The following is a 57,448-nucleotide window of genomic DNA, read 5'->3' on the forward strand; positions in this document are numbered from 1 at the left end:
CACCCGCCGCGAACGACTGGTCGATCTCCCCCACACACAACTCCGCCACCGGCGCACCGGCCAGCTTCGAACCCGCGAAGTAATCCACCGACCACCCGGACGCCTCACACGAGGGAGCCCCGGTGCGCTCGTACGACACGATCAGCTTCGCGTCACCCGTCGCCTGGTAGTACTCCACCACGATCTCGTGAGGACCGGCAGCCAAGTTCACCGACGCCGTCTTGGGCGTCTGACCACTGTGGTTGAACCAGGCACCGATGATCTGCTCACCATCGACGAACACCCGCACACCATCGTCATGGACCACGTCGAACACATACGTGCCCGCGCCCTCGTCGATCGTCTTCGAGAACCGTGCCGAGTAGTACGTCGAGGACACCCCCGCCGTCGGGGCGACACCCGCCGCGAACGACTGGTCGATCTCCCCCACACACAACTCCGCCACCGGCGCACCGGCCAGCTTCGAACCCGCGAAGTAATCCACCGACCACTCCGACAGCTCGCACGCTCCGGGCGGCGGGGTCTGCGCGACCGAGGCCGAGACCACAGCCGAGGCGGCCGAGACGGCGGCCGCCTCGCCCTCCTGCTTCACCGCGACCACGACGTAGTAGTAGGTCGTCCCGATGACCGCGGTCGCGTCGTCGAACGACGTCGACTGCGGCTGTGCCAGCGGCTCGCCGGCTGTGGAGATCGTGGTCGTCGTGGAACGGTAGACCCGGTACCCGGTCGCGTCGGCGACGGCATCCCAATCGACGACGATGCTGTCGGCGTCGGCCGTCGCCGTCACGCCGCCGGGTGCGGCGGGCGGGACGATGACGACGGGCGCCGCCGGAATGGTCACGCTGACTTCCGCCGCCGGTGCCGAGCTCGGCGCGTCGGCCGAGATCGCGACGACCGTGTAGTGGTACGTCGCGTCCGGCGCGACGTCGTCGTCCGTGAAGGACGTGGTCGTCAGCGGCGCGGAGTTGAGCGGGCTCGTGGTGTCGACGGGGCTCGTGGTGCTGCGGTAGACGTTGTACCCCTCGGCGCCGTCCACCGGCGCCCAGTTCAGCTGGACGGTGTCGGACTCGTCGTCGTGCGTCGCGGCGAGGCCGTCGACCGCGTCCAGCGGCGGCGTGGGCAGCGCGTAGACCTCGACGAACGAGATCTTCGTGTTCTTGGTGGCTGCATCCACGCCCGGCGCGACGGTGAGCCTGCCGTCCAGGACTTCGACCTCGACGACGCCCTGGTCGAAGTACAGCGGAGCGGCACCGGAGAAGTGATCGACAGCCGTCGCGCCCTCGACCATGAGGGTGTGGGAGCTGTCGAAGTTGCCGTTGCTGGTGTCGCCGGCGGCGACGACCACGTTGTAGCGCCCGTTGGGAACCGCCAGCTCCCACACGCCCTGCTCGGACACGACACCCGTGGTCGGGTTGGGCGTGGAGGACGTGCCGTACTGCATGTGGACGAGAGTGGTCAGGCGGGTGTCGGTGATCCCGTTGAGGTCGGTGCGCACCCGGGAATTGAGGGAGAAGTCGAAGGGTCCGTCACCATCGGCGGTGACCCATCCGAAGCCCGCAGCGCCGCTGTAAGCCGCGCCGCTGTCCCGTGTGTAGCCGGCGGAGACCGGCCCGGCCGCGGTCGTGAAGTCGTACTTTCCGACCAGGTCACCGGTGGGAGCGGGAACGACGGCGGCGACGGCGGCCGCGGGCGAGACGTTGCCGGAGGCATCCACCGCGTGCACGGCGTAGTTCCACGACTGCCCCACGAAGACGGCACCGTCGGCGTAGGTGGTCTCGGCGATCAGGCCGGGCGTCAGGAGGTTCTCCGCCGTTGTCGCCACCGGAGCCGTTGCCGATCGATAGACCCGATAGCCGGCGATGTCGGCGTCTGCGGGCGGGTTCCACTGCAACTGGTTGGCCTGCGGCGAGCTCGACACGGACAGGTCGGCCGGGGCGGCCGGAGCGACGCTGTCGAGCTCGGTGACGGTGAAGTCGTCGAAGACGAAGGGGACGGCGACCGTCTCGTTCGCCATGTTGCGCCGCGTGGCGAAGAGGCCCGCGAAACCGTTCGTCTGCGCGTCGGGGGTGTCGAAGACGGCGGGCACGAGGTCGCCGTTGGTGAAGTTCGCCGGGAGCGGCACCGAGCCCACGTTGACGCTCGCTCCGGTGCCGAGCCTGTAGGTGGCCGACGCCGTGTTGGTCAGCGCGTCGACGGTGAGCGCGAGCGTCACCGGCGTGGTCGCCGGGATGGTCAGGTTGTTCACGCTGACCTGGTCGATCGTGCCGGCAGCGGTGTTCGTGACGCCACCGACCTCGCGGGAAAGCTGCACCTGGCGCACCGTGGCGCTGGTGGCCGCGACGACGAGCTTCAGGTAGTTGTCGTCGTTCGGGCCGAACCAGATGCCGCCTTGCGCCGAGTCGGCGGCGTTGGACGGCATCGACAGCGTTGTGGTGAAGACCATCTTGGTGCCGGCCGGGTCGATGGGCACACCGAGGGTGTTGTCCTGCGTGTTCTTCCAGCGGTCGTTGCCGGCCGCATTCGCGGGAGGAATCAGGAAGGCGATGCCCTTGGTGGGGTTCAGGGTGAGCTTGCCATCAGCGACGTTCAGGAACTGCGGGAGGTAATACCCCTGGTACTGAGCCGTCGGGTCGATCGCCGCGGACTGGTCGGCGCTCGAGGGCTGCACCATCGTGAATCCGGTGTCCTGCCCGTCAGCATCGTGCAGACCCGGGTCGGTGCCGTCGAAGGTCAGCGCCCGGCTGTTGTCGCCGACCAGCTCCGCCGTCGGCAACGGGGAGTACGCGGACGGCCACAGCGACGGCGACGTCGGCAGCTCGTATTCGTGCGCCGCGGCCGGTGGGACGACCAGCCCCGAGCACACGAGCGCGAGTGCCGCAGCGACGGCACCGCCCCGCAGTCGGCGCGACCATCGAGACGGTTTCGCCGTCTCACCGTTGCGATCTGCATTGATCACTGACTGACGCATGTCGTGTCTCCCCACGGGCACGAGCGACACCCCATCCCCCCAAGGATGCGAACGGGCGTCGGGTTCTTCGGACCACCACATCCCCACGATGCAGCGGTTTCCTGCTCTCGCCGGAGCGAGTTGCTCGGACTGTATCCAGCTTTCAGGAAATACACAACCTTCCGTCGGTCACGCCTCGGCGAGCGCTTCCCCGCACCGCTTGCGGGCGAAAGGCTTCCTGCTATGGTGTGCAGCACCCGACGGCCTGGAAGGGCCATACCGACCTCACGACGACTGTGCGGTCGGTCATCGGGCACTTCTATGGGGGAAGTCATGATCTGGGGAAATCGTGTCGTCGGTGATCGCTGCGGCGTCGCCTGACGCGTCGTCGCGGCCCGGGATCGCTCCCCCCGCGACGTTCACCTACCTCTCCGGGCAGTACGACAACCTGGGGGACGCACTGCTGCGACGAGCCTTCGCGCATGCACTCGGTGCCGATCGTCGATGGCACGTCTACCTCGGCGCTGCGCCGGACGACTACGTCGCCGCCCTCGAGCTCCCCCGGGATGCACGCACATACCGCTCTCTCCCGCGCTGGCTGGCGGCTGCATCCGTGGGGATGCTGCGCCGAGGCCGCTCGCGTTTCCTCGCCAATCCGGGTGAGATCTCGTCCAGCCTCACAGAGTTCGCGCTGGGGGGCGCATCGGCCTGGCTGCTGATGCTGGGTCGTCTGGTCGGGAACCCCGGGTTCCGACTGGGCGTGGGGGCTCGCGACCGTGCGCGGCCGGCGAGCCTCGGCCACGAGCTCGCGGTGCGCCTCGCGCGGGTCAACGCCTGGCGGGACGAGACATCCCGGAACCTGTACGGGCGCGGCGACGTGTGCCCTGACTGGGCCTTCGCCCTGTCGCCGGAGGGCGCCGAGCACGAGCGCCGCAACCTCGCCCTGGCCTACCGGACGGACAGACCACTCCCCTCGGATGCCGTGTTGCACGCGGTGATCGAGTGGTCGCGCGAGCGAGGGCTCGAGCCCATCGCGGTGAGCCAGACTCTGCGCGACCGCGCCGGAACCGCTCTGCTCGCGCAGCGCCTCGGTGTCGCCCATGCCGGGACCGAGGCCGACGACCTCACGACGCTGGAGCGGGAAGTGCGAGGCATCTACCAGCGGTCGGCTCTGGTGCTGGGCAACCGCATCCACGCACTCATCGTCGGTGCGGTCGACGGGGCCGCGCCGGCGATCGTGATCGGGCATCCCGATGTGAAGATCGCCCGCACCATGCGACCGGCCGGCCTCTGCCTCGAGGACGGCGTGACAGCGGACGCACCGGATGCCGTCGGGCCCTACCTCGAGTCGGTCTACGCGCACGCCGACGATGACCGCCGTGCCGTGGGTGCGGCCGGCGCCGCCCTGCGCTGCTGGGCCGAGGCGGCGGGGAAGACCGTCGCATGACCGTCACCGCCATCGCACGTCGTGACGCCGCTGCGGACAGCGCGGCCGGGACGCGTTGGCAGACGACGCCGGCGGTGTTCGTGCTGCTGCTGGCGGTGACGTCGCGCGGGGTGATCGAGGTCGTCACGGGCAAGCAGGTGGCGTACGCCGTCCAGCTGATCTGCGCCCTGGCGCTCGTATGGATCCTGCACCGTCGGGGAGCAGCGCTGCCCGGTGGGGCCGTCCGGTGGGGCGGATACGTCGCGCTGTACATCCTCGTCATCGGGGGCGTCGCATCGGCGATCATCACCCTGAACACGTGGCATCTGGACTCTCTCATCGCCCCCGCGCTCTACGTCGCGACCTTCGCTGTGCTGGGTCTGATGCTGTGCTGGGGAACGCATCGCGACCGGGTCTCGGACAATCTCCGCGTGGTCACCCCCGCAGCGAGCGCCGTCGTGCTCGTCCAGGTCGCCGTCGCCTCGGGGCAGCAGTACCTGGGGTGGACATTCGCCGCCGGTTCGGACCAGGCATCCGTCGCCCTGCAGGTGCGGCCGGCAGGGCTCACGGGCAGCTACCTCCACTACCCGCTCGTCCTCAGCGTGTTGGCGATCCTGCTCGTCGGGGCGTGGATGCGCCACCGCCGGCCCGTCCCGCTCGTGTGCGCCGGCGTCGCCGTCGCCGGCGTCCTGTTGAGCTATTCCCGGTCGGGGATGATGATCCTCGCGCTCACCCTCGTCTTCGCGCTGCTGTTCAGTCGCACCGTGTCCACGCGTCTGGCGACGCTGCTGGTGGTCGGTCTGGTCGTGGCGGCGGTGCTGTTGTTCCTGCAGGGGTCACCGGTGCTCGATCGCGCTCTCAGCGCACTGGACCTCGAGTCGTCCGGAAACGCCGGCCGCGTCGCGCAGTGGGCCGCCGGCTTCGAGACGTGGAGCCGGAGTCCGCTGCTGCTGGGCAGCCACACCGGCCTCGTGACGAACATCACCCGCAACTTCGGTGGGGTCTCGTTCGGGGTGGTGGAATCCAGCCTGCTCCAACAACTGCTCAACCTGGGCATCGTCGGTGCCGTCGCGACCTACTGGCTGCTCCTGGCGGTGGTGCGCGCCGCGCCCACCGCAGACGTCTGGGTGCGCGCCGGCGCCGCCGCGTGCGTCGCCCAGACGGTGATCTACCAATCCGTCGAGGTGCTTCCCTTCGTGACGCTGCTGGCCATCCTGCCGCTGACCTTCTCGGCGCGTCCCGTCGTGCCCACCCTCATCGGACAGGGGTCCGGATGAGCGCCCGGCCGCTGGTGAGTGTGGTCATGGCCGCGTACAACGCCGAGGCCCATGTGATGACCGCGCTGGCGAGGCTGAGCGCACAGACCTGCGGCGATTTCGAGGTCATCGTGGTGGACGACGGATCGACCGACGGGACCTTGGCCGCGATCCGCGCGGCGGCACGACACGACCCGCGGGTGCGCGTCGTGAGCAACGGCCGGAACCTGGGCGTGGCTGCGGCGCGCAACCGAGGCAACGACGTCGCCACCGGCGACTACGTCTGGTTCGCCGACGTGGACGACCTCTGGTCCCACCGGTTCCTGGAACGGATGGTGACCGCGATCCAGGCGGCCGACGCCGACGTCGCCGTGTGCTCGGCGGAGTACCGATACGGCCCCGATCTCAGCCGCTGCGAGCCGGTCGTCCGCTACCGGCGCGCGGTCACCCTCGTCGACGACCGAGCAGCACGGCTCCTCTTGCGAGGGACCGGCGCGATGTGGAACAAGCTGTTCCGCCGCGATGTGCTCGGGACGAGCCCATTCCCCCTCATGAGATCCAAATCCGACCACGGTGCGCTGCTGCGTCTGCTCCCTCGCATGAAGCGGGTCACCGTGATCCCCGACACGCTGTACACCTATGTCCAGCGGGACGGTTCCATCAGCAACGGCGGCGTGGCCCAACCCGACAACTTCGTGCGCCTCCTCGCGATCGCCACGGAGTCGCTGACGCACATGGAACCCTCGCCCGCGCTGAAGCGAGCCGCCGTGCAGTTCCGCTGCCTGATCATCGCCCGCGCCCTGCGGGAGAGTTGGCGGTTCACCCGGATCGACGAGGACACATCTCCTGAGCTCGTCGCGCGACTGGAATGGGCGGATCTCCTGGGTGTGCGCCCGGGCGACGGACGCACACTGATCACCTGCGCCGCCGCGAAGTGCTCACCGCACGTGGCACGCTCGGTCTTCCGCGCGCTCGGACGCTCGCGCTGGCCGGAGCACGGGATCCGGGCATCATGATGTGGTCTCTGGTCACTGTCACGTACAACAGCGCAGAGGACCTGCGCACGTACTGGTCGAACGTGCGCCTCGACGACACCGTGGAGTGGATCGTGGTCGACAACGGGTCGGCCGACGACACCGTCGCGGTGGCGGCGGAACGGGGCGCCCGGGTGTTCCGCACCGGACGGAACATCGGATTCGCCGCTGCCAACAACATCGGTCTCGAGATGGCCCGTGGCGATCTGATCCTCTTCGCCAACCCCGACCTTCGTGTCCAGACGGAAGATCTGAGCGAGCTGGCGCGACTTCTCCTGCTGCACGGCGGGCTCCTCTCGCCCAGGCTGACCCACCCCAACGGCGGGTATCAGCACAACGGGCGGGGCTGGCCGTTCCTGGCCTGGAAGATCGGCAACCGCCTCGGTCGGCGCGATACCGACGCCCGGTACCTGCGCGCGGTCGAACGCGAACACGAACACGCCGCGGTGGTCTGGATCACCGGTGCGGCGGTCGCAGCACGCAGGGAGGACTTCGAGGGGATCGGCGCCTGGGACGAGTCCTACTTCCTCTACAACGAGGACGTCGCACTGGGACTCCGGGCGCTGCGCGGCGGCCTTCCGGTCGGCGTCGCCGGCGGGATCGAGTGGGTGCACGGCTGGTCGCGAGCTCCCGCGCGGTGGCAGCTGAAGGCCGTCGCGCACGAGTTGGCATCCACCGTGCTGTTCTACTGTCGGGAGCCCTTCTTCCTGCTCTGGCCGGCCACCCTGTGGCGCGCGTCGGTGGACCAGCGGCTCCGGCGTCGATACGGCATCGGTCTGGACGAGTCCGAAGCAGCCACGCAGCGAACGGCCCCCTGACATGCGGGTGCTGCAATCCGTCGGGCCGCCGGGTCCCACGATCAAGTTCATCGACCAGGTGACGCGCGACGCTCCCGGCGACGTGGAGTTCGTGTACTTCTCCTGGCGTGAGGCGCTCGTCGGGCCCTACGACGTGGTGCACATCCACTGGCCGGAGTTCTTCGTGCGCTCGCGCTCCGCCGGCGCCGGCCTGGTCAAGCGGATGCTGACCAGGCTGCTCCTGCTGCGGTGGCGAAGACGCGGGATGCCGATCGTGCACACCGTGCACAACCTCGAGCCGCACTCCGCGCTCTCGGCGCGGCAACGGCGTCTGATGAACCGGATCACCGACGCCGCCCGCGTCCGCGTCGCCCTGAACCAGGACACCCCGAGCGTCCCCGGCATCCCCCAAGTGGTCATCCCGCACGGGGACTACCGCAGGCAGTTCGGTCGCCTGACCGCCGCGTCTCGCGTGGACGGAAGACTTCTGACGATCGGCCGGATCGAGGCCTACAAGAACGTGCCCCGGTTGGTCAGGCTCGCAGCGGAGCACGGGTGGGAGTTGCGCGTCGTCGGTGAGCCGGCGCCCGACACCCGACGACCACTGACAGCACAGCTCGACGCCCTGCCGCCGGGGCACCGCGTGTCGGCCACGCTCGCCTTCGTCGATGATGCGACGCTCGTGGCCGAGATCACCGCGGCTCAGCTGATCGTGCTGCCTTACCGCGAGCTGCACAATTCCGGCATCCTGCTCGTCGCCCTGTCCCTGAACCGTCCCGTGCTCGTGCCACGCACCGATGCGACCGCGCAGCTGGCGGCGGCCGTCGGGGCCGGCTGGGTGCACCTCTTCGACGGGGACCTCCAGGCCCACGATGTCGCGACGGCGCTGGCGGCGACGGCCGCGGTGCATGGTGAGCCCGACCTCGGCGACAGATCGTGGGAGCGCATCGCCACCGCCTACGCGGAGGTCTACCGCCGCGTGCGCCGCGAGACGGCGAGTCGCTGAGCGGAGATGACCTGGCCTGTCGGGCCGCTCATCCGGCGCGGACGCGCTGGAGCGAGGCGCCCAGCTGCCGCGCATCCCGGCGAAGACCCGGCCACAGCGCGAGGCAGACCGACAGGTAGACGACGATCAGCCCGCCGAGCAGCGCGAGCTGCGCCATCGCGTTCCATCCGTCCAGGACAGTCATCGACAGCCAGAAGCACAGCGCACTCACCGGCGCGAACAGCAGCAACGGGCGACCGGCGATGCGCAGCAACGGGCCGGCGGCGATGCCGGTACGGCGAAGCGGGAAGATCGTGATCAGCCCCCACATGAGCAGTTGTCCGAGCGTCGACCCGAGCGCCACACCCACCGGACCGAAGGCGACCCCGACGATCATCATCGCCACCATGGCGGATCGTCCGATGAGGGTCCATCGCAGCTGCAGCCCGGTGAGAGCGAGGGAGAGGAAGACCCAGTAGTAGACGAAACCGATTCCTTGGAAGACACCCCCGATCGCCAGTATGGCGAAGATCGGGGCGACCGCCCCCCACCCCGGGCCGAGCACCAGTTCGATGAGCGGGTCGGCGACGGCCGCGAGCAGGAAGAAGACGCCGCCGAAGCAGTAGGCCAGGATCAGCTGCGCCCGGTGCACGTAGGCGGTGAACCTCGCATCGGCCTGCATCCGCGAGAGCACCGGCACGGCGACGCGGGTCATCGGTGCCGCGATCTGCGTCATCGGGAGGCGGAACAGCTGATAGGCCCGATCGTAGACACCCAATGCGGGGGCACCCCACACGCGACCGATGAGGATGCTGTCGACGTTGGAGGTGGCGTAGGTGAACAGCTGCACTCCGAGGGTGTTCGCCCCGTAGCGGTACAGCGCCCCCATGCCCGCGTCGCGCCTGGGCAGGGCCGGCACCCAGCGGGCACCGAGCGGGAGGAGCAGGAGGGGGACCACGACGAGAGCGATCTGTTGACCGACGAGCGCCCAGTATCCCCAGCCCTGCACGGCGGTGGCGACCGCCGTCCCCAGTGCGACGACGGATGCCACGACGTCGGTGACCGCGAGCCACGTGAAGCGCATCTGCACGGACAGCTCGGCGCGGAACTGCGCCGTCACCGCGGCGAGGAAGAAGGTCACCGCCAGCAGCTGCATGATCGGGACCACCTCCTGTCGGCCGTAGAACGCCGCCAGCGCCGGTGCGCCGAGCACGCCGACGACGCACAGCACGGCGCCGAGCAGTGTGTTGGTCCAGAAGAGGTTGCTCCGCTGCTGATGCGTGATCGTGCGGGACTGCACGGCTGCCATCGACAGGCCGAAGTCGCCGATCACCGTCGCGATGCCGACCACCGCCACCACCATGGCGAAGACTCCGAAGTCGGCCGGTTCGATCAGACGCGCGAGCACCACGATGCCCACCGCCTGCACGCCGAACCGCAGCAGCTGGCCGCCCAGTGTCACCGCGCCGCCCCGCGCCGCGGCGTTCGCGATACTCAACCCGCGCCGCATCCAGTCGCGCCCGGCCCGCTCCGCCGCCCCCACCCGTCGGCCACGTTGCACCCTTCCCCCGTAGTGCCACCTCACCCTAGTGCACACGCCCCGCCGCCCCGCCGCCCCGCCGCCCCGCCGCGGGAGCGCTCCGCGCGGCATCCGCTCGCTGAGGCCACAACTGGCGGCCGAGACATCGGGAAACGACCGTTGTCTCGGCCGCCAGATGTAGTCTCACGGGCCGATGGGCAGGGCCGGAGGACGGTGCGGGGAACGACGAAGGGCCCCCGGATCGGGGGCCCTTCGTCTTGCTGTGCGCGAGGGGGGACTTGAACCCCCACGCCCTTGCGGGCACTGGCACCTGAAGCCAGCGCGTCTACCTATTCCGCCACTCGCGCGAGCCACGACATGCGCGGACTCAACTTCCCGACAATATCACGTTTCCGACCCGGGATGCCGCGCCCGCCACCGACCCGGATCGTGGCCGGAAGACGCCGCGACACCCTCGAAACACCGTCGCCGGCATCGCAGATCCCTTGATTTCCTGCGGATTCCTGCGGTGAGGCCGCGATCTCCCAGTCCTTCCAACTAGCATGTAGCGACCGGTCTGCCTGCCTGAGGAGACGTGTGGGACTACTAGACAGCTTCGAGAAGGGGCTTGAACGCGCCGTCAACGGCGCGTTCGCGAAGACCTTCCGCAGCGGCGTCCAGCCCGTCGAGATCGCATCGGCGCTGCGCGCCGAGCTCGACGCCAGAGCCGCGGTGGTCAGCCGCGACCGCATTCTCGCGCCCAACAGCTTCACCGTGCGCCTGGCTCCCAGTGACGAGGAGCGCATGCGCGCGCTCGGCTCCACGCTCGGTGAGGAGCTGCACACCCTCGTCACCGCGCACGCCCGCGCGCAGGGCTACAGCTTCGCCGGCCCGGTGACCATCGGCATCCAGCGCGACGACGACCTCACCACCGGCACCCTCCGCGTCGATTCGCAGAGCGCGCAGGGTGCCGTCGCCTGGCGCGGCGTCATCGACATCAACGGCGCCCGGCACGTGCTCGGCAAGGGGCGCACCGTGATCGGCCGCGGCAGCGATGCCGACATCACGATCCCGGATGCCGGCACCAGCCGCCGCCACGTGGAGATCCTCTGGGACGGCGAGCGTGCCATGGTGCGCGACCTCGGTTCGACCAACGGCACCAAGCTCGACGGTCGGCGCGTGACCGAAGCGCCGCTGCCGCCGGATTCGACCGTCACGATCGGCCGCACCGACATCGTCTTCCGCGTCGTCCCGCAGGCCCAGCCGCCGCGTCCGTCGCGGGCGGCCTCCGACGCCACCCGCGCGTTCGACGTGCGAGGGGGTGCCGGTGAGTGAGCTGACCCTCCTGCTGCTGCGCATCGGGTTCCTCGTGCTGCTGTGGTTCTTCGTCTTCGCCGTCATCTATTCGCTGCGCGCCGACCTGTTCGGCGTGAAGGTGCGCAAGCTCCCCGAACCCGCCGCCGCAGCCGTGCCCACCGCCGGTCCGAGCGATCTGACCGCCCCCGTCACCAAGCGCCCCGCCGCAGCGGCCGCCTCACCGGTCGCCGGCGGCCCGGCCACGACCGGCACCGTCTCGCGCATCGTCATCACCAGCGGACCGAAGGCGGGTCTCGAACTGCCGCTGGGCAACGAACCCCTCACGATCGGCCGCTCCAGTGAGTCGGGTCTGGTGATCCGCGACGACTACACCTCCAGCCACCACGCCCGCCTGGTGCTGTGGGGCGACCAGTGGATGATCCAGGACCTCGACTCCACCAACGGCACCTGGCACGACGGCAAGCGCGTGGCCGCCCCCGTTCCGATCAAGGTCGGCGCCCCCATCAAGGTCGGCGCGACGACCTTCGAGCTGCGGAAGTAGCGGAACGTCGGCACATGGTCTTCCAGGGCTCGAGCGTGGCGATCTCGCACACCGGCAAGGTGCGCTCCAACAACCAGGACTCCGGTTACGCGGGATCGAACCTGTTCGCCGTCGCCGACGGCATGGGCGGGCACGCCGGCGGCGACGTGGCATCCAGCATCGCCATCAACCGCCTGGCGGCCCTCGACCACGCCTATGAGACCCCGTCGGATGCCGAGCGGGCACTGCGCGACGCCATCGCCGACACCGCATCGCGCCTGATCGAGACGGTCAAGGCCAAACCCGAGCTCGCGGGGCTCGGCACCACCGTGAGCGCGCTGGTCATGGTCGACGACTACGCCGTGCTCGCCCACATCGGCGATTCCCGTGTCTACCTGTACCGCGACGACACGCTCACCCAGATCACGACCGACCACACCTTCGTGCAGCGGCTCGTCGACTCGGGTCGCATCACCCCCGAAGAGGCCAGGTACCACCCGCGCCGCTCGGTGCTCATGCGCGTGCTCGGCGACACCGACGCCGACCCCGAACTCGACACGTTCATCATGCCGACCCAGCCCGGCGACCGGTGGCTGCTGTGCTCCGACGGTCTCTCGGGGGTCGTCGACGACCCGCACACCGCCAAGGCGCTCAGCCAAGGGCTCCCGCCGGGCCGCACGGCCGACATCCTGCTGCGCCAGGCGCTCGACGGCGGCGCCCCCGACAACGTCACGATCGTGCTCGTCGACGTGGGCGGCCAGCACCCGGTGTTCACCGGCACGCCGACGATCGTGGGCTCCGCCTCGACCCCGACCGGCGTCGAGGTGCCGACGGCGCGGCCCACCCGCGCAGGGTGGCTGCACGCCGGCCGGCAGGCCGCCAACGAGCCGACGCACTTCGAGCCCGCCCCCGAGTTCCTCGAAGAGCTCATCGAAGAGGATCGGCGCCGCGCGAAGAGCCGGCGGCTGTGGTGGGTCGTCTCCCTCGTCGTCGTGCTCGCCGCCATCGGCATCGGGCTGTTCGCCGCGTACTCGTGGACGCAGACCCGCTACTTCGTGGGGGCAGACGAGGACACCGTGGTGGTGTACCGCGGCATCCAGCAGAACATCGGTCCCATCACGCTGTCGACCCGCTGGGCCGACACCGGGATCGATCTCGAGGACCTCCCGGGGTTCGTGCGCGAGAGCGTCGAGCAGACCATCACCGCGGACTCCCTCGACGACGCCGAGCGCATCGTCAACCAACTCCGTGACACGGCGGAGGACAGCCCATGACCGCCACCACGCAATCCCAGGCCGACACCACAGTCATCCGGGCGCTGAAGAAGCTGCGGATACCGCAGACGCAGCGCAACCGGGAACTCTGGCTGCTGCTGTTCGCCTTCGTCATCAACGCCGCCGCCGTCGCCCTCGTGCAGCTGGGCGCCAACGGCGCGATCGACTCGACGTTCCTCATCTACTGCGGCGGACTGACCGCGCTGGTGTTGGCGCTGCACATCGTGCTGCGCCTGGTGGCCCGTGACGCCGACCCGTTCGTGGTCCCCATCGCCACCGTGCTCACCGGGCTCGGCATCGCGATGATCTACCGCATCGACCTCTACTACGACAGCCACGGCTGGGAGGCCACCTCCACGCGGCAGCTCGCCTGGGCGGCGATCGCCCTCGTGGGTGCCATCGCCGTGGTCGTCGCGCTGCGCAACTACCGGGTGCTGTTCCGCTACACCTATCTCTTCGGCCTCGCCGGCATCCTGCTGATGCTGCTGCCGATCGTGCCGGGCCTCGGCGCCGACGCCAACGCCGACGTGTGGGTCGACCTCGGCATCTTCTCGTTCCAGCCGGGCGAGCTGGCCAAGATCGCCCTCGCGATCTTCTTCGCCGGCTACCTCGTGCGCACGCGCGAGTCGCTGACCTCCGTCGGCACCCGCTTCCTCGGCGTCACCTGGCCGCGCGCCCGCGAACTCGGCCCGCTGCTGGTGATCTGGCTCGCGTCGCTGGGCATCATCGTGCTCCAGCGCGACCTCGGCACCGGCCTGCTCATCTTCGGCATGTTCGTCGCGATGCTGTACGTCGCGACCGGCAAGACCAGCTGGGTGCTCATCGGCGTCGTCCTCGCCGCCGGCGGCGCGTTCCTCGCCTCGCGGGTGCTGCCTTACGTCGGCGGCCGGTTCCAGAACTGGCTGAACCCCCTGGACCCCGACCTCTACGAGGAGAGCGCCGGCACCTACCAGCTGGCCAACGGCATTTTCGGTCTGGCGCAGGGCGGCCTCGTCGGCACGGGCCTCGGCCAGGGCCGGCCGTGGATGACCCCGCTGTCGCAGAGCGACTACATCTTCCCGAGCCTCGGTGAGGAACTCGGGCTCATCGGCGTCTTCGCCATCCTGTGCCTGTACATGGTGTTCACCAGCCGCGGCTTCCGCATCGGACTGGCGGGCCAGGACGACTTCGGCAAGCTGCTGGCGACCGGCCTGTCGTTCACGCTCGCGCTGCAGGTGTTCATCATGGTCGGCGGCGTCACCCGCATCATCCCGCTGACCGGCCTGACGACGCCCTTCCTCGCGGCTGGTGGTTCCTCTCTCATCGCCAACTGGATCATCGTCGCCCTGCTGCTGCGCATCTCGGATGCCGTGCGCAGCCGACCACGGGTGGTGATCGGATGACCAAGGAACTGCGCAGACTCAGCATCCTGGTGCTGGCGATGTTCTTGGCGCTGTTCGCCTCGACGAGCGTCATCCAGGTGGTGCAGGCCGACGCGCTGAGCGAGAACCCGCTCAACCGTCGCGCCCTCTACGACACCTTCGAGGTGCAGCGCGGTGCCATCATCGCCAGCGGCAGCGCGATCGCCGCCTCCGTCCCGAGCGACGACGTGTACAGCTGGCAGCGTGTGTACACCGACCCCGACATGTGGGCGCCGGTCACCGGCTGGATCAACCCGGTGCTGGGTACGGCGACGGGGATCGAACGCGCCATGAACCAGGAGCTCAGCGGCACCGCCGACTCGCAGTTCCTCTCGCGCATCGAGCAGATCGTCAGCGGCCAGCAGCCGAGGGGCGCGAACGTCGTGCTCTCGCTGGATGCCGCGGTGCAGCGCGCCGCCTACGACGCGCTGGGCGACCTGCAGGGCGCGGTCGTGGCGATCGAGCCCGCCACCGGCCGCATCCTCGCGATGGTCTCCAGCCCGAGCTACGACACGAACCCGCTGGCCTCCCACAACGGCGAAGCCGCCCAGGCGGCGTACACGGCGCTCGAGGATGACCCGCTCGATCCGCTCGACAACCGCGCGATCGCCGGCAGGCTCAACCCGCCCGGCTCGACGTTCAAGCTCGTCGTGGCCTCCGCGGCGCTCGCGACCGGCGAGTGGACGGCCGAGTCGACCCTCCCGAACCCGGCGACCTACACCCTGCCGCAGTCGTCGAGCATCGTGCGCAATGCCGGCGGCGGCACGTGCGGCGAGGGCGAGAACGTCACCATCGCCGACGCCCTGCGCCTGAGCTGCAACATCCCGTTCGCCGAACTCGCCGTGCAGCTAGGCGACGACGTCATCCGCGAGGAAGCGGAGAAGTACGGCTTCGACACGTCGTTCACGATGCCGCTGGTGTCCACCGCCTCGGTGTACCCGCGCGCGCTGGACGACGCCCAGACCGCGCTGTCGGGATTCGGTCAGGGCGATGTGCGGGCCACGCCCCTGCAGATGGCCATGGTCTCCGCCGGCATCGCCAACGAAGGGATCGTGATGAACCCCAGGATGGTCGATTCGGTCATCGCCGCGGACCTCACCGAACAGCAGCGATTCGACGACACGGAGTTCGGTCGAGCCGTCACGGCGGAGATCGCCGCGTCGATGACGTCGATGATGGTCGCCAATGTCCAGTCCGGGGTCGCGAGCGGTGCAACAATAGACGGCGTAGACGTCGCCGGGAAGACCGGCACCGCGGAGAACGGGGTGGAAGATCCCTACACGCTGTGGTTCACCGGATTCGCTCCGGCGGACGACCCTCGGGTCGCTGTCGCCGTTGTGGTGGAAAACGGGGGCGGGCTGGGCCAGTCAGGCAGCAGCAACAGGATCGCGGCTCCGATCGCGGCAAAGGTCATGGAGGCGGTGCTGAGTAGATGAGACCGACGCAGGGAGTGACCTTCGGCGGCCGATACGAGCTGGACTCGCGGATCGCGATCGGCGGCATGGGCGAGGTCTGGGAGGCGACGGACCACGTCATCGGGCGGACCGTCGCCATCAAGATCCTCAAAGACGAGTACATGGGCGACCCCGGCTTCCTCGAGCGCTTCCGCGCCGAAGCCCGGCACGCGGCCCTCGTGAACCACGAGGGCATCGCGAGCGTCTTCGACTATGGCGAGGAGAACGGCAGCGCGTTCCTCGTCATGGAACTCGTGCCCGGCGAGGCCCTGTCGACCGTCCTCGAGCGTGAGGGCTCGCTGTCGTCCGACAAGACCCTCGACATCGTGGCGCAGACCTCTCTCGCACTGCAGGCCGCGCACGCCGCGGGCCTCGTGCACCGCGACATCAAGCCCGGCAACCTGCTCATCACCCCCGACGGGCGGGTGAAGATCACCGACTTCGGCATCGCCCGCATCGCCGACCAGGTGCCGCTGACGGCCACCGGTCAGGTCATGGGCACCGTGCAGTACCTCTCGCCCGAGCAGGCGTCGGGTCACGCGGCGTCGCCGGCGACCGACATCTATTCGCTCGGCATCGTCGCCTACGAGTGCCTCGCCGGCAAGCGCCCGTTCACGGGCGAGTCGCAGGTGGCCATCGCGATGGCGCAGATCAACGAGCAGCCGCCACCGCTGCCGCCCACCGTGGCGGCGCCGGTGCAGAACCTCGTCATGGCGATGATCGCCAAGAAGCCCGAGGACCGCCCGGCCACCGCGTCGGCCGTCGCGCGGGCCGCCACCGCTCTGCGTCGCGGGGATCTCACCGCCGCCGCGGCCGCGGTGCCCGCCATCGCGGGCGCCGCCGGGCTGGATGAGGTGACCCAGCTGCTCACGCCGGGACTGGCGACCCAGGATGCCACCCGCATCCTCCCCGCCACGACCGCGCTCGACGCCGACGGCGGGGAAGGCGACGGGACGGGCGAGGGTGACAAGCCCAAGCGCAAGCGCAGCCCCTGGACGTGGCCGCTCATCGCCCTCATCGTCCTGCTGCTGCTGGTGCTCGGTGGCACCGTGTGGGCGATGCTCTCCAACCAGGAGCCCGACCCTGCGCCCTCCAGCCCCAGCCCCAGCACCTCGCGGCCGGCACCCAGCCCGACTGCGGAGGAGCCGGAGACGGTCGACGTCGACTCGCTCGGCCTCATCGACCTGACGTGCGACGACGCGGCCGTGATCGTGCAGGAAGCGGGACTGGTGGCCAACTGCGTCGCCGGCGACCCCGCTCCCAACGGTGACAGCGTGAACCTCGTGTACCGGGTGAACCCGCGCGGCAACGTCGATGAGGGCACGACCCTCACCCTGACGTTCTACGGCGAGCAGGTCGCCCTGCCCGCCCCCGGTACCCCGACACTGCCGAGCACCGTCGACGCCGGCAGCACCGTTCAGGTCACGTGGCCGGGCTACTCGTGCCCGTCGGGCCAGGGCAGCCCCAGCGCGTACACGCTGTCGGCCACCAACGCCGTCTTCCCCTCCACGGGTCAGTCGACGGCGTCGTTCGGCGGCGGGGAGCGCAGCGGTCAGCTGCAGGTCACCGGCGCCGCCGGCCAGCCGGTCATCGTCACCTACACCGTCACGTGCACCGGCGGCAGCGCCGGCCAGCGGGTGACGGGGCCCTCGGGCGAGGCGTCGGCGCAGATCCAGGCCGTCGCCACCCCCACTCCGGCACCGACCGGGGGCGCGAACCCCGACGACGAGTCCGAGACCGGCTCCGGGGGCTGACCCCGGCCGCCAGGTTCGGCCGGGCGCGGTCGACTAGGCTGGTTTTCTACTCAGGGGGGTTTCCGTGACGGCTGTGCCGCGCGTGCTTTCGGGCCGCTATCGCATCGATGACACCATCGGGCGCGGCGGCATGGCTCGGGTGTATCAGGGATACGACCTGACGCTCGGCCGACCGGTGGCCATCAAGGTGCTCAAGCGCGATCTCGCCGAGGACAGCGCCTTCCGCACGCGCTTCCGGCTCGAGGCGCAGGCGGCATCCCGCATGTCGCACCCCACCATCGTGCGCGTCTACGACGCGGGCGAGGACTCCGAGACCGATCCCGACGGTTCGGTGCACCCCGTGCCGTACATCGTCATGGAACTCGTGCAGGGCTCCCTGCTGAAGGACCTGGTCGCCGACGGGCCGCTGCCGGTCGCGACCGCGGTGCGGTACGTCGACGGCATCCTCGAGGCGCTCGAGTACTCGCACCGCGCCGGTGTCGTGCACCGGGACATCAAGCCGGGCAACGTCATGATCACCGACGCCGGTCAGATCAAGGTGATGGACTTCGGCATCGCCCGCGCCGTCTCCGACTCCTCTTCGACCGTCGCCGACACCACCGCGATCCTCGGCACCGCGGCCTACTTCTCGCCCGAGCAGGCCAAGGGCGAGCCCGTCGACGCGCGCGCCGACGTGTACTCCACCGGTGTCGTGCTCTACGAGCTGCTCACCGGTCGCCAGCCTTTCCGCGGCGAGACGCCCGTCGCCGTGGCCTACCAGCACGTCAGCGAAACGCCGCTGCCGCCGAGCGAGGTCAACCCCGACGTGCCGCGTGCGCTGGATGCCGTCGTGCTGCGTGCCCTCGCGAAGGACCCGTTCCAGCGCTTCCAGGATGCCGCGGCATTCCGTGAGGCGCTCGACGCCACCGTCGACGGCAAGACGCCCTCCAAGCGTCAGGTCGGTGCCCTCACCAACCAGCTCTACGGGCCCGACCCCCGCCAGGCGCAGGACACCGCCCGGTCGCTGCGTCAGCTCAGCACCGACACCACCATGACCCGCACGCAGTCCGGTCCGCCGGTCGCGTGGATCTGGGCGGGCGTGGCCGTGCTGGCGGTGCTGCTGGTCTCGGTGCTGTTCTGGGTCGTGACGATCCAGCCGGGCTCGGGGGTTCCCAGCAACGCCCGCATCGTGCCCGACGCCGTGGACATGGCCTATGACCGTGCCGAGCAGCTGCTGCTGGACGAGGACCTCGATCCCGACCGCATCGAGGAGCCGAGCGAGACCGTCGCCGCCGGCAACGTCATCCGCACGGTGCCGGCCGCCGGGACGTCGGTGGCGATCGGCGAGAAGGTCAACGTCTACGTCTCGACCGGCGTCGAGACCGCGGTCGTGCCGACCCTCGTGGGGCTCGACCTCGGCGCGGCGGAGCAGGCGCTGACCGCCGCGGGGTTGCGGCTCGGCGCCGTGACCGAACGCAACGATCCGGCGGCAGCCAAGGGCACCGTGCTGGGTTCCGCTCAGACCGAGGGGGCCGAGATCCCCGTCGGCACCGCGGTGAACCTCGACGTCGCCACCGGTCAGGTGACCCTCGACGACGTGTCGGGCTACACCCTGGATGCCGCGACCCGGGAGCTGGAGTCCGACGCCATGCAGCTGACGGTGCTCACCAGCGAAGACCCGTCGTGCCCGGCCACGCCCGGCGGTCCCACGGTGCAGTCGCAGTCGCTCACCCCGGGCGATGTCCCCATCCACTCCACCATCACGCTGTTCTACTGCACGGGCGAGTAGCCCCCGGCGCCGCGATGGGGGTGCAGGCGCGCCCCGACCGCCGCAGCGTCAGGCACGCCGACACCGACGAGCCAGTTGCCCAGCAGCCGGTAGCCGCCTTCGGTGAGCACGCTCTCGGGGTGGAACTGCACGCCCGCCAGCGGCAGCGTGCGGTGGGCGATGCCCATCACGACACCGCTCGCCGTGCGTGAGGTGATGACGATCTCGGGCGGCAGGGTCACCGCGACGACTGCGAGCGAGTGGTACCTGGCGGCGGTGAACGGATCGGGAAGGCCGGCGTACAGCGCGCCATGGTCGTGATGGACGGCGCTGGTCATCCCGTGCATGAGCTCGGGGGCATGGGTCACGGTCGCCCCGAACGCCTCGGCGATGGCCTGGTGTCCGAGACACACTCCCAGGAGCGGCATCCGCGCGTTCGCCGCCGCCCGCACGACGTCGAGCGAGGCCCCGGCCCGGGCAGGAGTGCCGGGACCGGGTGAGATGAGCACGCCGTCGAATCCGGCGATCGCGGCGACCGGGTCGTCGATCTCGTCGGCCTCGACGAGGGATGCCGCCGCTCCCAGCTCCCCCAGGTACCCCACGAGGGTGTGGACGAAGCTGTCGTGGTTGTCGACGACCAGCACACGGCGACGCGTCATCCGACGGTGACATCCTCGGGGGTGAGGATCGTGGACACCCAGGGGAAGACGAAGAAGAACAGCCCGTAGAGCACCGCCGCGGCGAGCACGAGCAGGATCAGCACCCGGATCCACCACGGGCCGGGGAGCACCCGCCAGAGGGCTGCGTACATCAGGCTTCTCCTGCCAGGGTGAGGGAGGCGGGCTCGCCCGCCGCGCGCGGGGTGAACGACTCGAACACCGCGTAGGCGGCGATGCGCTCCGCGGTGGACCACATCGGGCTGCAGGTCGTCAGGGTGAGGTAGCGCCCGTCGGGGGCCGCCCCCACCTTCTGCGGCACGGGCTCGAGCACGGCGACCTCGTCGGGACGCACGTACTCCATGTTGCGGAACCGATATGTGTACCAGCCGTCGACGGTTTCGATCACGATGGCGTCGCCGATCTGCAGGGACGGCAGGTTCTCGAACGGGGCGCCGTGGGTGTAGCGGTGCGCCGCCAGGGCGACGTTGCCCATGGCGCCCGGCATGGCCGTGCCAGGATAGTGGCCGATGCCGATCGGGTCGAGCACCCGGGTCTTGCTCACGCCCTCGGCGACGGGGAACACCCAGTCCTCGCCGAAGCGGGGCACGTGCAGGGTGGCGAAGATCTCGGCGTCGCCCACCTCGGGGGTGACGACCGGCTCGGCGGTGACGGGTTCGCCGGTGGCATCCGGCCCCGGCGTCGCGGTCGGCGCGGGCTGCTCGGCCGCCCACTGCTGGGTGATCTCCTGCGCCTCCGCCTGGCGCTGGCTGCCGATGATCGCATCGCCGATCCACAGTTGGTACGCCACGTACAGCAGCACGACGACGCCGAGGGTCACCAGGATCTCGCCGAGCACCCCGACGACTCCGAGCGCGCTCGCCGGGCGACGGCGACGGTCGCTCTGGCGGCGCGCGGGCGGCGCGGGAGGGGTATCGGGCACGCCTGCATCCTAACGAGGCGGGTTGAGACGGCGCTGGCCGCTAAACTTGCCCGCATGGCACCTTCCGACAAGGGCGGCGACTCCGTCTCCGAGCGCACCGAGGGCGACGCGACCCCCAATCCCGTGTGGTTCAAGCCCATCATGTTCGGGCTCATGCTGCTGGGCTTGGTCTGGGTGCTCGTCTTCTACTTGAGCAACATGCAGTTCCCGATCCCCGGCATCGACGCCTGGAACCTCGTGATCGGCTTCGGCATCGCGTTCATCGGCTTCCTGATGACGACGCGCTGGCGCTGAGCACGCCCTCCACAACCGCTCCCGCACCTGTGAATTACACCGGTGTGATTCATCCCCAGGCTGGGGATGAATCTGTGGATAACTTTCAGCCGTAGACCAAAACGGGCACGATGAGCAGCGCGAGCAGCCCGGCCGCGACCGCGATCAGCAGCCACATCTGACGGCGCTGCACGCGGATCGCTCGGGTGCGGGCGAAGATGAAACCCACGAGCGCGCCCACGAGGCCGCCGCCGATGTGGGCCTGCCAGGAGATGCCCGACCCCGGCAGGAACGTGATCACCAGGTTGAGTCCCAGCAGGATCGCGATCGCTGTGACGTTGACGCCGAGGTGGCGACCGATGACGAACATCGCTCCCAGCAGACCCCAGACGGCGCCCGAGGCGCCCACGACCCAGGTCCCCGGGGCGAGGAGCGAGACCAGCACCGAACCGCCGAGCGCGCTGAGCAGATAGAGCGCGAGGAAGCGCCCGCGGCCGAGCAAGGGCTCCAGACTCCGGCCGAGTGCCCACAGCGCCAGCATGTTCAGCACGAGATGCCACAGGCTCGCGTGCACGAGCGTGACCGTCAGCAGCCGCCAGGGCTGGAACCCGATGCCCGGGAACAGGAAGGCACTGTTGAAGGCGAGGTATGCCGTGACCGTGTCACCGATCCCGGGGATGAGGGTGACGAGGTAGGTCAGCGACGTCACGATCATGAGCGCGTACGTCACCAGCGGGCGCGTATCGGTGGCCCGCGCCCGCGCCGGCCCGCGACGCCGCGGCATCCGCGTGACCTTCGCCGACTGCTGCTGCTGTTCACGCAGGCATTCGGGGCAGATCACCCCCACCGGCATCTGTGTCTGGCATTCCGGGCAGATGGTGCGCAAGCACCGCTGGCATAGCACGAAGCTCTGCCGGTCGGGATGCCGGTAACAGAAGTTCTCCGGATTGGTGCGGAAGTCCGCGGACGTCACGGGCGTGCGGTCAGACTGCCGCGATGTCGATGGAGGAGATGACCACGGGCTCGACGGGACGGTCGCCCGCAGCGGTGGGCACCTTCGCGATGGCGTCGACGACGGCGCGCGAGGCGTCGTCTGCGACCTCGCCGAAGATCGTGTGCTTGCCGTTGAGCCAGGGGGTCGGGTCCGTGGTGATGAAGAACTGCGAGCCGTTCGTGCCCTCGGCCTGACCGGTGATCGCGTTGCGACGCAGGCCCGCATTGGCCATGGCCAGCAGGTACGGCTTGCTGAAGGTCAGCTCGGGGTGGATCTCGTCGTCGAACGTGTAACCCGGGCCGCCCACGCCCTGACCGAGCGGGTCGCCGCCCTGGATCATGAACCCGGGGATGATGCGGTGGAAGATGACGTCGGTGTAGAGGGGTCCCTCGCCCGGCTTGCCGGTGGCGGGGTCCGTCCAGGCGCCGGTGCCGTCGGCCAGGCCGACGAAGTTCTGCACCGTGCGCGGTGCGTGGTCTCCGAAGAGGTTGACGACGATGTCGCCGTGGTTGGTGTGCAGGGTCGCGACCGCAGTGGGGAGTGCCATGTTCTACATTCTCGCAGAGTTATGCGCAACCCCTCCCGCCCGGTGACAGGTCTGGCAAGATAAGGAGAAACGTCCCCGAGCGATAAGGGAGGGCCCCTCGTGAGCCTCAGCCGCAAGCGCAAGAAGGAACTCCGCAAGCTCCAGAAGCAGGCGACCACGCTGTGGGAGACCCAGCAGGTCCTGGTCGGTGAAGCCGCGACCGTCGCCAAGGAGGCGGGGCGTCAGCTCGGCCAGTACAACCGCGAGCACATCGTGCCGACGATCAACACGGCCTACGGTCAGTACGCCGCCCCCTACGTCGACAAGGCCACGAGCGTCTCGCGCCACGTGATCAACGACAAGGTGGTTCCCGCCGCCGGTGCGGTCGTGGGTTCCGCGATGTCGGTGTGGGATGCCGCGAACGACACTCGCGCCCGCGTGGCGGCAGGTCGCGGCTTCGCCGCGCCCGACGTCGCGAAGTACTCCAAGAAGGCCGACAAGTACAGCAAGGACGCGGCGAAGAAGATCGCGAAGAAGATCGCCGTCGCCGCGCCCGCACCCAAGAAGCGTATGGGCGCCGGTAGCGTCATCGCGATCATCCTCGGTGCCGCCGCCGCCCTGGGCGTCGTCTACGCCGCGTGGCAGACACTGCGCGCCGACGACGAGCTGTGGGTGGCCGACGACCCGCTGAGCGCACCCGACGCTTGACGTCGCACACCGACGCGCTTTCTCGAGCCCGCGATGCCGCACAGGCACGCGGGCTCGAGGTGTCTTTCCGGGAGCGTCCCGCCGCGCGCAGCCTGCCCGAAGCCGCCACGCTGCTGGGGCTGACGCCCGCCGACATCGTGAAGACCCTCGTCGTCAAGCGCAGCGACGACACCTACCTGTTCGCCCTGATCCCCGGCGACCGCGCCATCTCGTGGCCGAAGCTGCGCGCCGTCGTCGGTGTCAATCGGCTGAAGCTCCCCGACGCCGAGCACGCCCTCGCCGCCACCGGCTACGAGCGCGGAACGATCGTGCCGATCGGCAGCACGACCGACTGGCCGGTGTTCGCCGATGAGCGGATCGTCGGCAAGCACATCGCCATGGGCGCCGGTGCGCACGGGTACAGCCTCTTCGTGGATGCCGACGCCCTCATCGCCGCCTACGGCGCCACCGTGGCCGACATCTCGACCGACGCACCCGTCTAGTCAGGCGAGCTTGGCCATCTTCAGGGCGATGTCCACGAGCTTCACCCGCTGCAGCAGCCACACCCCGGGGAGGGGGAACCACTCCGCCCGGTCGGTGGACCCGTCGACCTCGTCGCGCAGCCGTCCGCCGGTGATGCGGGCGGAGTAGACGATGCGCAGGGTGTGCAACGGGCCCTCACCCTCGGTCACGCGGTGGCTCGCGGGGATGACACGGGAATGGATGCCCAGCAGTTCCCCCACGGCGACGCGGTAGCCCGTCTCCTCGCGCACCTCGCGGCGTACGGCGTGCTCCGGGTCCTCGCCCTCCTCCAGCCCGCCACCGGGCATCGTCCAGCCGGAGCGGCCGTTCTGGTTCCAGTGGGCCAGCAGCACCCGCTCGTCGGCGTCCGTGATGACGGCGTAGGCCGCCACCCGCATCTCCATGCGTGCGACTCTACCGAGCGCAGACGACCCCCGACCGCGCCGGCATCCGAGCGCGGCAGGCAGGCAACCGCCATGATCCGCGCACGCGTGCCTTCCTCTCGGCACGCCCGAACCGATAGCGTCGCCACCGTGACCACCTCGTCGATCGACGCCGCCGGGCCGAACACCACATCGGCGCGAGCCGAACGTGGGCAGACGGCGGCAGTAGCGGTCGCGATCGTGGTCGGAGGAATCCTCGCCTTCCTGTTCGCGCCGCGCTCCGTCGGCCTCGTGATCGGAACGCTCCACTTCACCTGCTCGTGGGGAGTCGGCGGTGAATGGGGTCCGGACGGTGCCTGGGTGTGCCCGGACGGCAGCGGATCCCTCGAGGTGGTCGTCGTGCTCGGCGGGGTGTCGGGCTTACTCCTGCTCGCTGGGCTTCTCATCGCCATCGCCCGGCCGTCGACGGGCCGCTCGGCCGCGTACCTGGTCCTCGCGGCAATCCCACTGGCGTGGGTGGGCGTCTGGACGTTCTCTGCCGCAACTGCGTACACCGGTCCCCGGCCCGACGGCGAGACCGGTGCAATCCTGTGGGCCTCGACCGTGCTCCCCGGACTCGCGACGTGCGCCCTCGCACTGCTCGTGGGAGCCGTGGGCGCCGTGACATCGCGCCGCTGGCCACCGGCCCTGTGGGTCGGCGTGGGTCTGATGCTCCTCGGCACCGCCCTCGCGCCCGGCATCGCGATCGCCACGTTCGTCTCCGGCGCGATGCTCACAGCTGCCGGCATCGACCGGCATCGCACACGCGGCGCGGGGATGCAGAAAACCCCGGAATCACGGGGATTCCGGGGTTCTGTCCGACTGTGGAGCCTAGGAGATTCGAACTCCTGACATCCTGCTTGCAAAGCAGGCGCTCTACCAACTGAGCTAAGGCCCCGGGGCTGGGGATGTGTGGGGCTACCAGGACTTGAACCTGGGACCTCTTCATTATCAGTGAAGCGCTCTAACCGCCTGAGCTATAGCCCCTTGCGCCGATTCTCATCGGCAACCTCCAAGACTTTACCCGACTCCACCCGGTTTCACGAAACCGAGACGCCGGGATCGGTCAGTTGGAGGTGAAACCGACCAGAAGCCCGCCGGTGATCTTCACCATCAGGTTGTAGATGCCGGCCACGACCGCGCCCAGCACCGTCACGACGATGAGGTTGAGGATGGCCACGATGGCTGCGAACGCCATGACCTGCGGCAGCCCGATGAAGCTCGTGAGCGACACGGTGCCGTCGGTGAACGCGACGAACAGCTCGTCCACCTTCGCCAGCAGCGTCGTCGCCTCGAGCACCATGTACACCAGGAAGATCGAGACGACCGTGACGACGGCCAGGGCGACGGCGGCGAGGAAGGACAGCTTCACCGCGGACCAGAAGTCCACGTACACCAGGCGCAGGCGCACCTGCTTGGAGCTGGTCTTGCTCGAGGACTTCTTCGCCAGCTTGTCGGCTACCGTGCTCATGCGTCAGTACTCTCTTCCGGGGTCTCGGGGGAGGTGGTCCCGTCGGCGGACTCACCGGCCGGTGCATCGGGATCAACTGCGGCCGCGGCTGCCGCTTCGGCCTCAGCCTCGGCTCGTTCTGCCAGGCCACGCTCGCCGTTTCGGGCGATTGCGAGGATGCGATCATCGTCGGCCGGTCGTGCGAAGACGACCCCCATCGTGTCACGGCCCTTGGCAGGCACCTCGGCCACGGCAGAGCGTACCACCTTGCCACTGGCAAGAACCACCAAGACCTCGTCGTCCTCGCCGACGATCAGACCGCCCGCGAGATCGCCCCGATCCTCGTTCAGCTTGGCCACCTTGATGCCCAGGCCACCGCGGCCCTGCAGCCGGTATTCACCGATGCTGGTGCGCTTGGCGTAGCCTCCCTCGGTCACCACGAACACGTAGGCGTCGTCGTGCGCGACGGAGGCGGAGAGCAGGCTGTCGTCATCGCGGAACGACATGCCCTTCACGCCCTCGGTGGAGCGTCCCATCGGGCGCAGCGACTCGTCGGTGGCGGTGAATCGCAGCGACATGCCGTGGCGGGAGATGAGCATGATGTCGTCGGTCTCGTCGACCAGCAGCGCGCTGACCACCTCGTCGTCCTCCCGCAGTCGGATCGCGATGATGCCGCCCTGACGGTTGGTGTCGTACTCGGTCAGGCGCGTCTTCTTCACGAGCCCACCACGGGTGGCGAGCACCAGGTAGTTCGCGGCCGCGTAGTCGCGGATGTCGAGGATCTGCGCGATCTCCTCATCCGGCTGCAGGGCGAGCAGGTTCGCGACATGCTGACCCTTGGCGTCGCGCCCGGCCTCGGGGACCTCGTAGCCCTTCGAGCGGTAGACGCGGCCTTTGTTCGTGAAGAACAGCAGCCAGTGGTGCGTCGTGGTGACGAAGAAGTGCTCCACGACGTCGTCGGCGCGCAGCTGCGCGCCCTTCACGCCCTTGCCGCCGCGGTGCTGCGAGCGGTAGTTGTCGCTGCGCGTGCGCTTGATGTAGCCGGCACGGGTGACCGTGACGACCATCTCCTCCTCGGGGATGAGGTCCTCGATCGACATGTCACCGTCGAACCCGTGCAGGATGTGGGTGCGACGCTCGTCGCCGAAGCGGTCGACGATGCCGGTGAGCTCGTCGCGGATGATCTCGCGCTGACGCAGCGGGCTGGCCAGGATCGAGTTGTAGTCCGCGATCTTCATCTCGAGCTCGGTGGCCTCGTCGACGATCTTCTGCCGTTCCAGTGCCGCCAGGCGCCGCAGCTGCATCGACAGGATGGCATCCGCCTGCCGGTCGTCGATCTCCAGGAGCACCTTGAGGCCCTCGCGTGCCTCATCGACCGTCGGAGAGCGGCGGATGAGCGCGATGACGTCATCGAGCGCGTCCAGCGCCTTGAGGTAGCCGCGCAGGATGTGCATGCGCTCTTCCGCCTCGCGCAGGCGGAAGAGGGTGCGACGGACGATCACCTCGACCTGATGCTCGATCCAGTACGAGATGAACCCGTCCAGCGGCAGTGTGCGGGGCACGCCGTCGACGATCGCCAGCATGTTGGCGCCGAAGTTCTCCTGCAGCTGGGTGTGCTTGTAGAGGTTGTTCAGCACGACCTTGGCCACGGCGTCGCGCTTGAGCACGATGACGAGGCGCTGGCCGGTGCGATCGGAGGTCTCGTCGCGGATGTCGGCGATGCCGCTGAGCTTGCCGTCGCGCGCCAGGTCGCGGATCTTGGCCGCCACGTTGTCGGGGTTCACCTGGTAGGGCAGCTCGGTGACGACCAGGCACGTGCGGCCCTGGATCTCCTCGACGCTGACGACGGCTCGCATCGTGATCGAGCCGCGACCGGTGCGCTGCGCTTCACGGATGCCACGGGTGCCGAGGATCTGCGCGCCGGTGGGGAAGTCGGGGCCGGGGATGCGCTGCATGAGCGCCTCGAGCAGCTCCTCGCGCGTGGCCTCGGGGTTCTCCAGCGCCCAGAGGGCGCCGGCGGCGACCTCGCGCAGGTTGTGCGGCGGGATGTTGGTCGCCATGCCGACGGCGATGCCGACGGAGCCGTTGACGAGGAGGTTGGGGAAGCGCGCCGGGAGCACCGACGGCTCCTGGGTGCGACCGTCGTAGTTGTCCTCGAAATCGACGGTCTCTTCGTTGATGTCGCGCACCATCTCGAGCGCGAGCTGGGCCATCTTGGTCTCGGTGTACCGAGGGGCGGCGGCACCCATGTTGCCGGGCGAGCCGAAGTTGCCCTGGCCGTCGGCCAGCGGGTAGCGCAGCGACCACGGCTGCACGAGACGCACGAGGGCGTCGTAGATGGCGCTGTCACCGTGCGGGTGGTACTGACCCATGACCTCGCCGACGACGCGGGCGCACTTGGAGAACGCCTTGTCGGGACGGTACCCGCCGTCGTACATGCCGTAGATGACGCGGCGGTGCACGGGCTTGAGGCCGTCGCGCACATCGGGCAGCGCACGGCCAACGATGACGCTCATCGCGTAGTCGAGGTAGCTGCGCTGCATCTCGACCTGGAGGTCGACCTGGTCGATGTTGCCGTGCTCGTACCCGTCGATCGGGGCAGGGCGCATGTCGTCAGTCATTGTGTTCTCTCAGTCCGGTGGTCTCGGTCCGCTGGTCGAGCGCTCGTGCGGAGCACGAGGGCAGCGAGACCACGTCAGATGTCCAGGAAGCGCACGTCCTTGGCGTTGCGCTGGATGAATCCGCGCCGCGCCTCGACGTCTTCGCCCATCAGCACCGAGAAGATCTCGTCGGCTGAGGCGGCGTCGTCGATGGTGACCTGCCGGAGCGTGCGGGTCTCGGGGTCCATCGTGGTCTCCCACAGCTCCTTGGCGTTCATCTCGCCCAGACCCTTGTAGCGCTGCACGCCGTTGTCCTTGGGGATGCGCTTGCCGGCGGCCAGACCCTCGGCCATCAGCGCGTCGCGCTCGCGATCGCTGTAGACGTACTCGTGGTCGGAGTTGGACCACTTGAGGCGGTACAGCGGCGGCTGGGCGAGGTAGACGAAGCCGGCCTCGATGAGCCCGCGCATGTAGCGGAACAGCAGCGTCAGCAGCAGCGTCGTGATGTGCTGACCGTCGACGTCGGCATCGGCCATGAGCACGATCTTGTGGTACCTGGCCTTCTCCACCGAGAAGTCCTCGCCGATGCCGGTGCCGAAGGCGGAGATCATCGCCTGGATCTCGGCGTTGCCGAGGGCCCGGTCCAGTCGCGCCTTCTCGACGTTGAGGATCTTGCCGCGCAGCGACAGGATCGCCTGGCGCTCGGGGTCGCGGCCGCTGACGGCCGAACCACCGGCCGAGTCACCCTCCACGAGGAAGATCTCGCTGATCGAGGGATCCTTGCTCGTGCAGTCCTTGAGCTTGTCGGGCATGGATGCCGACTCGAAGACGCTCTTGCGCCGCGCGGTCTCGCGCGCCTTGCGGGCGGCCAGGCGCGCCGTGGCGGCGTCGATCGCCTTGCCGATGACACGCTTGGCCTGCACGGGGTTGCGGTCGAGCCAGTCGGTGAGCTGGTCGCCGACGACCTTCTGCACGAACGCCTTCGCCTCGGTGTTGCCGAGCTTCGTCTTGGTCTGACCCTCGAACTGCGGCTCGGACAGCTTCACGGAGATGACGGCGGTCAGGCCCTCGCGGATGTCCTCGCCGGTGAGATTGTCGTCCTTCTCCTTGAGCAGGCCCTTCTCGCGGGCGTACTTGTTGACCAGGGTGGTCAGCGCCGCGCGGAAGCCCTCTTCGTGGGTGCCGCCCTCGTGCGTGTTGATCGTGTTGGCGAAGGTGAAGACGTTCTCGGTGTAGCTCGTGGTCCACTGCATCGCCAGTTCCAGCGAGATGTGGCGCACGGTGTCTTCGGATTCGATCTCGATGATCTCGTCGTTGACGACCTCGGCCTTGCGCACCTTGTTGAGGTACTCGACGTAGTCGACCAGGCCCCGCTCGTAGTGGAAGTCGTCGTGCCGGCGACGCTCCTCGGAGGTCCCGTCGGGCAGGTCGACCGTGTATGCGGCATCCGGACGCTCGTCGCTCAGCGTGATGCGCAGTCCCTTGTTGAGGAACGCGGTCTGCTGGAAGCGGGTGCGCAGGGTGTCGTAGTCGAAGTGCACCGACTCGAAGATCGTGTCGTCGGGCCAGAATTCGATGGTCGTGCCGGTCTCGGTGGTCTCCTCGGCGCGCGCGAGCGGCGCCTGCGGCACGCCGCCGCCGCGGTAGGACTGGCGCCAGGCATAGCCCTGACGCTTGACCTCGACTTCGAGGCGGCTGGAGAGCGCGTTGACGACGGAGGAGCCGACACCGTGCAGACCGCCCGAGACGGCGTATCCGCCGCCGCCGAACTTGCCGCCGGCGTGCAGCACCGTGAGCACGACCTCGACGGTCGACTTGCCCTCGGTGCGGTGGGTGTCCACCGGGATGCCGCGCCCGTTGTCGACGACGCGGAGGCCACCGTCGGCGAGGATCGTCACGTGGATCGTGTCGCAGTAGCCGGCGAGGGCCTCGTCGACGGAGTTGTCGACGATCTCGTACACGAGGTGGTGCAGGCCCCGCTCACCGGTGGAGCCGATGTACATGCCCGGGCGCTTGCGAACGGCTTCGAGCCCTTCGAGCACCTGGATCTCATCCGCCCCGTACTCCGTGTGCGTCGCCGGCGCCGGTCGCGATTCGGGTTCTTCGGAAACGCTGTCGGGGTTCTGAGACGTCATAAGTTTCGAGCGCTCCACATCGATCGTGCCTGAGCGTCCAGTCTATCGGGTTTCGACCCCTGCGCGCGGCGGAAACGGCCCTGTCGCGCCCTGAAAACGTTCCGAATGCCCCTGATCGTGGGTCAGCCGTAGGTATCGCGAGCACCCCGCCCTGGAACCGCTCTGCGGCCCCATTTCCAGGAGGGGACGTCCGGCCCGATGAAGCGGATGCTCGAGACCCCGGCTTCGGGGAAGCGCCGCGCGATCTCTGTGACGATGGTCGCGCGCATGAGGGTGAGCTGCCTGGCCCAGGCCGTGGAGTCGCACTGCACCGTGAGCACGCCGTCGCCCAGCGCCACCGGCGATGCGTGCTGGGCCGTCTCGGCGCCGGCGACCTGCTCCCACTGCAGCACGAGGTCTTCCCGCGCCAACTGCGAGTCCCATCCCGACGCCCGGGTGAGCGCGGCCACGACGTCGCCGAGGCCGTGCGGATCGCGCCCCGCGGTGAATGGGGCGTTGTCGTCGTCGACGACGGTGCGGCGCTTGCGCCGCGAACCGCGACTGGTCGGCTCGAGGCCGCGAAGTCGCATGTACGTCGCGATCGTCTCTGGAATGCGGGCGGGATCAGTCATTTTCCGCCCCCAGAATACGCCCGGCCTCGACGCGGACGGTACGGGCCCGCAGCGCCGGCGGCACGTCGTCGTCGACGGCGGCTGTGACGATGACCTGTTCGTAGTCGGCCACGAGGCCCGCGAGCCGGCTGCGACGGTCGGCGTCGAGCTCGGCGAACACATCGTCGAGGATCAGCACCGGGTCACCGAGCCGCGACTCCGCGCGCAGCAGCTCGGCCGAGGCGAGACGCAGCGCCAGGGCGACCGACCACGACTCGCCGTGGGACGCATACCCCTTCACGGGCAATCCGCGCACCCGCAGCAGCAGGTCGTCGCGGTGCGGCCCGGTGAGGGTGAGGCCACGGTCGAATTCGGTCGATCGCCGCGCGGCCAGCGCCGCGCGGAAGCGCGCCTCGATGTCGGCGGCGTCCGACGCGGATGCCGCGGCGACGGCGTCTTCTTCGGGATCGGCGCCGTCGACCGACAGCGCCCACACCAGTTCCGGGCTGTGATCGGCGCCGGCGATGCCGGCGTAGGCATCGACGAGGGGACTGGTCAGTTCGGCGGCGAGGGCCAGCCGGGCGCGGATGACCTGCGTCCCGAGCGTCACGAGCTTGTCGTCCCACACCTCGAGCGTCGTCAGCGCGTCGCCGCGGATCCCGCGGGCCTTGGCCGACTTCAGCAGCGCGGTGCGCTGCTTGAGCACGCGGTCGTAGTCGGCGAGCACGCCTGCCATACGGGGCGTGCGCTGGATGAGCAGCTGATCGGCGAAGCGCCGACGTGCCGACGGATCGCCGCGGACGATCTGCAGGTCCTCCGGAGCGAAGAGCACGACCTGCGCGTAGCGCGGCAGCTCGGCGGGTTTGACCGCCGCGCCGTTGACCCTCGCCTTGTTCGATCCCTGCCGGTTGACCTGCACCTCCAGCTGCACGCGGCGCTCACCGTGTGCGAGCCGGGCCCGCACGATGGCGGCATCCGCCCCGTGGCGCACCATCGGCGCGTCATTGGAAACCCGATGCGACCCCAGCGTCGCGAAGAAGGCGATGGCCTCGACGAGGTTGGTCTTGCCCTGGCCGTTGCGCCCGACGAAGACGTTCGCGCCGGGCGACAGCGCGACGTCGGCGACCGCGTAGTTGCGGAAGTCCACGAGGCTGAGCTGCTCGACGATCACCGAATCACCCTCCTTCGCGGTTCCGACAGGACGCCCTGCCGGGGTACGCAGCTCAGCGCAGGAGCAGGTTCGGCTGCAGCAGATACTTGAACGAGCCTTCGCCGGCACGGTCGACCGAGGTCTGCGCCGTGATGAGCACGGGGCTCAGCTTGTTCGCGTTCTCGCTCGAGGTGAACGTGATGCGCGTGAACTCGCTGCGCACGGCGCCCAGGGCCTCGATGAGGTACTGCGGGTTGAGCCCCAGCGTGACGTCCTCACCGACGAGGGTGGCATCCACCGATTCGGTGGCGCGCGCCTGCTCGGTGCCCGAGGCATCCATCGAGACGCCGTCGGCCGTGAACGTGAACCGCAGCGGCGCGGAGCGGTCGAGCACGAGCGACACACGGCGCACGGCCTCGATGAGCTCGGCGGTGTTGACGACCGCGTGGTGCTCGGTCTGCTCGGGGAAAAGGCGGCGGACCGGGGGGAAGTTTCCCTTGATCAGCAGCGACGTGACCGTCTTGTTGCCCGCGGTGAACGCGATGATCTCGCGGTCGCCCGAGCCCGAGAAGGCGATCGAGATGTCTCCGGAGTGCGCGAAGGTCTTGCCGACCTCCATGAGTGTGCGGGCCGGGACGAGCGCGGTCGTCGACTCCTCGGATGCCGCGGCGCCGCCGTCCCACGGGAGTTCGCGCAGCGCCACGCGATAGCGGTCTGTCGCGACGAGGCTCAGCTGCGTGCCCGAGACCTCGAGCTGCACGCCGGTGAGCACCGGGGTGACGTCGTCTCGGGATGCGGCGAAGGCGACCTGTGCGATCGCGGTGCCGAAGTCGTCGGCCGGGACAAGACCCGATTCACCGGAGACCTCGGGGATGGCGGGGTACTCCTGCACCGGCATGGACGAGAGCGTGAAGCGCGCGGAGCCGCAGGTCAGCAGGATGCTGCCGTCTTCCTCGATGCTCATCTGGATCGGCGCGTTGGGGAGCTTGCTGGCGATGTCGGCGAGCAGGCGACCGTGCACGAGGATCGTGCCGGGGTCGTCGACCGTGGCCTCGATGGTCGTGCGAGCGGAGGCTTCGTAGTCGAAAGCCGAGAGCGACAGGCCCTCTTCGGTGGCTTCGATGAGCACGCCGGCCAGGATCGGCTGCGGGTTTCGCTGCGGCAGAAGCTTCACGACGAACGACACGGCCTCGCTGAAGACATCGCGATTGACGTGGAACTTCACAAGTTCTCCCTTGACGGCGGGTATGGGCTCCCATGCTACTGCCCAGAACGTGTCGTCCCGGAAGTCGTGGTCCGCCGTCACGTCACGGTGATGGACCCGGATTCCATTGAAGAAGTTCTTGTCATGGTGTTAACACCTGTGGAAACTGTGGATAACTCTCGCGATCCCAGTCGAGACACCGGAACTACAAAGTTGTCATTTGTGAGTTGCCTGCGGATTGGCGTGTTTCCGCGGGTGTCGGGTGTGCTGCTCGGAAGGCCGTTCATCCACAGGCCGGCCGAATCCACTCACAATCTTGTCGGCGCGTCGCACATTTATCCACAGGTTGTCCACAATGTGAAGAACACGGATGATCGCCTGCTCGGACAGCGCTGTCAAGCGCGAAAACACCGCATACGTCGGCCTGACGGCATGCGATGCGCGGCATAGGTCGTCCACGGGCGTTCAGTGGTGGTACGTACGCCCGAGGGCTGCTGTGACCCGGGTACGCCGGAGGGACCCTCCGCGGCCGGAGCCGCCCGCGGAGGGTCAGCGGCCGTTGCGGCCGAGCTGCGTGGTGATCTCAGACACCTGGTTGTAGATCGAGCGGCGTTCCTTCATGAGTTCGCTGATCTTCTTGTATGCGTACATGACCGTGGTGTGGTCGCGGTTGCCGAACAGCTGACCGATCTTCGGCAGCGACAGGCTCGTGCGCTCTCGACACAGGTACATGGCGATCTGCCGTGCCGTGGCGACCGCCTGGGAACGGCTGGAGCCGTAGAGATCGTCGACCGACAGCCGGAAGTACTGAGCGGTGGCGGTGATGATGTCGGTCGGGGACACCACGTTCGCATCGTCGTGGTCGACGATGTCGCGCAGCACGGTCTGGGCGAGCGAGATGTCCAGCGACGACCGGTTCAGGCTCGCGAACGCTGAGACGCGGATGAGCGCGCCCTCGAGCTCGCGGATGTTGGAGGAGACCTTCGTCGCGATGTACTCGAGCACCTCGTCGGGCACGAGGAGGCGCTCGGACTGGGCCTTCTTGCGCAGGATCGCGATGCGGGTCTCGAGGTCGGGGGCCTGCACATCGGTGATGAGACCCCACTCGAACCGGCTGCGCATGCGGTCTTCGAAGCCGGTCAGATGCCGAGGGGGCACATCGCTGGTGATCACGACCTGCTTGTCGTGGTCGTGGAGGGTGTTGAAGGTGTGGAAGAACGCCTCTTGCGTCTCGGCGCGACCCTGCAGGAACTGGATGTCGTCGATCAGCAGGATGTCCACCTCGCGGTAGCGCGCTTGGAAGGCGGCACCGCGGTTGTTGGCGATCGAGTTGATGAAGTCGTTCGTGAACTCTTCGCTCGAGACGTAGCGCACCCTGATGCCGGGATACAGGCTCAGCCCGTACTCGCCGATCGCATGCAGCAGGTGGGTCTTGCCGAGGCCCGAGTCACCGTAGATGAACAGCGGGTTGTACGCCTTGGCCGGCGCTTCGGCCACGGCGACCGCGGCTGCGTGCGCGAACCGGTTGGACTGGCCGATGACGAAGTTGTCGAAGGTGTACTTGGGGTTCAGCCGGGTGTCGCTGCGTGAGGGCGGTGCGATCGGCTCCGGAACCTCGGCGATGGGACTGCGCACCACGATGGGCGCGGGCGCCGGCTGCAGGGGGATCGGTTCGCTGAGGTGCGCGTCGGCGAGCTCGGGGTTGACCACGACGCGGAAGGTGGATGCCGCCGGCTCCGCGTCGACGCGTGCCAGGGCTTCCATGATCGGTGCGCGCAGGCGCTTGTTCAGCTGCGCCGCCGTCAACTCGTTCGGCACGTCGAGGTAGAGCGTCCCGCTCATCACGCCCTGCGCGACCGCAAGGCTGAGGAACCCCTGCAACTGCGGGGTGACGCGGTCGTCTCCGACGAGTTCTTCAAGCACAGCGCGCCAGACGGGAACGTCTGGAAGATCATGCTGTGACATTGCGACTCCGGGGATCGATGCGCCGTGGCATCCGCCGCACACGGAGGGCGGGCCTGTGGATAACGTGCGTGGGTAACGCTAATCAGCGAGCCTTGCGTCCGCCAAATCCACTGTAGGCCGCGGCTGCGTGTCATTGCGAGGATCGACCGGCGTCGGTGGATAAAGTGTGCGCCGCGGACGCTCGGTTTGAGTTCTCGCGCGGCGCGACGTACCCTTAATCGGTTGACTTATGCCCATTCGGGCAGTCCCCTGTACCCGCGTCCCCGGCCCAGCTTTCCGGTGACCGCCGATCCGGAGTGATCCTCATGAGCAAGCGCACCTTCCAGCCCAACAACCGCCGCCGCGCCAAGAAGCACGGGTTCCGTGCCCGCATGCACACCCGCGCCGGCCGCGCCATCCTTTCGGCTCGTCGCGCCAAGGGGCGCACCGAGCTCTCGGCCTGACACCCCGCGGTGCTCTCGAGGCCGAACCGCCTCACACGCGGCATCGAATACCGCGCGGTGGTCCGCGGCGGACGGCGATGTGGGGGCACCCACACCGTGACGTACGTCGCGCCCACCCTCGGTGGGCAGGTGCCGAGGTTCGGTTTCATCGTGAGTAAGCAGGTCGGCGGAGCCGTCGTGCGCAACACTGTGCGCAGACGGCTCAAAGCCGTCTGCGCAGAAGTGCTGGGCGACGCCGTTCCCTCGGGCGATGTCGTGATCCGCGCGCTGCCGAGCGCAGCCGACGCTCCCTACGCGGAGCTGCGCAACGACGTGCGCCGGTGCCTGGCGAAGCGGACCGTGTCATGAGCACGGCGACACTGCCGACGGCATCGGTAGGCGAGGCGACCCTCGACCCCACGCAGACGTGGCGCCTGGTTCCGCTCATCCCGCGCAACGCCGGTCTCGCGCTGCTGCACGGGTACCGCGCCACGATCTCCCATATGTACGGCGACGTCTGCAAGTACTATCCGTCGTGCTCCGCCTACGCCGTGGGTGCCGTGCAGCAGCATGGTCTGGCCAAAGGCATCGTTCTGTCGGCGGCGCGGCTTGCGCGCTGTCACCCTTGGGCCGCGGGTGGGATCGACGATGTTCCGTCGCATCCCCACTTTCGCCACGATCTGACTCGGCACGGTTTCGTCGTGCCCTCCGGAAAGGACTGATCCGTGCTGGATCTCTTCGCTTCGACGCCCGTGCCGGTGGTCCCCACCCCCACGACTCCCCCGCCGGGTGAAGGTTTCGACCTGTTCAGCACCTTGATGTGGCCCTTCAAGTGGCTCGTCGAGATGATCCTCGTCTTCTGGCACTGGCTGTTCACAGCCGCGGGCCTTCCTGCGGCGGCGGGCGCCACCTGGGTGCTCGCGATCATCGGCCTGGTGATCGTCGTGCGGTCCGCGCTGATCCCGCTCTTCGTGCGCCAGATCAAGAGCCAGCGCAAGATGATGGAAATCGCTCCTGAACTGCGAAAAGTCCAGGAGAAGTACCGCGGCAAGAAGGACCAGCTCTCTCGTGAGGCCATGAGCCGCGAGACGATGGCGCTGTACAAGAAGCACGGCACCACGCCGGTCTCGAGCTGTCTTCCGCTGCTGGTGCAGATGCCGATCCTGCTCGGCATGTTCTACACGCTCAGCGACGTCAAGAAGCACGCCGAGTGGGGCGTCGGCGGTGTCGGCCTGCTCAACGCCGAACTGACCAAGCAGTTCTACGACGCCCAGCTGTTCGACGTCGCGCCGCTGCACACCAACATGATCGAGGCGATCGGCCTCGGCCAGACGGCGACCGTGGTGATCCTCGTGATCCTGGTGGTCCTCATGATCGCGTCGCAGTTCATCACCCAGCTGCAGATCATCTCGAAGAACCTGTCGCCCGAGGCCAAGACCGGCCAGGCGTACCAGATGCAGAAGATCATGCTCTACGTGCTGCCGCTGGCATTCATCTTCTCGGGTGTCTTCTTCCCGCTCGGCGTGGTCATCTACTGGTTCGTCAGCAACCTGTGGACCATGGCCCAGCAGTTCATCGTCATCCGCAACCTCCCGACCCCCGGGTCTGAGGCGGCCAAGGAGCGTGAGGAGCGCCTGGCTCGCAAGGGCAAGGCGCTGGATGCCAAGGGTCGCGTCATCCCGATGGAGAAGTACCAGGCCGAGCAGCAGCGTCTGCTCGAGGAAGCCGAGCGCGCCCGCGCCGCTGCTCCCAAACGCCAGCAGCCGATGGGCAAGCAGCGCGCCAAGAAGAAGCAGCCCCCGAAGAGCGGCAGCCCGGCCCCCAAGGCTGGAGACAAGCCCTCGAATGGCGGCGAGAAGCCCAAGGGCGGCCCCTCCACCACGCCGCCGCCGGCACCGAAGTCCTGATCGATCGCCCGAAGGAACTGAGATGACCCTCTCCCCCGAATCCGCGGAGTCCACGGAAGTCACCGTCGAACAGCTAGAGCAGGAGGGCGATATCGCCGCCGACTACCTCGAAGAGCTGCTGGACATCGCCGACATCGACGGCGACCTGGGTCTGGATGTGCGCGGCGGTCGTGCGTACGTGTCGGTCGAGGCCGACGAGTCGGGCTCACTGTCCAGACTCAGCCACCCCGACACCGTGCAGGCGCTGCAGGAACTGACGCGGCTGGCCGTGCAGAACCGCACCGGGCGCTTCTCGCGTCTCATCCTCGACGTGGGCGGCTCCCGTGACGCCCGCCAGAAGGAACTCGAAGTGCTCGTCGACCGCGCCATCGCCCGGCTGGATGAGGGTGCCTCGCAGGCATCCCTGCCGGCGATGTCGAGCTACGAGCGCAAGCTCGTGCACGACGTGGTGTCGGCGCGCGGCTTCATCTCGGAGTCGTACGGCGAGGGCGCCGACCGTCACACCGTCATCCGCCGCGGCTGATGTTTCACGTGAAACGATGACCTCCCTCGAGACCGAGCCGGCTGTCGCTGCCCAGATCTTCGGCGATCGCATCGACGCGGCGCGTGCCTTCACCGCAGCCCTTGCCGAGCACGGCGAGGAGCGCGGGCTGATCGGTCCGCTGGAACTTCCGCGGCTGTGGACGCGACACATCCTCAACAGCGCCGTCGCCGCTCCCCTGTTCGCGGGCCGCGTCGGCGACGTCGGGTCCGGAGCTGGGCTGCCGGGCATCGTGCTCGCCATTGCGCGCCCCGATGTCGAGTGGGTGCTGATCGAGCCCATGGAGCGTCGTGTCGCCTGGCTCAACGAACAGGTGCGGGAACTCGGTCTGGAAAACGTCGAGGTGCTGCGTGATCGCGCGGAGGACTGGAAGCGCGGCCCGGTGCTCGACGCGGTGACCGCTCGAGCCCTGAGCGCGTTGCGTACCCTCGTGCCGCTGACCGCTCCCCTGGTGCGCGACGGCGGCGAGCTGATTCTGCTCAAGGGCGCGAACGCATCCAACGAGATCGCGGCCGCCGACAAGGTGATCCGGAAGTTCCGGCTGTCGAACGTGCGCGTGGAGCCGGTCGGCGAAGGACTCATCGACGAGCCGACGCGCGTCATTCGAGCGACCGTCCGCTGACCGCTCCGGGCAGCCGGTTGTGCGCGGGGCGCGCTCGATGACGACGAAATCGGCGATCTCGGAGCGAAATCCGCCACGTCTCCTTCTCTCAGAACGCGCTTAGGATCGCTCTGACAGCGCCGAAATGGTGGTGTTTTCGGCCCGCTCTGACCGCTCACCTCCTCGGAGCGCGGGTCTCACGATCGCGTCGACGAACGCGGGTCGACGACGTCGGCACTGTTTGCGACGCAGTGATTGTCTCAGTGCTCCGATCCGTGCAACTGGTCATGCGAGCCCGGTCGAGCCCGGTCGAGGCCCAGGCCGTCGAGCGCCACAGGTACGTGCTCCGCGGTCGGGGCCCCGTCGCCCCGTAGCCTTCGTTCTCCCCCGTGACAGAGAGTGGTCACCGCTTCCTGCTCCGTCATCCGCCGCACGCAGACGGGGAGGTCCGGTGCGGATGGCATAACCGTCGGGCCGCCCGCCCGCCCGGCACTGGGTCGGTGCGTTCGGCGTGTTTCACGTGAAACACGCCGCGCCGGCAAGGTGGGGGCTCCGCACCGGAGGCGGGCGGCGCCGGGATGTATCGCGCCAAGACCCCAGCGGGACGCTGCATCGACCGTGGGTTCAGCTCGCCGGGCGCGGCGCCGGGTCCGCCTCGTGGCGGATCGGTCACGGGTCGGGTTGGCGCCCGCGTTGTCGAGTCCCCTCACACGTCGAGGCGGGCCGGATGGGGCGTTGTGTGCAGAGTCGTCGTGCGGGTGTGGCGCGTGATGTCGGCGTCACGGAACGCGATCGGTGTGCTGCGCCTCCCGCTACATAGCGGGTGTGCAGGCTGCGAGTCGCCGGCAGGCCCCGAATAGCGTGTCTCCGCCCGGGTGCGATGCGACCTGACGTCTACGTAGCAGGTGCGTTTCACGTGAAACACCGCTCGTCCCGCTACTTCGGGGCGAGACGCGCGCGGCCAAAGGGGGCGAGGTCCGAACCGTGATCCAGTGAGCAAGGCGGCCGTCGCGCCCCCCGTGCAGCGCCGGGGTCATGGGGCGCATCCGACGCGCGGGCCGGGCGGGATCACCGGTTAACGATCCCCCCGTGGGAGGCGGTCGAAGTGTGGGCCGTGATGTTCCACGTGAAACGCGGCGCGACGTGCCATGTCCGCGTCCGTGCCCGTGCCCGTGCCTGTCGTCGCGCGCCGCCTGAATCCGCTGGTGATCGTGGCTTCTCTGCGAGATTGGGCGAGCACGCTATGGAGTTGATTCCTGCCGGTGCGCTCCGTGCACACTCCCCGACGCTCCCGGTTGCATGCATCGTTGCAGGCGCCGTCCCCTAGCCCCACCACTCACGGTCGGGTGGGACTCGTCGCCTGCCCTGAAGTCCGCGTTTCACGTGAAACGGAGTGATGCCACGCGCGCCGAGCGATGCGGAATGACCACGGCGGGCCACCACGCGCCGAGTGGACCACATCACGGCGGCAGACCTTCATTGTTTCACGTGAAACACAACGGCGTCCGGCGTGCCGTCCTCCCGTGCCTGAAGCGCGGCGTGTTCGTTGCAGCACCACGCCAAGGCGGAAGGTGCTTTCCAGGAGTCAGGGCTTGCGCGCCGGGCGGGCGGGGTGGATCCGCGAGTGGGCCTCCGGCCACCTGGTGCGCCTCGATGTTTCACGTGAAACGCTCTGGGCATTGGCACGCGTCTCCATGGGAGACAAGGCCAGTGGATGCATGCAGCCGAAGGGCACCATGTTTCACGTGAAACGCGGACGGGGGGTCCCGTGTCGTTCCTCGCGTACATGGGTGGACTTGAGGTGAACGCGGTCATCTTGGGTGGCTCCATCGCGTCCATCGCGTGGATCGCCTGCTCCCATGGGCGCACCCGCCCCACACCCGCTCCGCTGGATTCAGGGCCAGGAGCCGACTGCGGGACGAGATCGTGCCTTGTTTCACGTGAAACGGCGCGCACAACGGTCGGCGGTGGGAGTGGGGTCGCGTAGGGTTGTACGGGTTGGTCGTCGAGCAAAACGGAAGGATGTTTCACGTGAAACAACCCGAGGATGGAGCCGAAACGGCGTCCTTCTCCCTCGACGACTCCCCTCTCGCGCGTGAGTTGCTCGACCTGACCGCTCGTCGGCGGGCACTGGACACCGCCGAGGTGCACCTCAGTGGCCAGACCCGCATTCTGACGGTGTCGAACCAGAAGGGCGGCGTGGGCAAGACCACGACCGCCGTGAACATCGCCGCCTCCCTCGCATCGGTGGGAGCGCGCGTGCTGGTGATCGACCTCGATCCGCAGGGCAACGCCTCCACCGCGCTCGGCGTCCCGCACTCGGCCGACACTCCCAGCGTGTACGACGTGCTCATCGACGACTTCCCGCTCGCCGACATCATCCAGGCGAGCCCGGAATCCCCCAACCTGCTCTGTGCCCCCAGCACTATCCACCTCGCCGGCGCCGAGATCGAACTCGTCTCGCAGGTGGCCCGCGAGCACCGCCTCAAGACCGCGCTGGAGGACTACCTCGGTGCAGTCGAAGAGCGCCTCGACTTCGTGATCATCGACTGCCCGCCGTCGCTCGGGCTGCTCACGATCAACGCATTCACCGCCGCCGATGAAGTGATGATCCCCATCCAGTGCGAGTACTACGCACTCGAAGGGCTCAGTCAGCTGCTCGGCAGCGTGCGCATGATCCAGAAGCACCTGAATCCGCAGCTGCACGTCTCCACGATCCTCCTCACGATGTACGACGGACGCACGCGTCTCGCGCAGCAGGTCGCCGAAGAAGTGCGCTCCCACTTCGCCGACCAGGTGCTGCAGACCGTGATCCCGCGTTCGGTCCGCGTCTCGGAGGCGCCGAGCTTCGGCCAGACCGTCATCGCCTACGATGGGCAGTCGGCCGGCGCCGTCGCCTACCGCGAAGCCGCCGTGGAGATCATCCAGCGAGGCGACACACACAACAGTGAAGGAACACCCTGATGGCGAAGCGAACAGGCCTCGGACGAGGCATCGGCGCACTCATCCCCACCGCGGAGCCCTCGGAGGCCCGCCCCGTCGACGTGTTCTTCCCGGGTGTCTCGCGCAAGGCCGAGGCCGCGGAGGCCGCCGCTGCCGCTGAAGCGAGCAAGGCGGACGCCGCCACGGCAGCCGTCGACGCCGCAGATACTGCGGATGCCGCAGCTCCCGCAGCCGACGCCTCCCCCGCCGCTGCCGACGCCACGGCGGCACCGGAGCCCGCGCCCGAGCTCGTCGCCATCCCTGGCACGCGTCTCATCCAGGTGAACCCCCACGACATCGTTCCCAACCCGCGGCAACCGCGCACGCACTTCGACACGGAAGACCTCGCCGAGCTCGTCCACAGCGTGCGGGAGTTCGGCGTGCTGCAGCCGGTCGTCGTGCGCACCAACGAAGACGGCAAGTACGAGCTCATCATGGGTGAGCGTCGCACCCGCGCCTCGCGCGAAGCCGGGCTCACCTCGATCCCCGCGATCGTGCGTGACACCGACGATGAGCACCTGCTGCGCGACGCGCTGCTGGAGAACCTGCACCGATCGCAGCTGAACCCGCTCGAGGAGGCATCCGCGTACCAGCAGCTGCTCGAGGACTTCGGCATCACGCAGGAGGAGCTGGCCACGCGCATCGGCCGCTCGCGTCCGCAGATCAGCAACACCATCCGCCTGCTGAAGCTCCCCATCCCCGTGCAGCAGCGCGTCGCCGCCGGCGTGCTCAGCGCGGGTCACGCGCGCGCGGTGCTGTCGCTCGAAGAGCCCGAAGCCATGCAGCGGCTGGCCGACAAGATCGTGAACGAAGATCTGTCGGTGCGCGCGGCCGAGGCCGCGGCGAAGGCGCCGGAAGCCGGTGCCGTACGACGCGTGACGCCGAAGGCCGGTGCCCGCCGTGCGCACCTCGACGAGGTCGCCGAACGACTGGGTGATCGCCTGAACACCAAGGTCAAGATCAACATCAGCGCGAGAAAAGGCCAGGTCGTGATCGATTTCGCGACGATCCAGGACCTGAACCGCATCCTCGCGGAGATCGGTGAGACCGAGTTCGGCGCGCACTGACGCCACCCTTCACGGGCCCACGTAGGCTGGAAGGATGACAGCGCACGAGAACACTCCGCCCCCGCGGGCGAGTCTCGAACTGCTGCGCGCCGAGGCCACCGACGAGCTGTCGGTGCTCGTCTACGAGCGGCTGCGTGGGGGCGAGGACCCGTGGGAGTTCATGGAGGACCTCCCCAGCGTGGATGAGCTCGTCGTGCTCATGCTGCGCGCCGAGAACATCGCCTCAGACGGCGGCACGCGCCCCACCCAGGCCCGAAACTACCGGGTGCTGCGCCAGATAGCGCTGGACTATCCCGAGCTGACACGCGCGGTCTGGCGGCTGCTCGGCTCCGAGCCGCACCGCCGGTGGGATGCCACGGTGCGCGCCGATGCCCCCTGAGATCGTCCGACACGACGAAGGCCCGGTCGACGGATCGACCGGGCCTTCGTCTTGTGGAGCGGCTGGATCAGCCGATGTACGACTCGAGGTCCTTCTCGAGGGCGAACTTCGGCTTGGCGCCGATGATCGTCTTCTCGACCTGACCCTGCTTGAACACCTTCATCGCGGGGATGGAGGTGATCTGGTACTGCATCGCGAGGTCGGGGTTCTCATCGACGTTGAGCTTCAGGATCGTGATCTTGCCGGGGTGCTCCGACTGGATCTCGTCGAGGATCGGCGAGACCATGCGGCACGGGCCGCACCATTCCGCCCAGAAGTCGACGAGCACGGGTCCATCGGCGTCGAGGACGTCCTGCTGCCAGGTGCTGGAAGTGGTGGCCTTGGCGGTCATGATGATCTCCTTCGGAAGTCTGTCTCTGGGTCGAACGACGAAGCGGAACGGATTGTTCCTCAGACCGTCGCGGGGTCGGCCGCCGGGAGGCCGTCGATCTGCGCGGCATCCGTCGCCGGCAGCGACGCCTCACCGCGCGCGGCGAGGTAATGCTCGACGTCGAGGGCTGCCACCGTACCGCTGCCGGCCGCGGTGACCGCCTGACGGTACGTGGGGTCGATCACGTCGCCGGCGGCGAACACTCCGGGCACCGAGGTGCGCGACGAGCGGCCGTCGACCCACACGGTGCCCTCGGGGGTGAGCTCGAGCTTGTCGTGGACCAGGTGAGTGCGCGGGTCGTTGCCGATCGCGACGAACACGCCGTCCAGTGCGAGCTCGCGACGCGAACCGTCGACGGTGTCCTCCAGCACGACGCCGGTGACGGCGTCCTCACCGAGGATGTCGACGACCGCGCTGTTCCAGACGAACTCGATCTTGGAGTTCTTGAACGCGCGCTCCTGCATGATCTTCGACGCGCGCAGCTCGTCGCGGCGGTGGATCACGTAGACCTTCGAGGCGAACTTGGTGAGGAACGTGGCCTCCTCCATCGCCGAGTCCCCACCGCCGACGACGGCGATGACCTTCTCGCGGAAGAAGAACCCGTCGCAGGTCGCGCAGTACGACACACCCCGGCCGGAGAGACGGGATTCGCCCTCGATGCCGATCTTGCGGGGTGCGGAGCCGGTGGCGAACACGATCGCTTCGCCCTCGTGCACCGCACCGCTGCCCAGGGTGACGGTCTTGGTGTCACCGGTCACATCGAGCGACACGACGTCGTCGTAGAGCACCTCGGCGCCGAAGCGCTCGGCCTGCTCCTGCATCTTCGTCATGAGGTCGGGACCCATGATGCCCTCGGGGAAACCGGGGAAGTTCTCGACGTCCGTCGTGTTCATCAGTTCTCCGCCGGCTTCGACGGAACTGGCGATCACGAGAGGTTCGAGGTTGGCGCGTGCCGCGTAGATGGCCGCGGTGTAGCCGGCCGGACCTGATCCGATGATGATGACCTGACGCACGTGTGATGCTCCTTCGACGGCGGACGAGGGGCCGCCCGCTCATGTCTCAACACATGCTAACCGCGGGGCATTCCAGCCGCCTCCGGCGCACGGCGCGGCGTGGACTCAGCGTCGGCCGGGCAGCACGCGGCGCACGAGGCCGAGGGCCACCTGCAGCTCGGGAGCCCGCAGCACCGCGAGCATGCCGACGTACACCGCGGCGACGACCGCTCCGATGAGCATGGTCCCGAGGGCGCCCTGCAGCTTGTCGGCGACCATCCAGCTGTCCTGGGCGCCGACGGCGAAGTAGATCAGCCAGCCCGCGGCGCCGGCGGGCAGGGCCGCCAGGACGAAGCGCCCCAGCGCGGGGACCCACCGGCCGGCCTCGAGCCGCCCGATCTTGCGCCGCAGCAGCACCGCCGCCATCACGAGGGCCACGGTGAGGGCGCTCGACTGTCCGAGCGCGACGCCTGCCGCCGTGAGACCTGCGGGCAGGGTGGATGCCAGCAACGCCGTGACGGCGACGATGACGGCCTGCACGAGTGAGAAGACGAAGGGGGTGCGGGTGTCGCCCAGCGCGTAGAACGAGCGCTGGATGGTGAACAGCACCGCGATGGGGATGAGTCCCACGAGATACCCGCTGAGCACCAGCGCGCCTTCGACGGCGGTGGGGGCGTCGTTGGTGAAGATGCGGGAGACGGGCACGGCGGCCGCGGCCAGCGCGGCGGTCGCCCCGACGATGAGCACGCCGATCGAGCGGATGCTGGTGTCGATGTCGCGGCGCATGTCGTCGATGCGCCCGTCGGCGGCGTGCTCGCTCAGCTGCGTGAAGTACGGGATGCCGATCGACAGCACGATGATCGAGTACGGCAGCATGAAGATGAGGTTCGCGTTGCCGGTGACCATGTTCGCGGCGGCCCCGGCCTCGGAGGCATCCGACAGCACGTTCGATTGGACGATCGCGCTCAGCTGGGCCACGAGCACCATGAGGAACGTCCAGCTCGCGAGGCGCCCGATGACGCCCAGCCCCATGCCGCGCCAGCGGAAGTCGGGGCGCAGGTGCAGGCCGGTGCGGCGCCAGAAGACCAGCAGCAGCGCGGCCTGCAGCACGATGCCGAGGGTCGCGGTGCCCGCGATGAGCGCGATCATCGCGGCATCCCAGCCCTCGATCGAGGACTGCGTTCCGTAGAGCACGATGAAGGCGCCGAACCCGAGGATCGAGACGACGTTGTTGACCACCGGCGTCCACGTGTACGGCCCGAAGACGCGGCGGGCGTTGAGGGTCTCCCCCAGCAGCGCATAGAGGCCGTAGAAGAAGATCTGCGGCAGGCACCAGTACGCGAAGACGGTGGCGAGGGCGTGCTGTTCGGGGGAGAAGCCACCGCCGTAGAGCGAGACCAGCAGCGGCGCGCAGGCGACCGCGATCACGGTGATCGCCAGCAGCACCACCGCGCCCAGGGTGATGAGCTTGGAGATGAACGCCTCGCCGCCGTCGTCGCTGCGGCCGGCGGCGACGATCTGCGGCACGATGACGCCGGTGAGGATGCCCATCGAGACGATGAGGAAGATCGCGTTGGGAAGCTGATTCGCCACGACGAACGCGTCGCCGGCCATCGCCGTGCCGATCGCCGTGACGAGCACGATCGATCGCAGCAGCCCCGTCACTCGCGAGACCAGAGTGCCGGCTCCGATGAGAACGCTCGCGCGGCCGATGTTCATCGTTGTCCGTTCTCGGCGGTGTCGTCCGGGGTGTCGTCGGTCGGGGTCTCGGCAGCGGCGCGTCCGCGGCGGCGGCGCACGGTGCGCACCAGGCCGATCACGAGCAGACCGACCACGACGATCGCCAGCGCGGCGATGCCGATGACCTCCCAGTCGGCGCGCACCAGCACGGTGGCCGTCTGCGAGGCTCCGATCGGAAGGTAGCTCGGGGAGAGCAGTTCGAGGCGCAGGTCGACCTCGCCGTTGCCCACGTGCGCCTCGACCGGGATCTCGACGCGGGTGTTGCTGTCGGGCGCGGCGCGCACGGTCGTCGCGCGCTGCACCAGCAGGCGCGGGTCGCCCGGCTGGGCGATGAGCACGACGTTCACGGGCCATTCCAGCCCGTTGCGCACGAAGATGCGCAGCGGCACGTTCTGGCCGACGAGGTTGATGTCGGTGAGCTGGGGGATGCTGACGGAACCGAGGGTGCGCGCGGTCGCCTCGCGATGCGCCGTGACGGCGGTCTGCCAGCCGGCGGGATCGGGAAGCCATCCGCCGCCCAGCAGCTGCAGCATGTCGGCCCGTTCGGGCGCGGTGAGCACCGCCGGGTCGTCGAGGATGGTGGCGAAATCGGCGAGGGCTGCTTCGTCCTGGGGCAGCGCCGAGATGGCGGCGGTGCGCGCCTCGTCGGAGGAGGCATCGACGATCGACACGTCCGTCGCTTCGGCGGTGAGCAACGCCTCGAGACCGGTCGAGGCGGCCGCCGGGGCCGTCTCGACCGTCGACAGCGCGGTGGTGATGCCGAGCCGCGAACGACCGTCGCCACGGTCGAGAGTGACCAGCAGCGGGCGACCATCGCTCTCGCGTACGGCGAACGCGAGCTGCGCGGTCGCCTCGGTCAGTGCCGCTGCGCGCAGGGCGCTCTCATCGGTCATCGAGGCGCGCTGGAGGGCGGCGGAGATCGCAGAGTCGTAGACGAGGGCGGATGCCGCCTCGACGGTGGCCCGGGCGGGCACGGTGCCCGCGTTGGCTCCCTGGGCGGTGGTGTCGGAGGCGATGAGGGTGGCCGTGGCGACCTGGTCGGTGCTGAGCGCGCCGAGGGCCGAGACGACGTTCGCACCGGCGGTGCCGGTGAACGGCCAGTACACCCCGCCCCGGGCACCGTCGATGGTGAGCAGTTCCTCGAGGCTCGGGTACACAGGGTCGCCCGGCACCGTGGTCGGTGCAGGGCTGGGGGTGGCGCCCGGTGGGGTCGGTGTCGGTGTCGGTGTCGGCGTGGGGGTCGGAGTCGGTGTGGGCGTGGGGTTGGCGGCGGCATCCGGGATGAAATCCGCGGCGTTCAGGTAGGGCTGCAGCGTCGTCGGTGCAAGCGGAGCCGTCAGGCCGGAGTCGATCTGGGCCGAGACGTCGGCATCGCCGAACTGCAGCGCGAAGCGTTCGTTGGGCAGGCCCTCGAGGCGCGCCAGCCACGCCGTGGCACCCGCGGGCGCCGAAGTGCCCAACGCGCGGATCGCCGCCGCGATGGCGGGGTCGATCGCGAGGATCGCACCGGTGCCGTCGACCGCCTCGAGCTGGGCGGTGAGCTCACCGTCGGGCGCGGTGAGCGCGAGCAGCTCGTCGGAGGACAGCAGACCGTCACTCAGCGGCGGCGCCGTGATCGGAACGACGACCCCCACCGCGACGGGGGCGACCGTGTCGTCCGGGACGATCAGCACACTCGTGGCGACCAGCGCATCGGCGCCGATGGAGGCGGTGGCACGCAGCGGGTAGACCCCCGGCGTCCTGCCGGCCATCAGCGGATCCTCCGGGGGCACCATCATGCCCGTCGTGCCGCGTTCCCCCGCCTCGACCGGGTCGGTCTGGGCGGTGCCCAGCACGTCCAGTTCGCGGCCGCTGCCGTCGCCGGTCAGCCAGCCGGTGAGTGCGGCACGGTCCGGCAGGGCCGCGGCGCCCACTTCGAGCACGACCTCGGCGGCGGGCGCCTCGGCGTCGGTGTCATTGGTGAGGGACACCGACAGTGAGAGCACCTCGCCGGGACGGGCGATGCCGTTGCCCACCGGGGCGAGGGTGAGCTCCAGCGCGCCGGCGGGCGTCTCCGGGCTCGGTGCGGGGGCGGCGGAAACCGGGAGCGCGGGCGTCAACGTCAACAGGACGAGCACCGCGGTCAGCAGCGCAACGATCCACGGACGGCGTGGGGCGGCGGGGATGTCGGTCATGGTGGGCTTCTGCTCGGGGTGCGATTCATGACCGCACATCAGGCCGATTCTAGGCCGAGAGCCCTCCGAGCAACCCGAGTGCCCGGGCGATCCGCCGGATGCGGGTTGAATGGGACCATGCCGCTCTCCCCCGATCCCGCCCTGTGCCGGGCCCTCGCCGCCGACCTCCGCGACGCGGGCTTCACCGCCGATGCGCTGCGCACCGCGTGGGGTGGATCGGCGGATGCCGCGATCTCGCGCGGCCTGCGCGGTCCTGCCGAGCGGGCTCTCGCCTGCCGCACCGACGCCCTCGCCGTGCTGGCGCGGTTCTTCGTGCTCGGCCTGGTGCAGCCGGCGACGACGCTGACGGATGCGCTGCCGCGCACCACGGTCGCGGGGCTGGTCGCGCTCGATCTCGCCGCGGCCGAAGAGGGCGGCATCGTCGCGCCGCGAGCACTCATCCGGCCCCAGGAGTTCGTGGATGCCGCAGGCGACATGCAGTGGTGGATCGCGAGCGACCTCGACGAGGCGGCACTGGGCGGACCGTTGCCGGAGGGTCACGTCCTCGGGGTGGGTGGAGCGTCGCTGACCCTCGCCGGGCTGCAGCTGCCGGGGCACGTCGGCCGGGTGCTCGACGTCGGCACCGGGTGCGGCATCCAGGCCCTGCGCGCCCGTCGCGACGCCGACCATGTCGTCGCGACCGACATCTCCTCACGCGCCCTCTTCTTCACCGAACTCAATGCGGCGCTCAACGGCGTCGATGGCATCGAGGTGCGCCACGGCAGCCTGTTCGCACCGGTGGCCGGCGAGCGGTTCGACCGCGTCGTGTCGAACCCGCCGTTCGTCATCACCCCGCGCGCCGCGGGCGTCCCGGCCTACGAGTACCGCGACGGCGGGCTGGTGGGCGATGCGCTCGTGGCGCGGTTCGTCGGTGGAGTGGGCGGACATCTCGCACCGGGCGGGGTGGCGCAACTGCTGGGCAACTGGGAATATCGCGAGGGCCAGGACGGGCTCGATCGGGTGCGGCAGTGGGTCGCGGCATCGGATATTCCGTTGGACGCATGGGTCGTGGAGCGGGAGATGCTCGATCCGCTCGAGTACGCCGAGCTCTGGATCCGTGACGGGGGCACCACCCCCGGCTCCCCCGCCTTCGCCTCCCTCGTAGCGGCGTGGCTCGACGATTTCGCGGCCCGCGGGGTGACGGCGGTCGGCTTCGGCTACGTGCTGCTGCGCCGGCCGACGGCGGGCGCGCCGACGCTGGCGCGATACGAGCGCCTGGTCCAGGCGGTGCCCGCCCCGCTCGGCCCGCACCTGCAGGCTGCCCTCTCCGCACACGACCGCCTGCAGCCGCTCGATGACGCCGGGCTGGCGGCGTCGGTGCTCGTCGTCGCGGGCGACGTCACCGAGGCGCGCCACCACCTTCCGGGCGCGGAGGCGCCCAGCGTCGTCGAGCTGCGTCAGGGCGGCGGGTTCGGGCGCACGCTCGAGGTCGATCCGGCGTTGGCCGGCCTCGTGGGCGCGTGCGACGGGGACCTGCCCGTGGGCGTGCTCATCGATGCGATCGCCGAGCTGCTCGAGGTGGATGCCGGTGCGCTCCGCGAAGACCTTCTCCCTCGCGTACGTGAGTTGCTGTTCACAGGGTTCCTGGCCTTCGCCTGAGCACGGCACGGCGACGGACGCTGGGTAGGCTCGAACCCATGCTCAACATGGCCGAGGGTCTCGCCCGCGCCGCCGCACTGGCCGCGTCACCGGTGGTCAGCACCCTGGCGGCGGCGTTCGCGGATGCCGGTTTCGAGCTGGCCCTGGTGGGAGGACCGGTGCGTGACGCGCTGCTGGGCCGGACCACCAACGACCTCGACTTCACGACGAACGCGCGGCCCGACGACATCCTCCGCATCGTCAAGCCCGTCTCGAGCGCCCAGTGGGACATCGGCCGCGAGTTCGGCACGATCGGTGCGCGCGTGCGCGGCGAGCAGGTGGAGATCACCACCTACCGCGCCGACGAGTACGACGGCACGACCCGCAAGCCCGTGGTCGCGTTCGGCGACGACCTCGACGGTGATCTCGCCCGTCGGGACTTCACCGTCAACGCGATGGCGCTGCGGCTGCCCGGGCCGGCGCTGGTCGACCCGTCCGGCGGCGTGGAAGACCTGCTCGCCGGCATCCTGCGCACCCCCGTCGATCCCGGCATCAGCTTCGGCGACGACCCGCTGCGCATGCTGCGCGCGGCACGCTTCAGCGCGCAGCTCGGTTTCGACGTCGACCCGGCGACGGTCGCGGCCATGGTCGACCGCGCCGACACCCTGTCGATCGTGAGTCCGGAGCGCATCCAGGGCGAGCTGGTGAAGCTGCTGCAGGCCGACGACCCGGTGCGCGGCATCCGCCTGCTGGTCGAGACCGGCCTGATGGCGAGGTTCCTCCCCGAGGTGCCGGCGCTGCGTCTGGAGATCGACGAGCACCACCACCACAAGGACGTCTACGAGCACTCCCTGACGGTGCTGCGTCAGACCATCGAGCTCGAGCACGAGCGGCATCCGGATGCCGCGCCGGACGTGCCGCTGCGCCTCGCGGCCCTGCTGCACGACATCGGCAAGCCGGCCACGCGGCGGCTCGAAGACGGCGGCGGGGTGAGCTTCCACCACCACGACCTCAAGGGCGCGCGGCTGGCTCGCAAGCGGCTGCAGGCGCTGCGGTTCGACTCCGACACGATCGGCTCGGTCACCACGCTCATCGAGCTGCACCTGCGGTTCTTCGGGTACGCCGAGGGCGCCTGGAGCGACTCGGCCGTGCGGCGCTACGTGCGCGACGCCGGCGACGAGCTGGAGCGGCTGCACATCCTCACGCGCGCCGACGTGACGACGCGCAACAAGCGCAAGGCCGCGCGCCTGCGCTCGGCGTATGACGACATCGAGCGTCGCATCGACGAACTGGCCGAGCAGGAGCAGCTGCAGTCGATGCGCCCCGCGCTGGACGGCAACCGGATCCAGGAGATCCTCGGCATCCCGCCCGGGCCCGCCGTCGGCGAGGCGTACCGGTTCCTGCTCGACGTGCGCCTGGACGAGGGCGTCGTGGACGAGGCCGAGGCCGAGCGGCGCCTGCGCGCCTGGTGGTCCGCCCGCGGCTGAACCGCGCGCCGTCCCTCAGCGGAGAGGGGGGACGCGGATGTGGGCGGAGGGCTACACTGACCGCACGCTCCCCAGCGCCGATCGGAGCCGCCATGTCTTCATGGTCGACGGGTCGCGACGTCTCGCCCGAGAACGCCCGCCTTCTGATCGAGCGTGCCCCGAGGAGTTCGTCGCCCACGGAGATGCCGACGAACGCCGCCTCCACGACGTGCGGGCACTCGTACGCGAGTCGTGGCGCCGGTCGCTGGCGGGCCTCGTCGGCGCCGAGGACCTGCCGCCGCTGGACCTCTCGGCCGCTGAGCTCGAGGCCTACCGTCGCACGCATCCGCTCGCCGGTGTCATGGACATGGTGCGCGGGCTCCTGCTGCCCGGATCCGCCGACGATGCCGGTGTCGCGGTCGCGGTCGGCGATGCCGCCGGCCGGCTGCTGTGGGTCGAGGGTGATCATCGGGTGCGCACCCTCACCGGCGACATGGGGTTCGTCCCCGGGGCCAACTGGTCGGAGCGCACGGTCGGCACGTCGGCTCCCGGCACCGCGCTGGCGCTGGACCGGTCGGTGCAGATCCGGCAGGCCGAGCACTTCAACCGGCTCGTCCAGCCGTGGTCGTGCACCGCCGCGCCCGTGCACGACCCCGAGACGCGGCGACTGGTCGGTGTCATCGACGTCACCGGCGGGCGCGAGGCGGTCACCCCGCAGGCGCAGCTGCTGGTGGATGCCACAGCCCGCGCGATCGAAGGGGAACTGCTCGTGGCGCGGCTGCGGGCGCGCGCCGAGGCACCGGAATCCCGCCGACCGCGGTCACGTCTCCGCACCGCGCGCCCCGATCAGCCGACCCGCGCGACGCTGCGCGTGCTGGGTCGCGATCGCGCGCTGCTGGAGGTTGCCGGCGGCGGCGTCGAGACGGTCACCGAGCTGACCGCGCGGCACGCCGAGATCCTGCTCATGCTGGCCACGCATCGGCAGGGCCTGTCCGCCGAGCGCCTGGGTGAACTCGTCTACGGACAGATGGATGCAGCCCTCACTCTCCGCCCCGAGATGGTGCGGCTGCGCAAGGTGCTCGAGCGTGCGGCGCCGCAGCTCGTGCCGCAGTCGCGGCCGTACCGCCTGCCTGCTGAGCTCGAAACCGACGCGCACCACGTGCTGTCGCTGCTCGATCGCGGGGCGCATCGGGTGGCCCTTGCCGCCTACCGGGGATCGGTGCTGCCGGATTCCGTCGCGCCGGGGGTGGAGCAGTTCCGCGGGACGGTGGGCACCACCCTCAGGGAAGCACTCCTGGCCGAGGCATCCGTGGACGTGCTGCTCGCGTACGCCGACTCGGTGGATGCCACTGACACCGAGGTCCTCCGGCTGTGCCTGTCGCTGCTGCCCGCCCGCTCCCCCAAGCGAGCCCACATCCTCGCCGCCCTCGCCACCGAGTGAGCATTCGCACCCGCGAGTGAGTATTCCCGCTCGCGAGCGAGTATTCGACGGGCTGAGTGAGTATTCGGGCGAGGGCGGGCTTGACCTGCGAGCACTCACTCGGCACCGCGAATGCTCACTCGACGCCGCGAATGCTCACTCGGGCCCTGCAAGGGGATGCAACCTTCGGCGGCGTACGGTCGGCGGTGCGCGGCGATGGGGCCGCGCGTCGCGTCGAAGGAGACAACATGACCATCGTCGAAGAGAGCGTCTCGAGCGTGTACGCCGCACCCGGCCAGCGCGGTGCCGTCGCCGAGTACCGCCCCCGGTACGGCCACTACATCGGCGGCGAGTTCGTCGAGCCGGTCAAGGGCCAGTACTTCGAGAACATCACCCCGGTCACCGGCAAGCCGTTCTGCGAGGTCGGCCGCGGCACCGTCGAAGACATCGACCGCGCCGTCGACACCGCCTGGAAGGCGTTCGAGGGCTGGAAGAAGACGACGCCCGCCGAACGCGCCGTCATCCTCAACAAGATCGCGGACCGCATCGAGGCGAACCTCGAGAAGATCGCCGTCGCCGAGACGTGGGAGAACGGCAAGCCGGTGCGCGAGACGCTCGCCGCCGACATCCCCCTCGCGATCGACCACTTCCGTTACTTCGCCGGTGTGCTGCGTGCCCAGGAGGGCTCGCTCAGCCAGATCGACGAGGACACCGTCGCGTACCACTTTCACGAGCCGCTGGGCGTGGTCGGCCAGATCATCCCGTGGAACTTCCCGATCCTCATGGCCACCTGGAAGCTCGCCCCGGCGCTGGCGGCGGGCAACTGCGTCGTGCTCAAGCCGGCCGAGCAGACACCGGCATCCATCCTGTTCCTCTTCGACCTCATCGGAGACCTGCTGCCGGCGGGCGTGGTGAACATCGTCAACGGATTCGGCATCGAAGCCGGGGCTCCTCTGGCGCAGCACAAGCGCATCCGCAAAGTCGCGTTCACCGGCGAGACCACGACCGGCCGCCTCATCATGCAGTACGCCTCGCAGAACCTCATCCCGGTGACACTGGAACTCGGCGGCAAGTCGGCCAACGTGTTCTTCGAGGATGTCGCCCGCGAGAAGGACGCGTACTACGACAAGGCGCTCGAGGGCTTCACGTTCTTCGCGCTCAACCAGGGCGAGGTGTGCACGTGCCCGTCGCGGGCGCTCATCCAGCGGTCGGTGTACGACGGATTCCTCGCCGACGGCCTCGACCGGGTGGGCAAGATCGTGCAGGGGAACCCGCTCGACCCGGCGACGATGATCGGCGCGCAGGCATCCAACGACCAGCTCGAGAAGATCCTCAGCTACATCGACATCGGCATCAAGGGCGGCGCGAAGCTGCTCGCGGGCGGTGAGCGCGTCGACCTCGGCGGCGACCTGAGCGAGGGCTACTACGTCGCCCCGACGGTGTTCGAGGGCACGAACGACATGCGCATCTTCCAGGAGGAGATCTTCGGCCCGGTCGTCTCGGTGACGTCCTTCGACGACTTCGACGACGCCATCAGCATCGCCAACGACACCCTCTACGGCCTCGGCGCCGGCGTGTGGAGCCGCTCCGGCGACACCGCCTACCGGGCCGGACGTGCGCTGGAGGCCGGCCGGGTGTGGACGAACACCTACCACCAGTATCCCGCCCACGCGGCATTCGGCGGGTACAAGCAGTCGGGCATCGGGCGCGAGAACCACCTCAAGATGCTCGATCACTACCAGCAGACCAAGAACCTGCTGGTGTCGTATGCCGAAGGGGCCATGGGCTACTTCTGATCCATCACCACCGGGCGGAGGGGTCGTCGGGGGGCACCCCTCCGCCCGGTTCTCCAGGGAGGCCAGCATGGTCAGCATCGGAACGTATGAGCGGGTTCAGGTGACGGATGCCGCAGCCGCGCTGCTGCGTCAGCTCACCGAGCAGCACGGCCCGCTGATGTTCCATCAGTCCGGCGGCTGCTGCGACGGCAGTGCGCCGATGTGCTTCCCGGTGGGGATGTTCCTCACCGGTCCGAGCGACGTCAAGCTCGGCGAACTCGAGGTCGGCCTGGTGAGCCCGATCGAGGTGTTCATCTCCCAGGCGCAGTTCGAGTACTGGAAGTACACCCACATCACCATCGACGTGGTGCCGGGCCGCGGCGCGGGCTTCAGCGTCGAAGGGCCGACCGGCTACCGGTTCCTCATCCGCTCGCGCATGCTCAACGACGCCGAGCTGGAGTACTTCGGGCTGAAGCCGCAGGGGTGACCCGCGCCGCTAGAACGCGCGCAGCAGGCCCTGCAGGATCCACACCAGCACGATGCCGCTCACGGCGACGATCGTGACCCACGGGATGCCGCGGGCGAGCCGTCGCCCCTGGGGCGCGACACCGGGTGGCGGGCGCAGGAGCTGGGTGGGCGCCTGGAACGGCAGGGATGCCGCGACCGGCTGACCCGCGGCCGCCGCCGGGGGCGCGGTCGGGCCGGGCGCCGGCGCGGCAGCACCGACCGCCGCGCCGCGCAGCCGGTCGTCGCGCCAGCGCTCCCACTGGTCGAGCTTGCCCAGCACCGCCGCGACGGCGCCGAACAGCCACGCCCACGTGGCGGGGTCGGTCGTGGACAGCTCGCGCTTGGAGTAGAGGAACAGCCAGTCGTCCACGATCTCGACATCCAGCGCGGCGGCGTTGTCGATGAACCGGGCCATGACGTCGGGGGTGAACAGGTACAGCGCGTCGCGCTCGTAGCCGGCAGGGCAGTAGAGCGCGAAGTAGCGGTCGAAGTCGCCCTCCAGGCCCAGTCGCTGATCCTTGTCGAAGGTGAGCGGCAGGTTGGAGCCGAACAGGCTGTTGTTGCCGGTGGCATCCAGCACGATATGAGGCAGCGGGATGTCGAGCTTGACGGCGATGTAGCCCCACTTGTGGGTGGTGCGGTTCTTGCCGGAGCCCGTCGTGTACTGGTAATTGCCGAACTCGACGAAGCGGGGCTCCTCCCCCCGTACGAGGTCCGTGGCCTGCCGGGCGGAGCCGAGGCCGAAGATCATGCCCGGCAGCGGAGTGGCCGTCAGACGCGGCACGTACCGCATGCCGTTCGCCCGCGCGAACCGATCGAGGCGGAACCAGCGTCGCGCCTGCGCGCGCCGTCCGGACCGGATGAGCAGGATGCCGCCGACGACGGCGCCACCCAGCAGCACCAGCAGCACCACCGAGGCGAAGGCGACCTCCGCCACGTCCGGGCCGCCCGTGGTGAAGGTCACCACGGCGAACAGCGTCTGGAACGCAGCGGGGAGGATGAAGAGCGCGACCAGCCCCAGGACGATGACGCCCACGAGGGCCCCACCGGTGAGTCCGCCCGGCGCCCGGCCGGTGCGGCGCAGGTCCGCCGCGAGGCGGCCGGCCTCGGCGTCGTCCACCGGATCCAGGAGCGGGCGGGCGTCGAAGGGCACGGATGCCGCCGGCATCGTCATCGTTGAGTTCCCTGCACGCCCACACGCTACCGAACCCTCCCCCGCCCCGCCGCCGAGTGAGCATTCGTGCCGCCGAGTGAGTATTCGTGGCGTCGAGTGAGTACTCGCGCTCGTGCCCTCGGTGGACCGGCGCGGCATCCGGGCGCCAGTTCTTCGGAGAAAGCCACTCCTTCGGAGGGATGCGCGCCGTGGCATCCGAAGCGCCGCTGTTCTCCGAAGAAGTGGCGAAGACGCCGCGCGCCGCCGCCCGCGCGGCCCCGATCCGCGCGGTCGAGACGCTCAGCGGCATCCGCTAGACTGTCCAGGTTGTCCGTCCAGCGCCCCTGCGCGCGTACGGCCGGACACGTGCACACACCCTCCTGCTTCCGGGAAATGCCCGGGAGCCGTTCTAGTCCGAAGGAGGTGGGTCAGTGACGCACACGCACCAGTACGAACTCATGGTGATCCTCACCCCCGAAATCGACGAGCGTCTCGTCGCCCCCAACCTTGACAAGTTCCTCAAGGTCATCACCAATGATGGGGGCACGATTGACAACGTCGACATTTGGGGTCGCCGTCGTCTCGCTTACGAGATCCAGAAGAAGACCGAAGGCGTCTACGCCGTCGTCAACTTCACTGCCACGGCTGAGGCCACGCAGGAGCTCGACCGTCAGCTGAAGCTGAGCGAGCAGATCATGCGCACCAAGGTTCTGCGCGCCGAGGACGCG

The 57,448-nt window shown here is 69.3% G+C and carries 50 protein-coding genes, 3 tRNA genes and 1 pseudogene (1 of these 54 running past the window's edge); 31 read left to right on the plus strand and 23 right to left on the minus strand.

The features are described 5' to 3' along the window. On the minus strand, nt 1–2,956 hold a 2,956-nt coding region (locus ACFVR6_RS00310), incomplete at its 3' end, for a PA14 domain-containing protein (protein ID WP_386957722.1). 340 nt (nt 2,957–3,296) lie between these two features. Here ACFVR6_RS00310 and ACFVR6_RS00315 point away from each other — a divergent pair. Genes ACFVR6_RS00315 through ACFVR6_RS00335 form a run of 5 tightly spaced genes read left to right on the plus strand, consistent with a single transcriptional unit; the run spans nt 3,297 to nt 8,466 of the window. Beyond that, nucleotides 3,297–4,394 carry a hypothetical protein gene (locus ACFVR6_RS00315; RefSeq protein WP_386957723.1) on the plus strand — a complete coding sequence of 366 codons (1,098 nt, stop codon included), beginning with the start codon at nt 3,297–3,299 and terminating at the stop codon, nt 4,392–4,394. After that, complete coding sequence (locus ACFVR6_RS00320) at nt 4,391–5,650, plus strand: O-antigen ligase family protein (RefSeq protein WP_386957725.1); 1,260 nt, start codon at nt 4,391–4,393, stop codon at nt 5,648–5,650. The genes ACFVR6_RS00315 and ACFVR6_RS00320 overlap by 4 nt, the downstream gene beginning before the upstream one ends. Further along, complete coding sequence (locus ACFVR6_RS00325; RefSeq protein WP_386957727.1) at nt 5,647–6,645, plus strand: glycosyltransferase family 2 protein; 999 nt, start codon at nt 5,647–5,649, stop codon at nt 6,643–6,645. Before ACFVR6_RS00320 ends, ACFVR6_RS00325 begins: the two co-directional genes overlap by 4 nt. Continuing rightward, on the plus strand, nt 6,642–7,481 hold the full coding sequence (locus tag ACFVR6_RS00330) for a glycosyltransferase (protein ID WP_386957729.1): 840 nt from the start codon (nt 6,642–6,644) through the stop codon (nt 7,479–7,481). Before ACFVR6_RS00325 ends, ACFVR6_RS00330 begins: the two co-directional genes overlap by 4 nt. Before the next feature lies 1 nt (nt 7,482). After that, entirely contained in the window at nt 7,483–8,466 is a 984-nt protein-coding gene (locus tag ACFVR6_RS00335; protein ID WP_386957731.1) for a glycosyl transferase, read from the plus strand. Nucleotides 8,467–8,494: 28 nt separating this feature from the next. Here the strand turns inward: ACFVR6_RS00335 and ACFVR6_RS00340 are convergent, their stop codons facing one another. Further along, nucleotides 8,495–9,943 (minus strand): lipopolysaccharide biosynthesis protein, encoded by a 1,449-nt coding sequence (locus ACFVR6_RS00340; RefSeq protein WP_386957733.1) that lies wholly within the window; start codon nt 9,941–9,943, stop codon nt 8,495–8,497. A 305-nt stretch (nt 9,944–10,248) separates the two neighbouring features. Next, nucleotides 10,249–10,332, minus strand: a tRNA-Leu gene (locus ACFVR6_RS00345). Between the two features lie 229 nt (nt 10,333–10,561). On the opposite strand from ACFVR6_RS00345, the gene ACFVR6_RS00350 reads away from it, so the two are divergent. The 7 genes from ACFVR6_RS00350 (at nt 10,562) to pknB (ending at nt 19,451) form a co-directional block, all read left to right on the plus strand. After that, nucleotides 10,562–11,299 carry an FhaA domain-containing protein gene (locus tag ACFVR6_RS00350; protein WP_386957735.1) on the plus strand — a complete coding sequence of 246 codons (738 nt, stop codon included), beginning with the start codon at nt 10,562–10,564 and terminating at the stop codon, nt 11,297–11,299. Further along, nucleotides 11,292–11,822: an FHA domain-containing protein FhaB/FipA gene (locus tag ACFVR6_RS00355; RefSeq protein ID WP_386957737.1), complete on the plus strand. Its 531-nt coding sequence runs from the start codon at nt 11,292–11,294 to the stop codon at nt 11,820–11,822. The genes ACFVR6_RS00350 and ACFVR6_RS00355 overlap by 8 nt, the downstream gene beginning before the upstream one ends. 14 nt (nt 11,823–11,836) lie before the next feature. Beyond that, a complete protein-coding gene (locus tag ACFVR6_RS00360; RefSeq protein WP_386957739.1) occupies nt 11,837–13,075 on the plus strand; it encodes a PP2C family protein-serine/threonine phosphatase in 1,239 nt (412 codons plus the stop codon). After that, entirely contained in the window at nt 13,072–14,457 is a 1,386-nt protein-coding gene (locus ACFVR6_RS00365; protein WP_386957741.1) for an FtsW/RodA/SpoVE family cell cycle protein, read from the plus strand. Before ACFVR6_RS00360 ends, ACFVR6_RS00365 begins: the two co-directional genes overlap by 4 nt. Then, nucleotides 14,454–15,911: a peptidoglycan D,D-transpeptidase FtsI family protein gene (locus ACFVR6_RS00370; protein ID WP_386957743.1), complete on the plus strand. Its 1,458-nt coding sequence runs from the start codon at nt 14,454–14,456 to the stop codon at nt 15,909–15,911. The genes ACFVR6_RS00365 and ACFVR6_RS00370 overlap by 4 nt, the downstream gene beginning before the upstream one ends. Beyond that, on the plus strand, nt 15,908–17,683 hold the full coding sequence (locus tag ACFVR6_RS00375; RefSeq protein ID WP_386957745.1) for a serine/threonine-protein kinase: 1,776 nt from the start codon (nt 15,908–15,910) through the stop codon (nt 17,681–17,683). Before ACFVR6_RS00370 ends, ACFVR6_RS00375 begins: the two co-directional genes overlap by 4 nt. A 64-nt stretch (nt 17,684–17,747) precedes the next feature. Further along, nucleotides 17,748–19,451, plus strand: a complete 1,704-nt coding sequence (pknB, locus tag ACFVR6_RS00380) for a Stk1 family PASTA domain-containing Ser/Thr kinase (protein WP_386957747.1) — start codon at nt 17,748–17,750, stop codon at nt 19,449–19,451. On the opposite strand, the gene ACFVR6_RS00385 is transcribed toward pknB, so the two are convergent. The 3 genes from ACFVR6_RS00385 to ACFVR6_RS00395 are packed head-to-tail and all read right to left on the minus strand — an operon-like array spanning nt 19,433 to nt 21,029. Then, a complete protein-coding gene (locus tag ACFVR6_RS00385; RefSeq protein WP_386957749.1) occupies nt 19,433–20,089 on the minus strand; it encodes an anthranilate synthase component II in 657 nt (218 codons plus the stop codon). The genes pknB and ACFVR6_RS00385 overlap by 19 nt on opposite strands. Further along, nucleotides 20,086–20,241 (minus strand): hypothetical protein, encoded by a 156-nt coding sequence (locus ACFVR6_RS00390; protein ID WP_386957751.1) that lies wholly within the window; start codon nt 20,239–20,241, stop codon nt 20,086–20,088. The genes ACFVR6_RS00385 and ACFVR6_RS00390 overlap by 4 nt, the downstream gene beginning before the upstream one ends. After that, a complete protein-coding gene (locus ACFVR6_RS00395; RefSeq protein ID WP_386957752.1) occupies nt 20,241–21,029 on the minus strand; it encodes a class E sortase in 789 nt (262 codons plus the stop codon). The genes ACFVR6_RS00390 and ACFVR6_RS00395 overlap by 1 nt, the downstream gene beginning before the upstream one ends. Nucleotides 21,030–21,083: 54 nt before the next feature. Between ACFVR6_RS00395 and ACFVR6_RS00400 the strand changes: the two genes are divergently transcribed. Then, nucleotides 21,084–21,323 carry a cell division protein CrgA gene (locus ACFVR6_RS00400; RefSeq protein WP_386957754.1) on the plus strand — a complete coding sequence of 80 codons (240 nt, stop codon included), beginning with the start codon at nt 21,084–21,086 and terminating at the stop codon, nt 21,321–21,323. Nucleotides 21,324–21,408: 85 nt separating this feature from the next. Here ACFVR6_RS00400 and ACFVR6_RS00405 read toward each other — a convergent pair whose 3' ends face one another. Next, entirely contained in the window at nt 21,409–22,275 is an 867-nt protein-coding gene (locus ACFVR6_RS00405; protein WP_386957756.1) for a rhomboid family intramembrane serine protease, read from the minus strand. 10 nt (nt 22,276–22,285) lie between these two features. Continuing rightward, nucleotides 22,286–22,843: a peptidylprolyl isomerase gene (locus ACFVR6_RS00410; protein WP_386957758.1), complete on the minus strand. Its 558-nt coding sequence runs from the start codon at nt 22,841–22,843 to the stop codon at nt 22,286–22,288. A 99-nt stretch (nt 22,844–22,942) separates the two neighbouring features. Here ACFVR6_RS00410 and ACFVR6_RS00415 point away from each other — a divergent pair, with 99 nt between their 5' ends. After that, on the plus strand, nt 22,943–23,530 hold the full coding sequence (locus tag ACFVR6_RS00415; RefSeq protein ID WP_386957760.1) for a DNA helicase: 588 nt from the start codon (nt 22,943–22,945) through the stop codon (nt 23,528–23,530). Nucleotides 23,531–23,589: 59 nt separating this feature from the next. Next, on the plus strand, nt 23,590–24,012 hold the full coding sequence (locus ACFVR6_RS00420; protein WP_386958795.1) for an aminoacyl-tRNA deacylase: 423 nt from the start codon (nt 23,590–23,592) through the stop codon (nt 24,010–24,012). Here ACFVR6_RS00420 and ACFVR6_RS00425 read toward each other — a convergent pair whose 3' ends face one another. Further along, nucleotides 24,013–24,435 (minus strand): NUDIX hydrolase, encoded by a 423-nt coding sequence (locus ACFVR6_RS00425; RefSeq protein WP_386957762.1) that lies wholly within the window; start codon nt 24,433–24,435, stop codon nt 24,013–24,015. Nucleotides 24,436–24,564: 129 nt separating this feature from the next. On the opposite strand from ACFVR6_RS00425, the gene ACFVR6_RS00430 reads away from it, so the two are divergent. After that, a complete protein-coding gene (locus tag ACFVR6_RS00430; RefSeq protein WP_386957763.1) occupies nt 24,565–25,305 on the plus strand; it encodes a hypothetical protein in 741 nt (246 codons plus the stop codon). Here ACFVR6_RS00430 and ACFVR6_RS00435 read toward each other — a convergent pair. The 9 genes from ACFVR6_RS00435 to dnaA all read right to left on the minus strand — a co-directional run bounded on the left by ACFVR6_RS00435 (nt 25,279) and on the right by dnaA (nt 35,547). Further along, nucleotides 25,279–25,351, minus strand: a tRNA-Ala gene (locus tag ACFVR6_RS00435). The genes ACFVR6_RS00430 and ACFVR6_RS00435 overlap by 27 nt on opposite strands. Before the next feature lie 15 nt (nt 25,352–25,366). Continuing rightward, nucleotides 25,367–25,440, minus strand: a tRNA-Ile gene (locus tag ACFVR6_RS00440). A 79-nt stretch (nt 25,441–25,519) separates the two neighbouring features. Next, nucleotides 25,520–25,924, minus strand: coding sequence for a DUF3566 domain-containing protein (locus tag ACFVR6_RS00445; RefSeq protein ID WP_386957765.1), 405 nt, complete (start codon nt 25,922–25,924; stop codon nt 25,520–25,522). Continuing rightward, nucleotides 25,921–28,524: a DNA gyrase subunit A gene (gene gyrA / locus ACFVR6_RS00450; protein ID WP_386957767.1), complete on the minus strand. Its 2,604-nt coding sequence runs from the start codon at nt 28,522–28,524 to the stop codon at nt 25,921–25,923. Before gyrA ends, ACFVR6_RS00445 begins: the two co-directional genes overlap by 4 nt. 74 nt (nt 28,525–28,598) lie before the next feature. Further along, entirely contained in the window at nt 28,599–30,638 is a 2,040-nt protein-coding gene (gene gyrB, locus ACFVR6_RS00455; RefSeq protein WP_386957768.1) for a DNA topoisomerase (ATP-hydrolyzing) subunit B, read from the minus strand. A gap of 122 nt (nt 30,639–30,760) precedes the next feature. Continuing rightward, a complete protein-coding gene (locus tag ACFVR6_RS00460; RefSeq protein WP_386957770.1) occupies nt 30,761–31,249 on the minus strand; it encodes a DUF721 domain-containing protein in 489 nt (162 codons plus the stop codon). Next, the gene (recF, locus tag ACFVR6_RS00465; RefSeq protein WP_386957772.1) at nt 31,242–32,399 is read right to left on the minus strand and encodes a DNA replication/repair protein RecF; all 1,158 of its coding nucleotides are present in this window, start codon (nt 32,397–32,399) and stop codon (nt 31,242–31,244) included. The genes ACFVR6_RS00460 and recF overlap by 8 nt, the downstream gene beginning before the upstream one ends. Before the next feature lie 52 nt (nt 32,400–32,451). After that, on the minus strand, nt 32,452–33,603 hold the full coding sequence (gene dnaN, locus ACFVR6_RS00470) for a DNA polymerase III subunit beta (protein ID WP_386958797.1): 1,152 nt from the start codon (nt 33,601–33,603) through the stop codon (nt 32,452–32,454). Between the two features lie 528 nt (nt 33,604–34,131). After that, the gene (gene dnaA, locus ACFVR6_RS00475) at nt 34,132–35,547 is read right to left on the minus strand and encodes a chromosomal replication initiator protein DnaA (protein ID WP_386957774.1); all 1,416 of its coding nucleotides are present in this window, start codon (nt 35,545–35,547) and stop codon (nt 34,132–34,134) included. Nucleotides 35,548–35,852: 305 nt separating this feature from the next. Here dnaA and rpmH point away from each other — a divergent pair, with 305 nt between their 5' ends. The 9 genes from rpmH to ACFVR6_RS00520 all read left to right on the plus strand — a co-directional run bounded on the left by rpmH (nt 35,853) and on the right by ACFVR6_RS00520 (nt 43,446). Then, nucleotides 35,853–35,990, plus strand: coding sequence for a 50S ribosomal protein L34 (gene rpmH, locus ACFVR6_RS00480; RefSeq protein WP_026302947.1), 138 nt, complete (start codon nt 35,853–35,855; stop codon nt 35,988–35,990). 57 nt (nt 35,991–36,047) lie between these two features. Continuing rightward, on the plus strand, nt 36,048–36,338 hold the full coding sequence (locus ACFVR6_RS00485) for a ribonuclease P protein component (RefSeq protein WP_386957776.1): 291 nt from the start codon (nt 36,048–36,050) through the stop codon (nt 36,336–36,338). Continuing rightward, nucleotides 36,335–36,691: a membrane protein insertion efficiency factor YidD gene (yidD, locus tag ACFVR6_RS00490; RefSeq protein ID WP_386957778.1), complete on the plus strand. Its 357-nt coding sequence runs from the start codon at nt 36,335–36,337 to the stop codon at nt 36,689–36,691. The genes ACFVR6_RS00485 and yidD overlap by 4 nt, the downstream gene beginning before the upstream one ends. Before the next feature lie 6 nt (nt 36,692–36,697). Continuing rightward, complete coding sequence (gene yidC, locus ACFVR6_RS00495) at nt 36,698–37,876, plus strand: membrane protein insertase YidC (RefSeq protein WP_386958799.1); 1,179 nt, start codon at nt 36,698–36,700, stop codon at nt 37,874–37,876. 22 nt (nt 37,877–37,898) lie between these two features. After that, on the plus strand, nt 37,899–38,399 hold the full coding sequence (locus ACFVR6_RS00500) for a Jag family protein (RefSeq protein WP_386957780.1): 501 nt from the start codon (nt 37,899–37,901) through the stop codon (nt 38,397–38,399). 16 nt (nt 38,400–38,415) lie between these two features. Then, nucleotides 38,416–39,039, plus strand: coding sequence for a 16S rRNA (guanine(527)-N(7))-methyltransferase RsmG (rsmG, locus tag ACFVR6_RS00505; protein WP_386957782.1), 624 nt, complete (start codon nt 38,416–38,418; stop codon nt 39,037–39,039). Nucleotides 39,040–41,040: 2,001 nt separating this feature from the next. Beyond that, the gene (locus tag ACFVR6_RS00510; RefSeq protein WP_386957784.1) at nt 41,041–41,982 is read left to right on the plus strand and encodes a ParA family protein; all 942 of its coding nucleotides are present in this window, start codon (nt 41,041–41,043) and stop codon (nt 41,980–41,982) included. After that, nucleotides 41,982–43,067: a ParB/RepB/Spo0J family partition protein gene (locus ACFVR6_RS00515; protein WP_386957786.1), complete on the plus strand. Its 1,086-nt coding sequence runs from the start codon at nt 41,982–41,984 to the stop codon at nt 43,065–43,067. The genes ACFVR6_RS00510 and ACFVR6_RS00515 overlap by 1 nt, the downstream gene beginning before the upstream one ends. Nucleotides 43,068–43,101: 34 nt before the next feature. Then, nucleotides 43,102–43,446 (plus strand): tryptophan synthase subunit alpha, encoded by a 345-nt coding sequence (locus ACFVR6_RS00520; protein ID WP_386957788.1) that lies wholly within the window; start codon nt 43,102–43,104, stop codon nt 43,444–43,446. A 67-nt stretch (nt 43,447–43,513) separates the two neighbouring features. On the opposite strand, the gene trxA is transcribed toward ACFVR6_RS00520, so the two are convergent. The 4 genes from trxA to ACFVR6_RS00540 form a co-directional block, all read right to left on the minus strand. After that, nucleotides 43,514–43,837 carry a thioredoxin gene (gene trxA, locus ACFVR6_RS00525; protein ID WP_386957790.1) on the minus strand — a complete coding sequence of 108 codons (324 nt, stop codon included), beginning with the start codon at nt 43,835–43,837 and terminating at the stop codon, nt 43,514–43,516. Nucleotides 43,838–43,896: 59 nt separating this feature from the next. Further along, nucleotides 43,897–44,889: a thioredoxin-disulfide reductase gene (trxB, locus tag ACFVR6_RS00530; protein ID WP_386957791.1), complete on the minus strand. Its 993-nt coding sequence runs from the start codon at nt 44,887–44,889 to the stop codon at nt 43,897–43,899. 105 nt (nt 44,890–44,994) lie between these two features. Continuing rightward, on the minus strand, nt 44,995–46,587 hold the full coding sequence (gene murJ / locus ACFVR6_RS00535) for a murein biosynthesis integral membrane protein MurJ (protein WP_386957793.1): 1,593 nt from the start codon (nt 46,585–46,587) through the stop codon (nt 44,995–44,997). Then, the gene (locus tag ACFVR6_RS00540) at nt 46,584–48,821 is read right to left on the minus strand and encodes a DUF6049 family protein (RefSeq protein WP_386957795.1); all 2,238 of its coding nucleotides are present in this window, start codon (nt 48,819–48,821) and stop codon (nt 46,584–46,586) included. Before ACFVR6_RS00540 ends, murJ begins: the two co-directional genes overlap by 4 nt. 78 nt (nt 48,822–48,899) lie before the next feature. Here ACFVR6_RS00540 and ACFVR6_RS00545 point away from each other — a divergent pair, with 78 nt between their 5' ends. The 5 genes and pseudogenes from ACFVR6_RS00545 (at nt 48,900) to ACFVR6_RS00565 (ending at nt 55,547) form a co-directional block, all read left to right on the plus strand. Continuing rightward, entirely contained in the window at nt 48,900–50,420 is a 1,521-nt protein-coding gene (locus ACFVR6_RS00545) for a DUF7059 domain-containing protein (RefSeq protein WP_386957796.1), read from the plus strand. 38 nt (nt 50,421–50,458) lie between these two features. After that, on the plus strand, nt 50,459–51,886 hold the full coding sequence (locus tag ACFVR6_RS00550) for a CCA tRNA nucleotidyltransferase (RefSeq protein WP_386957798.1): 1,428 nt from the start codon (nt 50,459–50,461) through the stop codon (nt 51,884–51,886). 92 nt (nt 51,887–51,978) lie between these two features. After that, nucleotides 51,979–53,306, plus strand: a pseudogene (locus ACFVR6_RS00555) (GAF domain-containing protein). A 227-nt stretch (nt 53,307–53,533) separates the two neighbouring features. Beyond that, nucleotides 53,534–55,081 carry an acetaldehyde dehydrogenase ExaC gene (locus ACFVR6_RS00560; RefSeq protein ID WP_386957800.1) on the plus strand — a complete coding sequence of 516 codons (1,548 nt, stop codon included), beginning with the start codon at nt 53,534–53,536 and terminating at the stop codon, nt 55,079–55,081. A gap of 67 nt (nt 55,082–55,148) precedes the next feature. After that, the gene (locus ACFVR6_RS00565; RefSeq protein ID WP_386957802.1) at nt 55,149–55,547 is read left to right on the plus strand and encodes a DUF779 domain-containing protein; all 399 of its coding nucleotides are present in this window, start codon (nt 55,149–55,151) and stop codon (nt 55,545–55,547) included. Nucleotides 55,548–55,556: 9 nt separating this feature from the next. On the opposite strand, the gene ACFVR6_RS00570 is transcribed toward ACFVR6_RS00565, so the two are convergent. Further along, nucleotides 55,557–56,741, minus strand: a complete 1,185-nt coding sequence (locus ACFVR6_RS00570) for a hypothetical protein (protein ID WP_386957804.1) — start codon at nt 56,739–56,741, stop codon at nt 55,557–55,559. Between the two features lie 437 nt (nt 56,742–57,178). Between ACFVR6_RS00570 and rpsF the strand changes: the two genes are divergently transcribed. After that, nucleotides 57,179–57,448: the 5' portion of a 30S ribosomal protein S6 gene (gene rpsF, locus ACFVR6_RS00575; protein WP_386958801.1), read on the plus strand. The gene runs 87 nt beyond the window's last position; the window shows 270 of its 357 coding nt (coding positions 1–270); the start codon lies at nt 57,179–57,181; the stop codon falls past the right edge of the window.

Source organism: Microbacterium sp. NPDC058021 (assembly GCF_042885955.1).
GTDB lineage: Bacteria > Actinomycetota > Actinomycetes > Actinomycetales > Microbacteriaceae > Microbacterium.

Bases quoted from the DNA above. Each gene is read 5' to 3' on its own strand.
- ACFVR6_RS00390 (WP_386957751.1), bottom strand. From the start codon at position 20,241: ATGTACGCAGCCCTCTGGCGGGTGCTCCCCGGCCCGTGGTGGATCCGG.
- dnaA (WP_386957774.1), bottom strand. From the start codon at position 35,547: ATGTCACAGCATGATCTTCCAGACGTTCCCGTCTGGCGCGCTGTGCTT.
- ACFVR6_RS00320 (WP_386957725.1), top strand. From the start codon at position 4,391: ATGACCGTCACCGCCATCGCACGTCGTGACGCCGCTGCGGACAGCGCG.
- ACFVR6_RS00445 (WP_386957765.1), bottom strand. From the start codon at position 25,924: ATGAGCACGGTAGCCGACAAGCTGGCGAAGAAGTCCTCGAGCAAGACC.
- ACFVR6_RS00330 (WP_386957729.1), top strand. From the start codon at position 6,642: ATGATGTGGTCTCTGGTCACTGTCACGTACAACAGCGCAGAGGACCTG.
- ACFVR6_RS00425 (WP_386957762.1), bottom strand. From the start codon at position 24,435: ATGGAGATGCGGGTGGCGGCCTACGCCGTCATCACGGACGCCGACGAG.
- ACFVR6_RS00375 (WP_386957745.1), top strand. From the start codon at position 15,908: ATGAGACCGACGCAGGGAGTGACCTTCGGCGGCCGATACGAGCTGGAC.
- ACFVR6_RS00515 (WP_386957786.1), top strand. From the start codon at position 41,982: ATGGCGAAGCGAACAGGCCTCGGACGAGGCATCGGCGCACTCATCCCC.
- ACFVR6_RS00570 (WP_386957804.1), bottom strand. From the start codon at position 56,741: ATGACGATGCCGGCGGCATCCGTGCCCTTCGACGCCCGCCCGCTCCTG.
- ACFVR6_RS00370 (WP_386957743.1), top strand. From the start codon at position 14,454: ATGACCAAGGAACTGCGCAGACTCAGCATCCTGGTGCTGGCGATGTTC.
- rpmH (WP_026302947.1), top strand. From the start codon at position 35,853: ATGAGCAAGCGCACCTTCCAGCCCAACAACCGCCGCCGCGCCAAGAAG.
- ACFVR6_RS00460 (WP_386957770.1), bottom strand. From the start codon at position 31,249: ATGACTGATCCCGCCCGCATTCCAGAGACGATCGCGACGTACATGCGA.
- trxA (WP_386957790.1), bottom strand. From the start codon at position 43,837: ATGACCGCCAAGGCCACCACTTCCAGCACCTGGCAGCAGGACGTCCTC.
- ACFVR6_RS00400 (WP_386957754.1), top strand. From the start codon at position 21,084: ATGGCACCTTCCGACAAGGGCGGCGACTCCGTCTCCGAGCGCACCGAG.
- yidD (WP_386957778.1), top strand. From the start codon at position 36,335: ATGAGCACGGCGACACTGCCGACGGCATCGGTAGGCGAGGCGACCCTC.
- gyrA (WP_386957767.1), bottom strand. From the start codon at position 28,524: ATGACTGACGACATGCGCCCTGCCCCGATCGACGGGTACGAGCACGGC.
- ACFVR6_RS00540 (WP_386957795.1), bottom strand. From the start codon at position 48,821: ATGTGCGGTCATGAATCGCACCCCGAGCAGAAGCCCACCATGACCGAC.
- ACFVR6_RS00550 (WP_386957798.1), top strand. From the start codon at position 50,459: ATGCTCAACATGGCCGAGGGTCTCGCCCGCGCCGCCGCACTGGCCGCG.
- rsmG (WP_386957782.1), top strand. From the start codon at position 38,416: ATGACCTCCCTCGAGACCGAGCCGGCTGTCGCTGCCCAGATCTTCGGC.
- ACFVR6_RS00360 (WP_386957739.1), top strand. From the start codon at position 11,837: ATGGTCTTCCAGGGCTCGAGCGTGGCGATCTCGCACACCGGCAAGGTG.
- ACFVR6_RS00565 (WP_386957802.1), top strand. From the start codon at position 55,149: ATGGTCAGCATCGGAACGTATGAGCGGGTTCAGGTGACGGATGCCGCA.
- ACFVR6_RS00510 (WP_386957784.1), top strand. From the start codon at position 41,041: ATGTTTCACGTGAAACAACCCGAGGATGGAGCCGAAACGGCGTCCTTC.
- ACFVR6_RS00325 (WP_386957727.1), top strand. From the start codon at position 5,647: ATGAGCGCCCGGCCGCTGGTGAGTGTGGTCATGGCCGCGTACAACGCC.
- ACFVR6_RS00410 (WP_386957758.1), bottom strand. From the start codon at position 22,843: ATGGCACTCCCCACTGCGGTCGCGACCCTGCACACCAACCACGGCGAC.
- gyrB (WP_386957768.1), bottom strand. From the start codon at position 30,638: ATGACGTCTCAGAACCCCGACAGCGTTTCCGAAGAACCCGAATCGCGA.
- ACFVR6_RS00365 (WP_386957741.1), top strand. From the start codon at position 13,072: ATGACCGCCACCACGCAATCCCAGGCCGACACCACAGTCATCCGGGCG.
- ACFVR6_RS00500 (WP_386957780.1), top strand. From the start codon at position 37,899: ATGACCCTCTCCCCCGAATCCGCGGAGTCCACGGAAGTCACCGTCGAA.
- ACFVR6_RS00545 (WP_386957796.1), top strand. From the start codon at position 48,900: ATGCCGCTCTCCCCCGATCCCGCCCTGTGCCGGGCCCTCGCCGCCGAC.
- ACFVR6_RS00520 (WP_386957788.1), top strand. From the start codon at position 43,102: ATGACAGCGCACGAGAACACTCCGCCCCCGCGGGCGAGTCTCGAACTG.
- ACFVR6_RS00385 (WP_386957749.1), bottom strand. From the start codon at position 20,089: ATGACGCGTCGCCGTGTGCTGGTCGTCGACAACCACGACAGCTTCGTC.
- murJ (WP_386957793.1), bottom strand. From the start codon at position 46,587: ATGAACATCGGCCGCGCGAGCGTTCTCATCGGAGCCGGCACTCTGGTC.
- ACFVR6_RS00560 (WP_386957800.1), top strand. From the start codon at position 53,534: ATGACCATCGTCGAAGAGAGCGTCTCGAGCGTGTACGCCGCACCCGGC.
- ACFVR6_RS00335 (WP_386957731.1), top strand. From the start codon at position 7,483: ATGCGGGTGCTGCAATCCGTCGGGCCGCCGGGTCCCACGATCAAGTTC.